The sequence below is a fragment of the Actinophytocola sp. genome (assembly GCF_009379765.1).
In the GTDB taxonomy this organism is placed as follows: domain Bacteria; phylum Actinomycetota; class Actinomycetes; order Mycobacteriales; family Pseudonocardiaceae; genus Actinophytocola.
Genome location: NZ_WHTD01000016.1, coordinates 1 through 56,765 on the forward strand (window position 1 = coordinate 1; position 56,765 = coordinate 56,765).

A 56,765-nucleotide genomic window follows, 5' to 3' on the forward strand; every position below is an offset into this window, starting at 1 on the left:
CCGTCCTCCTCCCGCCACCACCATCAGCCGGTTGACCGCAGGAGCTGCGAGGACTGGCGAATCCAATCCGCGTGCTCGAAGCAACACCGAAGGGCCCACGAGCCAGCTCCCAGCGCCCGACCAGACGACGACCTCGCACGGGCCACAGAGCAACGGCGTCAGCGGGCAACCACCCCATTTTCAGCCCGGAACGGGACGCCCACCAGGGCGACAGACTAGATGACCTATTCCAAGGGGTGGGTGCGCGCATGAGGCGAGGGTGTCCATGATCACTCCCGCTACTCCTGGGGCCTGCGGCCGCACCTGGTGTGCACCCTCGGCAGGCTGCCCATCACGTTCGCACTGACCGGCGCGAAAGCCGACGAACGCCGAACCCTTGCTCAACATGCTGCACACCGACACCACCCTGACCACCGACAGACCCAACCACCCTCGCCGAGGACGGCCTGAACCTGCTGCGCCCCAGCCCGCACAGGCGAGCCCGAACGCCCCGGCGCGCACCTCTTCACACCCGTACGTCACACGATCGAATCGATCAACCAGATCCTCAAAGCCCAGCTCCACCTCGAACGACACGGCGGCCACACCCCCAACGGAGTCATCGTCCAAGTCCTACAACGCATCCTGGCCCGCACCGCCGCAATCCGGCACAACGACAAGACCGGCGCACCCACCCACCGATCACCCACCGCATACCACCACCGAACCCTTGGAACAGGTCATCTAGACCTGGGCGCGGCGGCGGGTCGAACGGCGGGCCGCGGCCGCCAGCGGGAGCAGCTTGGTGAGCTGGTTGCGGCTCCAGATGCCGAACCGGGTCGCCGGGATGAGCACCGCGGCGCTCCGCATGACGCCCGCCTGGGCGTGGTCGACGAGCGGGCGGTGCGCCAGGTCGTAGCGGGCGAACGCGGCGCGGTGGTCGCCGGCGGCGAGGGCGTCGGCCAGGGCGGTCGCGCCCACCATCGCCAGCGTGGTGCCCATACCGGACAGCAGGGCCGGGCAGTAGCCCGCGTCGCCGACCAGCGCCACCCGGCCACGCGTCCACGACGGCATCCGCACCTGGCTCACCGAGTCGAAGTAGAAGTCGTCCGTGGCCCGGACCGCGTCGAGCAGCCGCGGCACCTGCCAGCCCTCGCCGGCGAACTCGGAGATCAGCAGCTTCTTCTGCTGGTCGACGTCGCGGTAGTCGTAGCTGAGCTCGGGCGAGCGGAACATGAAGAACCCGGTGGCGCTGCCGCGGTGGCTGTAGACGCCGGCCACCCGGCCCGGCGAGTTGTGCATGACGCCCCAGTCCGCCCGCCCCAGCGCCGGGTCGACCGGCACGAGCGCGACGTACATGCCGAGGTGGTGGGTGCCGCCCGGGCCGAACGCGAGCCCGCGGACCACCGAGTGCAGCCCGTCGGCGCCGACGACCAGGTCGAACCGGGCCTCGCCGCCGCGCGCGAAGGTCACGTCGACGCCCGCGGAATCCTCGGCGAGCGTCTCGATCGAGTCCTCGAAGACGTATTCCGCGTCGTCCTTCGCCGCGTCGTACAAAATGGACACCAAATCCGCGCGTTCGAGCTCGATGTCCCGGCCGGGGTTCTCCGCGAAGTCCCCGGGGTACAGTCTGGTGGACCGCCGGCCGGACCGGTCGACGTACAGGATCCCCTGCGTGTTCGTTCGTACTGAACGGATCCGGTCCAGCACACCCATCCGCTCGGCCACCTCGACCGCCTCGCCGCGGACGTCGATCGGCGCCCCGCCCTCGCGCGGGCGCGCGGCCCGTTCGACCACCGTGACCTCGTGCCCCGCACGGGTGAGCCAATAGGCCGTCGTCGGTCCGGCGATACTCGCGCCGGAAATGAGAACCTTCATCGCAATCCCCTTTCTGACCGTTGGTCAGTGAAGGCGACTGTACATATCTGACCACTGGTCAGGCAACGCTATGCTGAGAGAATGCTCAGCACTCGCGCGCAGATCCTCGACGCCGCCCACCGGCTGTTCGCCCGGCAGGGCTACCAGCACACGTCGATCCGCGAGATCGCCGAGCAGCTCGGTCTGACCAAGACCGCGGTCCTCTATCACTTCCCGAGCAAGGCCGACATCCTCGCCGCGCTGGCCGAGCCGTTCCTCGACGACCTGCAGCGGACCCTGTCCGGCCCGGGCACCCGCGAGGAGACGCTCGAGGCCCTGCTGGACGTGTACCTGCGGCACCGGTTCCTGTTGCGTACCAACCTGGTCCACGACCTGGCGCTGCTCGCCCAGGACGCGGTGGTCCGCCGGTTCACCCAGCTCATGCTCGACGCGAACAAGGTGATCGCCGGCCCCGCCCCGGACATGCGGGAGAAGGTGCGTGCCGCGCAGGCCGTCGCGATGCTGAGCGACCCGGTGATCGCCCACGCGGACGAGCCACCGGAGCTCCTGCGCGCGGAGGTCCTGCGCGGCGTGCGCCTTCTCTACCAGTAGTGGCCGGCCAGTAGAACGTGACCTTCGGCTCCGGGTCCCCGGGTTCGGGTGTCCCTTGGCATCCGGCTGACCATCAGCTCCCGCGGGTGCGGCGTGGACGACCAGGGATCCTGGCGGGCGTGGTCGACCAGGTGCAGCGACACCGTGCCGACGGCATGCGGGCCGGTCGGCTTCGGCACCGTCAGCCGCACCCGCTGTGGCCGCGTGCCCGCCAGCGCGGTCGCGACCGACGCGATCAGGCCGGTGGCCGGCGCCGCGTCACCGAGCAACCGGCGCCGGCCGATCAGGGTTCCGCGAACTGCTTCGTTCACAGCTCGTCTCCCTGTCGTGGAACTGTTGTGGAAATTCCGGTCACGACGCGGCGAGGGCGTCGGTCGGCGAGAGCCGCGCGGCACGGATCGCCGGGTACAGGCCGGCGATCGCGCCGATCACCAGCGTCGCGCCGACCCCGCCGAGCATCGCCCACGGCGGCACCACGGTCGGCCAGGACTGCGTCGCCGCGTAGCCGCTGGTGACCGCGATGCCGAGCACCACCCCGCCGGCGCCCCCCAACGCGGACAGCAGCAGCGACTCGGCCAGGAACTGGACCCGGATCTGGCCGCGGGTCGCGCCGAGCGAGCGGCGCAGGCCGATCTCCGCGCGCCGTTCGAGGACCGAGATGACCATCGTGTTGGCCACTCCGACCCCGCCGACGAGCAGGGCCACCGCGCCCAACCCCAGCAGCAGGCCGGTGAAGGTGCGATCGGTTGCCTGCCGCGCCGCGAGCGCGTCGGAGGGCCGGGACACCTGGACCTCGTTCGGCGAGACGGGGTTCGCGGTCGGCGCGAGCACGTCGCGCACGGACTCGACGTCGGAGTCCGCGGCTCGCGTGTAGACAGTCGTCGGGTGGCCGTCGAACTCCAGGTCGGCCTCCGCGGCGGCCCAGCCGACGAGCGCCGCCGAGTCGAGCTCCGGCGCGAGCGGCGCCGGGTCGAGGATGCCGATCACGGTGAACCACTGCTCGCCGAGGTAGACCTGGACGCCCTCGCCCGCCGACCGGATGCCCAGCAGCTCGGCCGTCATCGAGCCGAGCACCACGGCCGGGTACCGGGCGGTCGCCGCGTTGAGCCAGGTACCGTCGGCGAGCGTCGCGCCCACCGTTCTCGGCAGGTCGAGGTGCGCGGCCTGGACCGTGAGGCCCCGGGTCTCCGCGACCGGTATCCGGTCGGAGCGGTAGACCTTCGCGTCGGGCACCTTGCCGAGCGCGGAGACCTCCCGTACCGGGCCGATCCGGGAGATCATGTCGACGGACTCGGTGGGCAGCGTGGCGGTGTCGCCGCTCAGCGAGTTGCCGGGCGCCACGGTGAGCAGGTTGGTGCCGAGCGCGGCGAGCTGGCGGTCCAGCTCCGCCCGGCTCGACGACGACACCCCGACCACGGCGGTCATCGCGGCGATGCCGATCGCGATGCCCAGCGCGGACAGGAACACCCGCAGCGGCCGGGTCCGCAGGCCGGCGCTGCCGACCCGGACCACGTCCCGGGGCCGCAGCCGCGCCGGGGAGAGCGTCGGGGGCACGGCCCGCAGCCGTCGCTCGGTCATGACACCACCGCCCCGTCCCGCATGGCCACCCGCCGCGGCAGGCCGGCCGCGATGTCCCGGTCGTGCGTGATCACCAGCACCGTCGTGCCGGCCGAGTACAGCTCCCACAGCAGGGCCATCACGCCGGCCCCGGACACGGAGTCCAGGTTCCCGGTCGGCTCGTCGGCGAGCAGCAGCGCAGGCTCGCCGGCCACCGCCCGCGCGATCGCCACCCGCTGCCGCTCCCCGCCGGACAGCTCGTGCGGCCGGTGGTCGAGCCGGTCGGCGAGGCCGACCCGGACGAGCGCCGCCTCCGCCCGGGACCGGCGCTCCCGGATCGGCACGCCCGCGTAGAGCAGCCCGTCCGCCACGTTGTCCACGGCGGACTGTCCGGGAGCGAGATGGAACTGCTGGAACACGAAGCCGATCCGGTGCGCCCGCAGCGCCGACAGCTGGCGGTCGGACAGCGCCGCCACGTCGTGCCCGTCGATGCGCACCACACCCGCCGACGGCCGGTCCAGGGTGCCGATCAGGTGCAGCATCGTGGACTTGCCGGAACCGGACGGGCCGACGATCGCGACCAGCTCACCGTACCGAATGGACAGTGACACCTCGCGCACCGCGGTGACCCCGCCCTGGTACGCCTTGGTCACCCCGGCCAGCTCGACGACCGGGGCGGTCATGACGGCACCCCCACCGTCATGCCCTCGGCGAGACCGTCGCCGGAGACCTCCACCCGGCCGGAGGCGAACAGGCCGGTCTCCACCGCGACGATGTGGGATGCCTTGCCCCGCACCACCTCCACGCCGTACCCGCCCTCGGCGAGCGCGAGCAGCGCGGACACCGGCACGGTCAGCACGTCCTTGCGCTCCGACGCGGTGAAGCCGACCCGCACCGACGCCTGGTCCAGCCCCGCCAGCGCCTTCTGGTCGGCGACCGTGACGGAGACCTCGATCTTCGTGGTCGGGTCGGCCGACCCGTCCCCACCTCCGCCTCCGCCACCGCCGTCGTCGCCGTCGCCGGTGTCCACGACGGTCTCGGTGGCGGCGATCTTCCCGGCGACCTTCCGGCCGTCCGGCAGGGAAACACCCACCGCGGCGCCCTTGACCGCGAGCCGCTGGTCGGCCACGTCGAGCTCGACGGTGACGATCCGCGCCATCCCCGTGTAGTCGAGCACGGCCGAGCCCGGCTGGGCGGCGTCGCCGACCGCCGCCTGGTGGCTGTCCACCCGCACCGGGCCCGCCGCGTAGACGATGCGGCCCGGCTCGACCGTGCCGGTCTCCGGCAGGCCGAGATCGTCCTGCCAGTCCTTCACGGCGGCGGCGGTCGCGTCGGTGTACTCGTCGTCCACGGTGAACCCGGTGTAGCCCAGCTCGGCCAGGTTCTTCTCGAACTGCCCGACGTCGGCGCCCTCCGCCTCGGGCGCCAGCGTGCGGTACGCCGGCAGCGCGCCGTACAGCAGCACGACCGGCGCGTCGTCGACGCGGTAGACCGCCTGCCCGCGGCTGACCGTCGCGCCGACCGCCGGCAGCGCGGTCACCGTTCCCGCGAGCCGGCCGGAGACCGTCGTGGTGTCCCCGAAGCCCAGGTCGCCGGACTCGGTCTGGGTGTCGACCAGCGTCTCCCGGGTGACCTTCGCGGTCGCCTCGGGCAGGTCGGCGCCCGGGTCCCGGTCCGCATCGTCGCTCCACAGGCCGGCGTCGAACCCGATCGCGGCCGCCACCGCGGCCCCGGTGAGGAGCACGGCGAGCGCCGCGACCACCACTTTTCCGGTCCGCCCGCGGCGTCGTCGGTCGGCGGTCACCTGCCACCACCGTCGTTCAGGCTCGGACCTTCGCCGCCCTCGGGCGGCTTCGGCATCAGGTGCGAGCACTTCTGGTCGGCCGCCTTGTACGTGGGGTCGTTCGGGCCCACCCCGATCTCGTCGTTGTTGATCTGGAGGCCCCCGTCGGTCGGGTCCGGGAACTTCGGCACGCCGTTCTCCCGCATGCACTTCGAGTACTCGCGCAGCTGCGCCACCACCTCCGGGTCGGCCTTCTGCGGCTCGCCCCCGTTGGGCATGTACTTCTTGCACTTCTCCTGCGCCGCGTCGACCGCCTGCTTGTCGGTCCCCTCCGGCAGGTTCAGGTTGACCCCGCCGCCCTCGTTGATCTCCGGGTCCGGGAACTCCGGGACGCCGTTGTCCCGCATGCACTGCGCGAACTTCAGCATCTGCTCCCGCTCGTCCTTCGGGCCCTTCGAGGTGCTCGGCGCCGAGCTGGCGTCCCCGCCCGCGCTGGCCACCCCGTCGCCGTCGTCCGCCGTGCCGCAGCCGGCCACGGTCATGGCCAGCAGCAGGCCGGCCACGAGGCCCGTGCTGATCCGCTGTGTCATCCGCACTGTCGTCTCCCTCCACGCTGCCGGCGGGTCGCCGGTCACGCGACGGAGTGAAGTCGGGGCGACGTCATCGGGCCGTCTCCGAAGACGTTGACGCGCAGGTGACATCACGTAGGGCCACCATGGAGGCATGCGGATCCTGGTGGTCGAGGACGAGCCGCTGCTCGCGAACGCGGTGGCGGAGGGGCTGCGCGCGGACGCGCACGCGGTGGACGTGGTGCACGACGGCGGTGCCGCGCTGGAGCGGCTCTGGGTGCACGAGTACGACGTGGTCGTGCTCGACCGCGACCTGCCGGTGGTGCACGGCGACGACGTGTGCCGGGCGGTCGCGTCGCGTGAGGGGGCGGTGCGGGTGCTGATGCTCACCGCGGCGGCGGAGATCGACGACCGGGTCGCGGGGCTCGCGCTGGGCGCGGACGACTACCTGCCCAAGCCGTTCGCGTTCCGGGAGCTCGCCGCGCGGGTGGTCGCGCTGGGCAGGCGCTCCCGGCCGGCAACGCCGCCGGTCCTGGAACGCGCGGGGATCCGGCTCGACCCGCACCGCCGCGAGGTGTACCGGGACGGCCGCTACGTTCCGTTGTCCCGCAAGGAGTTCGCGGTGCTCGCCGAGCTGCTGCGGGCCGAGGGCGCCGCGGTGTCGGCGGAGCGGCTGCTGGAGAAGGCGTGGGACGAGTACGCCGACCCGTTCACCCACACGGTGCGGATGACGATCCTGAAGCTGCGGCGCAAGCTCGGCGAGCCGGCCGTGGTGCTGACCGACCCGGGAGTGGGGTACCGGATCCCATGAGGCGACTGACGATTCGCGCGCGGCTCACGCTGGTGTACGGCGGGCTGTTCCTGCTCGCCGGCGTGCTGCTGCTCGGGGTGACCTACGCCCTTGTGTCCCAACAGGTTCGCGGCAACTCGACGGTCACGGTGACCGGGAAGGACGGCACGGTCACCACGCAGCAGGGGCCCCCGCCGGACGCCGACCCGCGGGTGGACCAGGTCATCGAGCACACCCAGCAGGACGCGCTCACCGCGCTGCTCACCCAGGGCGGGATCGCGCTGGCCGTGGTCGCCGCCGCCGCGACCGCGCTGGGCTGGCTGATCGCCGGCCGGATGCTGCAGCCGCTCGACCGGGTGACCGAGACGGCGCGGCGGATCGCGGACGCGCCGGGCTTCGAGGGCCTGCACGAGCGGATCGCGCTGGCCGGGCCGTCGGACGAGCTCAAGCGGCTGAGCGACACGTTCGACGTGATGCTGGAGCGGCTGGACCACTCGTTCGACGGTCAGCGCCGGTTCATCGCGAACGCGTCGCACGAGCTGCGCACGCCGCTGACACTGAACCGGACGCTGCTGGAGGTGGCACTGCAGCGACGTGGCTCGTCGGCCGAGGTCCGGCAGCTCGGCGAGACGCTGCTGGAGATCAACGGCCGGCACGAGCGGCTGATCGACGGACTCCTGGTGCTGGCCCGATCGGAGCGCTCGCTCGGTGAGCGGTCCTATGTGGACATGGCGGACGTGGTGACGCACGTGGCCGCCCAGCTCGGTGTCGAGTTCGTGGCGGCCGAGGCACCGACGACCGGCAACCCGGTCCTGCTGGAGCGCCTGGTGCAGAACCTGGTGGAGAACGGCGTGCGACACAACGTCCCCGACGGCTGGGTCCGGGTCACGAGCACCACGCTGGCCGACGGCCGGGCGTCGCTGGTCGTGGAGAACACCGGCCCGGTGGTGCCGAGGTATGAGATCCCGAGCCTGTTCGAGCCGTTCCGCCGGCTGGCCGCGGACCGCCTGGCGACCTCCGGCGCGGGCTTGGGCCTGTCGATAGTCCGCGCCGTGACCCACGCCCACGGCGGCGAGGTCCACGCGGAGCCGAGGGAGGGCGGCGGCCTGACCGTGACGGTCACCTTGCCGGGCGCGGACGCCGTCACCCCGACCGACCCGCCGGGAGCCCTGAACGACGCGCTCGGGACGTCCAACGTCCCGAACGACGCGTTCGAGGCATCGAAGCGGCCCGCGGTCAGAGGACGATGAACGGCAGGGCCACCCAGCCCACGGCGATGGCGGCCGCCGCGCCCAGGGCCACCCAGCGCCAGATCGGCTGGCGGCGGACCAGCCACAGGGACGGCAGCAGGCCGGCCGTCACCACCGCGTTCGAGGCCAGGGCCAGCAGGGCGTGGGTCTCGGCGAGGGTGATCGCCAGGGACAGGATCGTGATCAGGACCAGGGCGAGGCTCGTGCCGGCCACGGCCAGGCCGGTCAGCCACGGCACGGGCTCAGGTGGGCGTTGCGGCCGCGGCGGGCGGGCGTCCACCGGGGGTTCGACCACCGACTCCTCGCCGGTCAGCGGGTCCAGGTAGCCGACCGGCGCGCCCATCGACGCGGCGATCCGGCCGGCCAGCTGCAGGCCGCGCCGGGTGACGACGGCACTGGCGGCACTGGCGGCCTCGTTCGTCCCCGAGTCGCTGCGCCGCACGGCGCTCGCCACCCTGGCCCACTCGTGCAGCGCGTCGGTCAGCTCGGTGCCCAGCGGCATGCGCCGCGGGTCGACCTCTCGCTCGGCCACTCCGTCGTGGCCCACCAGCACCGCACGCTCGCCGTCGGCGCGCAGCTGCACCACCGCTCCCTCCGCCTGCCGCACATCGCTACGCAAGGAAACTACCCAGCGCGTAGAACGCCACCGCGCCCGCGGTGGCCACGTTGAGCGAGTCCACCCCACCGGCCATCGGGATCCGCACCGCCGCGTCGGCGGCGGCGATCGCCTCGGGCGTCAGCCCGGGACCCTCCGAGCCCAGCAGCACCGCCACCCGCTCCGCCCCGACGGCGGCGGACAGCGGCCCGGCCGAGCCGGCCGGGGTCAGCGCCAGCACCCGAAATCCCTTGTCCCGCACCAGACCAAGCCCCGACGGCCACGGCGCCAGCGAGGTGAACGGCACGGCCAGCACGTGCCCCATCGACACCCGCACGCTCCGCCGGTACAGCGGGTCCGAGCACCCCGGCCCGAGCAGCACCCCGTCGACGCCGAGCGCCGCGGCGTTGCGGAACAGCGCGCCCAGGTTCTCGTGGTCGCCGACGCCCTCCAGCACGGCCAGCCGCCGCGCGCCCGCCAGCACGTCGTCCACACCGAGCTCGGGTGGCCGGCCGGCCACCGCCAGCACGCCCCGGTTGAGATGGAACCCGACCACCTCGGCCATCACCTCGGCCGACGTCGCGTAGACCGGCGCGGACCGCCCGGCGAGGTCGGGCGCCAGGTCGGCGAGCCGCCGCGGCACCCCCAGCACCGCCCGCAGCGGGTACCGGGACGCGAGCAGCCTGCGCACGACGACCACGCCCTCGGCGATCACCAGCCCCTTCCCACCCGGCCGGTCCGGGCGGCGGTCGGCGGTGGTCAGGGCCCGGAAGTCGGCCAGCCGCCCGTCGTCCGGGTCCCGCACCTCGATCACGCGCGCATGCTCCCACAGCCCCGACCTACCCGCCGGCATGTTACGAGCACGCGGCGGGTGTTTCGCACTGCGTAACACTCGGTGTGCCGCAGTGCACCGTTTTGGCCCCTAGCAACGGCCTTTGGTGGTGTGTCACGGTTGAAACTCCCGCGCACACGCCGGACTCCGTACGTCCGGTTTGGGGAGGGCCGGTATGGGACAGCATGTAGCGACCGACATTTTCGACCGATCGGATCGCCAGCGGTACCGAATGAAGGTCCAGCGTTGTCTGGACGCGTTGGCCAGAATGCTCACCGAAGGCGGGTTCTCCACCTCACCCCCGCAGATCGGCCTCGAGGTCGAGCTGAACCTCGTCGACGACGGCCTGCAGCCCGCCATGGCCAACAACGTCGTGCTGGAGAAACTGGACGACCCGTCGTTCACCACCGAGCTGGGCCAGCACAACATCGAGCTGAACGTGCGACCGCGGCCGCTGTCCGGCGACCAGGCCGGCGAGCTCGAGCTGGAGCTGCTCGCGGCGCTCACCAGCGCGGACACCAAGGCGCAGGACGCGGGCGCCCGGCTGGTGATGATCGGCATGCTGCCGACCCTGCGCGACGAGCACTTCAACGCACGGTGGCTGTCGAACAACGCTCGGTACTCGCTGCTCAACGACCGGATCTTCGCCGCAAGGGGCGAGGACATGGTGCTGCACATGGAAGGCCCGGCGATCCCCGGCCAGCGAGGCGAACGGCTGCGCAGCCGGGCCGACTCGATCCTGCCGGAGTCCGCGTGCACGTCCGCGCAGCTGCACCTGCAGGTGGCGCCGGAGGAGTTCGCGACGCACTGGAACGCCGCGCAGTGCCTGGCCGGCGTGCAGGTCGCGATCGCGGCGAACTCGCCGTTCCTGCTGCGCAAGGCGCTCTGGCACGAGACCCGGATCCCGCTGTTCCTGCAGGCCACCGACACCCGGCCGGAGGAGCTGAAGAACCAGGGCGTGCGCCCGCGGGTGTGGTTCGGCGAGCGGTGGATCACCTCGATCTTCGACCTGTTCGAGGAGAACGTGCGCTACTTCCCGGGCCTGCTGCCGGACATCGACGACGAGGACCCGATCGAGGCGCTGGACTCCGGACGTGCGCCGAGGCTGGCCGAGCTGCGGATGCACAACGGCACGATCTGGCGGTGGAACCGGCCGGTGTACGACGTGTTCGGCGGCGTGCCGCACCTGCGGGTGGAGAACCGGGTGCTGCCGGCCGGGCCGACGGTCGTCGACCTGATCGCCAACGCCGCGTTCTTCTACGGCGCCCAGCGCGCACTCGTCACCGAGGAACGCCCGCTGTGGACGCAGATGTCCTTCCAAGCGGCCGAGGAGAACCTCTACGCGGGCGCGCGGCACGCGTTCGACGCGCAGCTGTACTGGCCGGGCATCGGCTGGGTGCCGCCGGACGAGCTGGTGCTGCGCCGGCTGCTTCCCATGGCGCACCAGGGTTTGCGGGACCTCGGCGTGTCGGATGCCGCCCGGGAGCGCTACCTCGGCGTGATCGAGCGGCGCTGCCTCGCCCAGCGCACCGGGTCGACCTGGCAGCGCGAGACGGTCGCGCGGCTGGAGGACCGCGGGATGGACCGGGACGCCGCGCTGGTCGGGATGCTGCGCCGCTACATCGAGCTGGCCTCGACGAACCAGCCAGTGCACACCTGGGCGGTCATCTGAGGGTGATACGAGAGGGCTGAGGCGGCCTTGCGCGACCTGGCATATTGTCGCGGTGTGGAGGAGGACGATCGATCCACATACGTGGTGGGCGACGTGCACGGGCACCTGGACGAGCTGCTCGGCGCGCTCGCCGACGCCGGGCTGGTCGACAACGAGGCAAGCTGGTCCGGCGGTGACACCCACCTGTGGTTTCTCGGCGACTTCGTGGACCGCGGGCCGGACGGCATCGGCGTGATCGACCTGGTCATGCGCCTGTCCGCGGAGGCGGGGGCGAGCGGCGGGCACGTCGAGGCACTGCTCGGCAACCACGAGATCCTGCTGCTCGGCATGCACCGGTTCGGCGACGACGAGGTGCCGTCGGACTTCGGTCCGCGCAGCTTCGCGCGCAGCTGGGAGATGAACGGCGGCCAGTCCACCGACCAGGAGGCGGTCACCGGCGAGCACATCGAGTGGCTGTCGAGCCGGCCGGCACTCGCGCTGGTCGGCGAGCACCTGCTGATGCACTCCGACACGCTGGAGTACCTGGTCTGGGGCGGCGACATCGAGGAGATCAACGCCGGCATCCAGGAGGTCCTGCGCTCGGACGACATCATCGAGTGGTGGGAGGTCTGGCGCAGGCTCACCACCCGGCACGCCTTCCGCGGCCCCGCGGGCGCCGAGGTCGCCGGCCAGCTGCTCACCGTGCTCGGCGGCGACCAGGTGGTCCACGGGCACAGCGTGATCGCCGACCAGCTCGGCGTCCCCCCGGACCAGATCGACGGCCCGTACTCCTACGCCGACGGCCGCGCGCTCGGCGTGGACGGCGGTGTGTTCGTCGGTGGGCCGTGTCTGGTGGTCGAACTTCCCTTCGACGGCAAACCGGACACAGTGGACGAGGCCTGAGCCCACCGAACGGTCGAGTTTGTAGCTCCCCGGTCGAACGTGCCGTCGACTTGTGCCCGTGGCCGGGCGGGCGGGCAAGATGGTGACGGGTGCCGCAGCGGGCCCGCACGAGGAGGCGCAGCATGCCCACCGTCCCCAGCTACGTGTCCGGCACGTCGGACAAGCCGCTGCTCGGCGACACCATCGGCGACGACTTCGACCGGACCGTCGCGGCGCACGGTGACCGCGACGCGCTCGTCGATCGGGCCACCGGCCGGCGATGGACCTACCGCCGGCTCGCCGACGAGGTCAACGCCGTCGCGCTGGGACTCGTCGACCTCGGGGTCGAGAAGGGCGACCGGGTCGGCATCTGGGCGCCGAACTGTGCCGAGTGGACGTTCACCCAGTACGCCACCGCCAAGATCGGCGCCATCCTCGTCAACATCAACCCGGCCTACCGGGTGCACGAGCTGACGTACGTCCTCAACCAGGCCGGCATCCGCACGCTGGTCGCCGCGTCGAGCTTCAAGACCTCCGACTACGCCGCCATGATCGCCGAGGTGCGCCCGGAGTGCCCCGCGCTGCGGGACGTCCTGCTGATCGGCGGCGAGGACTGGACCGGCCTCGTCGCCACCGGCCGCGGCGGGTCCGCGGCGCACCTGGCCGAGCTGCAGGACGCGCTGTCGGCCGACGACCCGATCAACATCCAGTACACCTCGGGCACCACGGGCTTCCCCAAGGGCGCCACGCTGTCGCACCACAACATCCTCAACAACGGCTACTTCGTCGGCGAGCTGTGCAACTACACGGAGGCGGACCGGATCTGCATCCCGGTGCCCTTCTACCACTGCTTCGGCATGGTCATGGGCAACCTCGCGGCCACATCGCACGGCGCCTGCATGGTCATCCCGGCGCCGGCGTTCGAGCCGAAAGCCACGCTCGAGGCGGTCGCCGGGGAGAGGTGCACGTCGCTCTACGGCGTGCCGACGATGTTCATCGCGGAGCTCGCCGACCCGTCGTTCGAGTCCCACGACCTGTCCTCGCTGCGCACCGGGATCATGGCCGGCTCGCCGTGCCCGGTCGAGGTGATGAAGCAGGTCATCGAGCGGATGGGCATGACCGAGGTGACCATCTGCTACGGCATGACCGAGACGTCCCCGGTCTCCACCCAGACCCGCGCGGACGACAGCGTGGACCGCCGAGTGTCCACTGTGGGCAGAGTGCACCCGCACCTCGAGGTGAAGGTCGTCGACCCGGAGACCGGGCAGACGGTGCCGCGCGGCGAGCCGGGCGAGCTCTGCACGCGGGGCTACTCGGTGATGCTGGGTTACTGGGAGCAGCCGGACAAGACGGCCGAGGCGATCGACGCCGCGCGCTGGATGCACACCGGCGACCTCGCGGTCATGGACGACGAGGGCTACCTCAACATCACCGGCCGGATCAAGGACATGGTCATCCGCGGCGGCGAGAACGTGTACCCGCGCGAGATCGAGGAGTTCCTGTACACGCACCCGGACGTGCTGGACGCGCAGGTGATCGGTGTGCCGGACCAGCGGTACGGCGAGGAGCTGATGGTGTGGGTCCGGATGCGCGAGGGCGCCGCACCGCTGACGGCCGAGTCACTGCGCGAGTACTGCACGGGCAAGCTCGCGCACTACAAGATCCCGCGCTACGTGCACATCGTGGACGAGTTCCCGATGACGGTCACCGGCAAGATCCGCAAGGTCGAGATGCGGGAGAAGTCGGTGGCGCTGCTGGGTCTCCAGGACGTCGCGGCCGCCGAGCACGCCTGACGGAGCACGCGTCGTGACCGGCCGGAACGGCAGGGTCGCGAGAGTGGCCTCGCGGCGGCGAGCGGCGCAGCATGGTGAGTCGCGCCGCACGTGGTGCGCGGCGCGGGCCACGAAGGAGGCCAGCAGGATGCTCACCAAGTCAATGATCACCACCATGCTCCCCGTGTCGGACGTCGAGCGGGCCGGGCAGTTCTACGGCGACACGCTCGGCCTGCACCAGAAGGCCTCCGGCGCCGACGGCAGCCTCGTGTTCGACGCCGGCAACGGCGACGCCATCGGGCTCATGCCCGCCGAGGCCGGCGCGCAGAGCGAGCACACCGTGCTCAGCTTCGAGGTCACCGACATCTCCGGCGAGATCCGCGACCTCGAGCGGCGCGGCGTCACCTTCGCCGACTACGACCAGCCCGACCTGAGGACGGTCGACCACATCGCGGAACTGGGCAACGAGAAGGCGGCGTGGTTCAGTGACTCCGAGGGCAACATCCTGTGCATCCACGAGGTGCTCGGCTAACCCGGCCAAACCGGCTACCCCCCACCCCCCGGGGTGGCCTAGGCTGGGCAGACGCGTCCTGGGTACGCCCTGGGGCGCGTTCGTATGTGTGGAGGTGACTGTTGTGCCGACCGGAAAGGTCAAGTGGTACGACTCGGAGAAGGGCTTCGGGTTCGTCACACAGGACGGAGGTGAGGACGTCTACGTCCGTTCTTCCGCCCTGCCGGCCGGGGTGCCGGGCCTGAAAGCCGGTCAACGCATCGAGTTCGGTGTCGCCGACGGTCGCCGCGGGCCGCAAGCCCTGTCCGTCCGGCTGCTCGACCCGCCGCCGTCGGTCGCGGAAGCGCACAGGCGACCCGCCGAGGAGCTGCACGGCCTGATCGAGGACATGATCAAGCTGCTGGAGTCCAACGTCCAACCCGACCTGCGCCGCGGCCGCTACCCCGACCGCAAGGCCACCAAGCGAGTCGCCGACGTGGTCCGCGCGGTCGCGCGCGAGCTGGATCCTTAGGGCGCTACCTGCGCCGACCACACGCCACGGGTCACCGGCTCCGGATCGCCCGTCTCGCCGCGCACCAGCTTCGCGCCCGCCTGCTTGACCTCGACGGTCTGCAGCTGGTCGCCGGCGCCGGGCGGCTCGGCGTCGAACGAGGACGACTTGCCGGGGGCGAACGTGGCGACGGTCTCCGGCGCCTTCTGCTCGCCGGCCGCCGTGCGGTACTGGATCACCACCGACCACGGGGTGTCCGATACCTCCTTGGGCACCCGCACGCGGACCGGCGTTCCCGGCGCGACCTTGAGCTTGACCTGCGCGGTGTTGTCCCGCTTGCAGTCGTTGACCTCGACGTCGCAGTAGAGGTACGGCTTCGCGGTGACCTTGTGGGCCGCAACGGTGAAGTCCACCCGCGGCGGCGGGGGCGGCGGTCCGGGCGAGGCCGAGCAGCCGGCCGGCACGAGAAGGCCGACGAGCAGGGCCGCGACCGGGACGAGCGTGCGCACGCAGCAGAGACTACGGACGCTCGTCGCCTCCGCCGGGCGGCCCCTCCTGGAACACGGCGCTGCCCTGCGGCACGGACCTGCGCGACCCGCCGCCGGTGCGCCACGGTCGAACCGGCCGGGCGCCGCCGAACCAGGGCAGCAGCGACGCGCCCTGCCGGGTGAGGATGGTCTGCACCAGGCCCACGGCCAGCATGATGGAGATCACGAGGAAGCCGAGCCAGAACACCGGGGGCAGTAAAATGCCCACCGCCCCGCCGAACACCCAGGCGAGCTGGAGCACGGTCTCCGAGCGGCCGAACGCGGACGCGCGGGACTCCTCCGGCAGGTCGTCCTGGATGACGGCGTCGAGGCTGTTCTTGGCGAGCGCGCTCGCGATGGCGCCGACCAGGCCGACGATCGCCGCGGTGGCGATGCCCTCCATGAGCATCGCGAGCAACGTCGAGGCCAGGCAGCCGGCGATGCAGCCGATCATCACCTGCTCGGGGTGGCCGACGTGCATCCGCGCGCCGATCCCGTTGCCGACGAAGCTGCCCGCACCGGCCGCGCCGGCGATGATGCCGAGGAGCAGCAGCTGCTTGAACGCGTCGCCCTCGGTCTCCGCGCGCACCGCGAACGCGGCGAACATCATGAGGAAGCCGGTGAGCAGCCGCACCGTCGCGTTGCCCGACAGCGCGACCACGACATGTCGCCCCATCGGCTGGCGTTTCGGCTTCTCCGGGTTGGCCGACAGCGACGCCGGCACCTCGCCCTCGGTGACCTCGACCCAGGCCGGGATCCGCATGGCCTGCCCCGCGCCGACGACACAGATGACCGCGGTGAACCACAGCGCGCCCGGCGAGTCGAACAGCTGCAGGAACAACGCCGCGACCGCGCCGAACGCCGCGCCGGCGACGAGGCCGAACACGGTGAGCCGGGCGTTGGTCTTGGCGAGCGTGATGTCCGGCGGCACGACCCTCGGGGTGACCGCCGCCTTCAACACCGTGAAGGACTTCGACAGCACCATCTTCCCGAGCGCGGCCGGATACAGCAGCCAGGTGTCGAAGTTGGCGGCCATGACGACGCACATGAGCGCCTGCCCGGCCGACGCGGCGCACATGGCGAGCCGGCGGCCGCGCTGGATGCGGTCGAGCGCCGGGCCGATCACCGGCGCCACCAACGCGAACGGCGCCACCGTGATCAGCAGGTAGAGCGCGACCTTGCCCCTGGACGAGTCGGTGCTGGCGGCCGAGAAGAACAGCGTGTTGGCCAGCGCGACGGCCATGGCCGCGTCGCTGGCGTAGTTGAGCATGGTGGCGTAGGTGAGCGAGGTGAGGCCGGACTTGTCGGCGCCGTCGGCGTTGGCCGCTCGGCGGAACGCACGCACGGCGTTGCCGGTGAGCTGCCGGCTGCGCATCGCGGCGACCCGGGTGACCGTCAGCTTCTTGGGGAACTGCGGGGCGGCGGCCGGACGGTGCGGCGGCTGTTGCCGCGCCTCGCGGGCCTCTTCCGGGAAGTCCTCGGCGTAGCCGTCCGGGCCGTAGGTCTCCGGCACGTACTCCTCGCGGCGGGTTTCCTCGTACCGGGGGCGCGGCGGCTCTTCCGGCGGCGGGAGCTGGCGGCGCGGCGGGGGCACGTCGCGCCAGTTGCGGCGCGGCGCCGGCGGCGGGGGCTGGCGGTACTCGGGCTCGCGGCGGACCGGCTGGGTGCGGCGCCGGTCGTCGGCCGGGTACGGGTTGGCCGTGGGGATGGCGCTGGTCAGCGGCTCCTCGCGGGGCGCCATGGGGATCGCGTTGGTCGGCGGCTCCTGGCGCGGCGGCACGTACCGCGCCGAGGGAGCCTGCGGCGGCGGCGGCTGGTGCCCGATGGGTGGTTGGGGCTGGTTCGTCCAGCTGCGCCGACGCTTCCGGCCGGAGCCTCCGCGGCCACGGCGGCCACTCGGCGGTTGGTCACCGGAACCGGAACGAATCACTCTTCCATCCTGCCGTAAGTCGGACCTGTATGAAGCACTGACGGGCCCGCGCGGTCAGGGGATCCATCAATCGCGTCACCCGTGGTCGGTGACGAACCTCACCCGGAACGTCGTCGGCCACAACTTGCCCGTGACCAGGAACTCGCCGGTGCCCGGGATCGCGGCGATCCCGTTGAGCACGTCGGCGCCGCCGCGGTCCTCCTCCGGCAGCAGGCCGGCGAGGTCGACGGTGGCGGTGACCCGCCCGCTGCGCGGGTCGACGCGCACGATCCGGTCGGTCCGCCAGACGTTGGCGTAGACGACGCCGTCGACGCACTCGAGCTCGTTGAGCTGGTCGACCGGTTGCCCCTCGGCGTCCCGCACCCGCGTCCGGCCGGTCTCCGCGAACGTGTCGGGGTCGCGGAAGGTCAGCCGGTCGGAACCGTCGCTCATGATCAGCTTCTCGCCGTCGTGGCACAGGCCCCAGCCCTCGCCCCGGTAGCTCGCGCGGCCCTCCTCCCTCAGGGTGGCCCGGTCGCGGCGGATCGCGACACCGTCCTGCCAGGTGATCTGCCAGATCGTGTCGCCGACGACCGTGATGCCCTCGCCGAACATGTCACCCGGCAGCTCCGTCTGCTTCTCGACGTCGCCGGTGTCCGGGTCGGTGGCGCGCATGGTCGACTCACCCTCGAGGCCGGTGCCCTCGTAGAGGACGCCGTCGACCAGCTCGAGCCCCTGGGTGAAGGCGTTCGGATCGTGCGGGGTGGTGTCGAGGACCTCGGCACGCAGCTCGGTCGGCGCCGCGGGCGGGGGCGCTTCTGGCGTCGCTTCGGAGCAGCCGGCGACCAGCGCGACGACCGCGCAGACGGCGGCGAGGAGAGCCCACACGGGACCAGCCTTACATGGGTCGAGCGGCGGTTGGCACAATCGTGTCCGATGAGTGTGACTGAGCCGGACCTGCAGGACCCCGCCCTGGTGGCGGAGGTCGACCTTGCGCGTGCCGCAGCCCAAGAGGAGGCGGGCGACGAGGCGGTCGGTGCACACGTCGGATCGCACGTCGAGGGCGAAGCGGCGGTCACCCACCTGTTCGAGGCGGCCAAGCCCGGATATGGAGGCTGGCGCTGGGCGGCGACGCTCACGAGCGCCGGCGCCGGCACCGAGGTCACGGTGAGCGAGGTCGTCCTCCTCCCCGGCCCGGATGCCCTGGTGGCGCCCGACTGGGTGCCGTGGGAGCACCGCGTGCAGGCGGGCGACCTGGGCGTCGGCGACCTCCTGCCGACGGCCCCCGACGACCCCCGGCTCGTCCCCGCGTACGTGGCCTCCGACGACCCGGCCGTCGAGGAGGTCGCCGCCGAGGTCGGCCTCGGCCGCACGCGCGTGATGGCCCGCCCCGCCCGGCTGGACGCGGCGACCCGGTGGCAGCAGAGCGAGTTCGGCCCGCGCTCGGACATGGCCAGAAGCGCCCCGGCACACTGCGGGACGTGCGGCTTCTACCTGCCGTTGGCGGGTTCGCTGCGGGCGGCCTTCGGCACCTGCGGGAACGAGATCTCCCCGGCCGACGGCCACGTGGTCCACACGGAGTACGGCTGCGGCGCGCACAGTGAGGCAGAGGTCGAGCAGGTCTCTCCGGTCCTGGTGGCCAACCTCATCTACGACGACGCCCGCTTGGACGTCGAACCCCTGGCGGACGAGCCCGCCGAGGCCGAGGCTTCGGCCGACGCCGACGCCGAGGCCGCCGCCGAGGTGGTCGAGGAGCCCTCCGACGTCGAGGTGCCTGCCGCGAGGGAGCCCGAGCCGGCCGCCGAGGAGCCGGCCGACGACGCCGACGCCGACGACGCCGCTGACGTGGCCAAGGTGGGCGAGGCACTCGCCGATACCGAGCTCCCGGCTGCCGAGCCCCGCACCGAGGACCAGCCAGCCGTCGAGCCGGACTCGGCTCGCCCCGAGACGAGCGCGACCGAGCAGCCGGCCCCGACGACCAGCTTCGTGGCCACCGCCGACGGCGAGGTGACCGCCGTCGAGGGCGAGCAGGCACCGCCCGCTCTCGGCCAGGGGGACATCGCCGGCCCGGCGGCGGACCCGGTCGCCGCCGAGGCGCCGAGCACCGAGGGCGATACCGCGGAGGACGAGGCGCCGCGGAGTCCGGTGGACGAGGCGCCTGCGGCTCCACTCGAGCCGGTGGCGCCCACTGAGCACGCCGAGCCCGCTGAGCCCGCTGAGCACGCCGAGCCCGCCGAGCCCGCCGAGCAGGCAGAGCCTGTCGGGCAGGCTGAGCCCGCTGAGCACGTCGAGCACGTCGAGCAGGCCGAGCAGGCCGCGTCCGTCGAGCAGGCAGCGCCCGCAGAGCAGGCCGAGCAGGCAGAGGCCGTCGAGCAGGCAGCGTCCGCAGAGCAGGCCGAGCAGGCTGAGCCCGCAGCGCCCGCCGAGCAGGCAGCGTCCGCAGAGCAGGCCGAGCAGGCAGAGGCCGCCGAGCAGGCTGAGCAGGCTGAGCCCGCAGCGCCCGTCGAGCAGGCCGAGCAGGCCGAGCCCGCAGCACCCGCCGAGCAGGCAGCGCCCGCCGAGCAGGCCGAGCAGGCAGCGCCCGCCGAGCAGGCAGCGCCCGCCGAGCAGGCAGCGCCCGCCGAGCAGGCAGCGCCCGCCGAGCAGGCAGCGCAGGTAGAGGTCGGCCAAGACTGGATGGGGTCGAGCGAGCCGGAGCAGCCGGGACGAACCGAGTCCGCGCGGGACGGCGTGGCTGAGCCTGGGGCGGCAGGGGCAGGGCCGGCGGACGGGTGACCGATCCGTTCGGGACCGAGCGGCTTCGGGAGGCCGTTCTGGCCTCCTGGCGAGACTCCCCGACTCGGTTTCGTGAGGACGCCAACGCCGAGGAGGACCTCTTCCTCGGCGGCTACCGGGACCGGGTCGTCGTCGAGCTGGCGCAGAACGCCGCCGACGCGGCCGGGCACGACGGGGTCCTCCGGGTTTCCGTCGTGGGCGGTGAGGTGCGGGTCGCCAACACCGGGCGGGCGCTGGACGCCGCCGGGGTCGCCTCGTTGGCCTCGCTCCGGGCGTCGGCCAAGGTGGGTGGGGTCGGGCGGTTCGGGGTCGGCTTCGCCGCGGTGCTGAGCGTCACCGACGCGCCTCGGGTCGTCTCCCGGTCCGGGGGTGTCGCGTTCTCCGCGGCGCGGACCCGGGACGCCATCGGGCAGACCGGGCGGGTTCCGGTGCTGCGGCTCGGGTGGCCCGCCGAGAACGAGGACCCCCTGCCGCACGGGTTCGACACCGAGGTTCGGCTGCCGACGGCCGCCCCGAGCGAACTCCTCGAGGAGTTCGCCGCGCAGGCGGGCGACCTTCTGCTGTCCCTCGACGGGTTGCGGCGCATCGAGATCGGCGACCAGGTCTGGGAGCGCTCCGGCGACCACGACATCCGGTCACCCGAGGGAACCACCCACTGGCTCGTCGTGCGCGACGCCGGGGTGCTCACCGACGTCAGCGAGCTCGGCGCCGAAGCCCGTCCACAGTGGACCGTCTGCTGGGCGGCGCGGCTCGACGACGACGGCCGGCCGGTGCCATTGCGGGACGAGGTGCTGCACGCCCCCACCCCCACCGACGAGCGGCTCTCCCTCCCCGCGCGGCTCATCGCCACGCTCCCCATCGAGGCCGACCGCCGCCGGGTCCGGCCCGGCGTCGCCACCGACGCCGTCCTCAGCGCCGCGGCCGCCGCCTACCCGCGCCTGCTCGCCCACCTCGACGACACCGACCGGACCGCGCTGGTACCCGTCCCGGGGTTCCCGCGGTCCGAAGTAGACGACCGGATCCGCCAGGAGGTGCTCGTCGCGCTGCGGAAGGCCCCGTGGCTGCCCGCGGGCGACCAGGCGATCGCACCGAACCAGGCCACCCTCCTGCCCGTGCCCAGCGACGCGCTCCGGGCCGCACTCGACGACACCGTCACGGGACTGGTCGACGCCGAACTCGCCGGCAGCGAGCACGCCCAGGCCCTCGCCGCACTGGAGACCAGACGGCTGACCATCGCCGACATCGTCGAGCACGTCACCGGCACAAGGAAGGAACCCGGCTGGTGGCACCGGCTCTACGACGCGCTGAGCCCGATCGCCGACAACGACCCGGACGCCCGGGACGCGCTCGGCGCCCTCCCGGTCCCCCTCACCGACGGCCGCACGCTGCCCGGCCCGCGCGGCACGCTCATCGTCGACGCCGACCTCGATCTGTCCGAAGTGGACGTCAACGTCGTCCACCCGGACGCGGCGCACCCGCTGCTCGAGCGGCTCGGCGCGCGGCACGGCGGCGCCGAGGAGCTGCTCGACTCGCTCCGGCCGGCCGTCGAGCGCAGCGTCGAGGACGCCGAGTCCGGGATGGACGTCGAGCCGCTGCGGAAGGCCGTGCTGAGCCTCGTCGACACCGCGGGCGCGCGGCCGGGCGAACATCCCTGGCTCGCCGCGCTCGCGATGCGGGACGAGGCCGGCGACCACCGCCGGGCCGACGAGCTCGCCCTCCCCGGCTCGGCCTTCCTCGACCTCCTCGCCGAGGACACCCCGCTGGGCGTGCTCGACCGGGCCACCGCCGAGCAGTGGCCGAAGTCCGTGCTCCAGGCGGTCGGCGTCCTCGACTCGTTCGCCGTCGTCGTCGACGAGCCGCCCGCCGACGCCGACCACGAGCTCGCCGACGAGCAGGAATGGTGGGACTCCCTACCCGAGCCGCCGACCCGCCTCGTCGCCGTCCGGGACCTCGACCTCGTCGCCGACCACGCCTGGCCCGCCGCGCTGCGGCTGCTCGCCGCCGACCCGGTCACCTGGCAGGCCCTGCACGAGCCGGACGGCTACACCGGCTGGTGGATCGCCCGGCACGCCCGCCTCTTCGGCGAGCCGCCGCGCGCGTGGCGGATGCCCGACGCCGTCGAGCTCGTCGGGCTCTTCGACCCGGTCCCGCCGGTCGACGTCGACCCGTCCGTGCTCACCGCGATCGGGGTCCGCGAGCACCTGGACATCGAGCACGCGGCCGACGCCGAGGAGCTCCTCGACCGCCTCGCCGACGACGACCGCACGATCCCGCCCGGTGCCGCCCTCCGCGGCCACGCGGCCCTGGCCGAGGGGGTCCGCGACGGCGTCCTGCGCCCGGAGGACGTGCGGCCGCCGTACGCGGTCCGCACGCTCACCGGCGAGGTCCTCCCCGCCACCGAGGGCCTCGTGCTCAACGCCCCCTGGGTGCTCGGCGTCGTCGACCAGGAGCGGGTGGTCGGCGTCGGGTACGACTTCGTCCTCGCCGAGTCGCTCGCCGAGCTGCTCGACCTGCCGCCGGCCACCGAGATCGTCGTCGGCGACGTCCGCGGCGAGGCGGAACCCGTGCGCTGGGCGGACCTCGGCGCGGTCGTCGACGCGTGCGACCTCGCCGGGCTCGCCGTGCCGGCCGGCGGACCGCTCGTGCACCACCGGCTGACCGTTCGCATCGGACTGGTCGACCACGACGTGCCGTGGTGGGTCGACGGCGGCGTGCTGCACTGCGCGGACTCCGCCGCCGGCCTCGCCCGCGGGCTGGCCTGGGCCACCGACCACTGGGCCGACCGGCACACGCTCGCCGCGCTGCTCGACGACCCGGAGAACCTGCTGCGCTAGGGCGCTAGAGGTTGCGCTGGGCGCCGCGGGCGCCGCGCCGGGACGCCCGGCGCTGCCACACCATGATCGGCACCCCGATGAGGCCGAGGACGAACCCGCACAGCGCGGTCCACAGCCAGATCGGCGGCAGCGCGTCGAAGCCGTAGCGCGCGATCAGCAGCACCACGAGCGCGACCAGCCACACCGCCGTGCCCCCGTAGACCACCGGCGGCAACGCCAGCAGGCGCGGCGAGAGCGGGGGCGGAGGTGACTTCTGTGTTTCGATTCGCGCGTCGGGTTCCGCTTGGCCTGCCACATGCGCGAGGCTACCGGCTCATGGCGAACAGGACAGCCGGCTCCGCACTGGATCGCTTCTTCAAGATCACCGAGCGCGGGTCCACGCCGGCCAGAGAGATCCGCGGGGGCCTCGTCACCTTCGTCACGATGGCCTACATCGTCGTGCTGAACCCGCTCATCATCGGCAGCTTCACCGCCGACCCGAACAACCCCACGACGCACGACGACGCGTTCGGCAACATCCTGCCCGCGGGCCAGGTCGCCGCCGTCACCGCGCTCGTGGCCGGTGTCATGACAATCCTGTTCGGACTCGTCGCGAACTACCCGTTCGCGCTGGCCACGGGGCTGGGCATCAACGCGTTCGTGGCGGTGACCATCGTGCCGCAGATGAGCTGGCCGGCCGCGATGGGCCTCGTCCTGCTCAACGGCGTCGTGGTGCTGGTCCTCGTGGTGACCGGCGTGCGCACGATGGTGTTCAACGCGGTACCGCCGTCGCTCAAGGCGGCGATCGCGGTCGGCATCGGCCTGTTCATCACGCTGATCGGGCTGGTCGACGCCGGGTTCGTCCGCCGGCTGCCGGATGTCGCGAACACCACTGTCCCGGTTGGACTGGGCATCAACGGCTCGATCGCGTCCTGGCCGACGTTCGTGTTCGTCGTCGGGCTGATCCTCACCGGGATCCTGGTGGCCAAGCGGGTGAAGGCCGCGATCCTCATCGGCGTGCTCGCCACCACGGTGCTCGCGATCATTGTCGAGGCCATTGTGGACGCCGGCAAGTACGAGGGCGTGAACCCCACGGGCTGGAACCTCGGCTACCCGGCGCTGCCCGACGACGTCGTGGGCGCGCCGAACCTGTCGCTGCTGGGCGACGTCAACCTCGACGCTTGGGTGCAGGTGCCGGTCATCACCGCGGTGCTGCTCGTGTTCACCCTGGTGCTGACCGACTTCTTCGACACGATCGGCACGATGACCGGGCTCGGCAAGGAGGCCGGTCTCGTCGGCGAGGACGGCAAGCTGCCCGGCGTCGGCAAGGCACTGTTCGTCGACGGCCTCGGCGCGGTCGCCGGCGGCGCGGCGTCGTCGAGCTCCAACACCGTCTACATCGAGTCCGCGGCCGGCATCGCCGAGGGCGCGCGGACCGGTCTCGCGAACGTGGTCACCGGCCTGCTGTTCATCGCCGCGATGTTCTTCACCCCGCTCTACCAGGCGGTGCCGGTCGAGGCGGCGGCGCCCGCGCTGGTGGTCGTCGGCGTGCTGATGATGGCGCAGATCAGGGAGATCGACTTCACGGACTTCACGATCGCGCTGCCCGCGTTCCTGACGATCGTGGTGATGCCGTTCACCTACTCGATCGCCAACGGCATCGGCGCCGGCTTCATCAGCTACGTGCTGTTGCGGACCGCGACCGGCCGGGCCCGCGGGATCCACCCGCTGATGTGGGTGGTGGCGGCGTTGTTCGCGGTCTACTTCGCGATCGGGCCGATCCAGGCCGCACTGGGCTGACCATGATCATTGTGACGCAGCGGAAATCGTGAGGTATGCTAACGATGTGTCGAACAAGGAGCAGGACGTAGCCGAACGCTCGTTGGCCAGCCGCCTGCGGCTGGCAACAGTGCGGCTCAACCGCAGGCTTCGCGCCCAGCGGACCAGCTCCTCGGTAACGCTCACCCAGCTTTCCGCGTTGTTCTGCCTGCACAAGTGCGGCCCCCTCACCCCAGGTGAGCTCGCCGCCAAGGAGGTTGTCCAACCCCCGTCCATGACCAGGGTGATCGCTGCGCTCGAGGAGCACGGTTACGTCAGCCGACGACCGCATCCCACTGACGGCCGACAGGCCATCGTAGAGATCACCGAGGAGGGGAGCGCGCTCATTCTGGCCGACATCTCGGCGCGCGAAGCCTGGTTGGACAAGCGACTCGCCGAGTTGGCTCCCGAGCAGCGGGACGTGCTGTCCCAGGCCGCGGAGATCATCGACCGGATGGCGAGCCAACAGGATAAGTGAGAGAAGCAACAGCGTGTGACCCGACCAGGACGACCGGTTCGCCTCGAGCCGCGCTCGTCGACCCGTCGAAGAACGACGTGAACCATCGAGGCATGTTCGGCTCCCTGCGGTTGCGCAACTACCGGCTGTTCGCGTCCGGGCAGGTGGTCTCCAACGTCGGCACCTGGATGCAGCGCATCGCGCAGGACTGGCTGGTGCTGGAGCTGTCCGGGTACAACCCGATCGCGCTCGGCATCGCCGCCTCGCTGCAGTTCCTGCCCACGCTGGCACTGACGCTGTGGGCGGGCGTGCTCGCCGACCGGCTGGACAAGCGCAAGCTGCTGATGCTCGTGCAGTCCGGCATGGCCGTGTCCGCCGTGGTGCTCGGCGTGCTCGACGTGACCGGCCTGGTCGAGCTCTGGCAGGTCTACCTGCTCTGCCTCGTCTTCGGGATGTTCACCGCGTTCGATCCACCGGTGCGCCAGGCGTTCGTCGGCGAGATGGTCGGCAAGGAGCACCTGACGAACGCGGTGGCCCTGAACTCGACGACGTTCAACCTGGCTCGGATCGTCGGCCCCGCCATCGCCGGCATGATGATCGTCTGGACCGGCACCGGCTGGGTGTTCCTGGTCAACGCGGTCTCGACGGTGGCGGTGATCATCGGCCTGGCCCGGATGAACCCCGCGGAGCTGCACCGGAACCCCGCACCCGCGTCGCGTCGCGGCCAGCTGATGGCCGGCCTGCGGTACGTGCGCGGGCGGGCGGACATCATGGCGGTGCTCGTGCTCGTGTTCTGCGTGAGCACGTTCGCGATCACCTTCTTCACGACCCTGGCCATCGCCGCGGCGAACGTCTTCCACCGCGAGGCGGACGGCTACGGGCTGCTGTCCACACTGCTCGCGGTCGGCACGTTCGCGGGTGCGCTGCTGGCGGTTCGGCGCAGCACGCGGCGGCGACCAGGCCTGAAGCTGCTGACCGGCGCGGCGTTCGCGTTCGGGGTGCTGGAGCTGGTGGCCGGGCTGATGCCGAGCTTCCTGACCTTCGGGCTGGCGCTGATCCCGGTCGGCTTCGCGATGATGACGTTCATGAACACGGCCAACACCACGATCCAGCTGGCGACCGCGCCGGAGATGCGCGGGCGGGTGATGGCGCTGTACATGCTGGTGTTCATCGGCGGGAACCCGGTCGGCGGGCCGATGACCGGCTGGATGGCCGCCGAGTTCGGCGGGCGGTCACCGTTCATCATCGGCGGCGTCGTCGCGGCCTTGTCGGCCGTGGTGTGCGGGGTCGTGCTGGCCCGGCGGGGCGGGGTCCAGATGCGGGACCGGATCCGGCCGCGGTGGATCATGCGCTACCGGCGGGCGCGGCCGGCCGAGCCGGCGGTGGCCCCGGAACCGGAGCGGGTCGAGGCCTGACCCGACCGCTCGACGGCCTCCTCGGGCGCTGCCCGGGGAGGCCGAATTTCCATGCGTACCTAGGGATTCTCCCCGATGTGCGGGTCCGGTCGTCGGCGTACCGTTCCCCCCTTGTAGTGCATTCCGGTCAATCGACTCATTCCGCACTCCCGTTTACGGAGCCCCGATGAAGGCAATCGTGCAGGACCGGTACGGCCCACCCGACGTCCTGGAGCTGAGGGAGGTCGCCAAGCCCGTCCCCGCCGACGACGAGGTGCTGGTGCGGGTGCACGCCGCCGCGGTCAACGCCTACGACTGGCACGTCATGCGGGGCGACCCGTACGTGGCGCGCCTGATGACGCCCGCCACGTTCGGGTTCGGCGGGCCCAAGGCGATGATCCGGGGCAGGGACTTCGCGGGGCGGGTGGAGGCGGTCGGCAAGGACATCGACCGGTTCAAGCCCGGCGACGAGGTGTACGGGGACCTCGGCAACGCCGACGGGGCGTTCGCCGAGTACGCGTGTGTCCCGGACGGCGCCGTGGAGCTGAAGCCGGCCAACCTGACGTTCGAGCAGGCGGCCGCGGTGCCGCTGGCGGGGACCACCGCGCTCGTGGGCCTGCGTGACCTGGGCAAGGTCCAGGCGGAGCAGCGGGTCCTGGTCAACGGCGCGTCCGGCGGCGTGGGGACCTTCGCCGTGCAGATCGCCAAGTGGTTCGGCGCGGAGGTGACCGGTGTGTGCAGTACGCGGAACGTGGACCTGGTCCGGTCGCTGGGCGCGGACCACGTCATCGACTACACCCGGGAGGACTTCACCCGCGGCGGAATGCACTACGACCTCGTCTTCGACCTCGTGGGGAACCGTTCGCTGACCGAGTGCCGGCGCGTGCTGACCCCCGAGGGCGCGCTCGTCCTGTCCGGCGGCGGCGTGTCCAAGGGCGGCAGCCTCTTCTGGCCGATGGGGCTCATCATCAGGGGGCAGGTGGTGGCCCGTTTCGCCCGCCGCCGGCGGGTCATCCTGTGCACGGTGCAACCGACCAAGGAGCACCTGGCGGCGTTGCGGGACATCATCGAGTCGGGGAAGGTCACCCCGGTCATCGACCGGACCTACCCGTTGAAGGACGTGCCCGAGGCCATCCACTACGTCGAGGTGGAGCACGCCCGGGTCAAGGTCGTCATCACCGTGTGAGCCCATCTGTGGACAAGTCGACAAAGTGGCGCGAGTGAGATCGACGCTTGCCTCACCGACTAAAGTTAGGCTAGCCTAACGGCGTCGCTTCGTGGTGGGAGCGGCAGTCAGTTCGGGAACATGCGAAACCCCGGTTCGCGGCAGGCGGCACTGCCCGGGCCGGGGTTTCGTGTCGCTACCCGTCGGGGAAGGGATCGTCCGCCTGACCGACCAGGTCCGCCACCGAGTCGATCACCCGGCTCGGGCGGTACGGGAACCTCTCGGCGGTGTCGGCGGACGAGATGCCGGTCATCACCAGGATCGTCCGCAAGCCCGCCTCCAGGCCGGACCGCACGTCCGTGTCCATGCGGTCGCCGATCATCAAGGTCGACTCGGAGTGGGCCCCGAGCGACCGCAGGGCGCTGCGCATCATCAGCGGGTTGGGCTTCCCGACGAAGTACGGGGCGTGGCCCGTCGCCCGCTCGATCAGCGCTGCCACCGAGCCCGTCGCCGGCAGCGAGCCCTCGCGTGACGGGCCCGTCGCGTCCGGGTTCGTCGCGATGAACCGGGCGCCTTGCTCCACCAGGCGGATGGCCGTGGTGATCGCGGTGAAGCTGTAGGTCCGGGTCTCGCCGAGGATCACGTAGTCCGGGTCGCGGTCGGTGAGCACGTACCCGATCTCGTGCAGCGCGGTGGTCAGGCCGGCCTCGCCGATGACGAAGGCCGAGCCGTCCGGGCGTTGGGAGTCCAGGAACATCGCGGTCGCCAGGGCCGAGGTCCAGATCGCGGACTCCGGCACGTCCAGGCCGGTCCGCTGCAGCCGCGCCCGCAGGTCCCGCGGCGTGTAGATGGAGTTGTTGGTCAGCACCAGGAATCGGATCTCCTTGGCGCGCAGCTCCTCGATCAGCTTGTCCGCCCCGGGGACCAGGTGCTCCTCGTGCACCAGCACCCCGTCCATGTCCATCAGATAGGTCCAGGCCATGACCACATCGTCCCGCACGCGGCGGCCGGGCGGACGCGCGCGGCGGTTAACCTGTGAGAGTGACCACCGCCTCCACCACCGCCACGGTGCGGGTGCGCTACTTCGCCGGGGCACGCGCCGCGGCAGGCCTCGACGAGGAAACCGTCGGGCTCGGCGCGGACGCCACCATGCGGACCCTCGTCGACGAGCTCGCCGGCCGGCACGGCGCCGCACTCACCCGCGTGCTCACCGCGTGCAGCTTCCTGCTCGACGGCGTCGCCGTCCGGGACACCTCGATCGCGCTCCCCGACGGGTCCGGGGTCGACGTGCTGCCGCCGTTCGCCGGGGGCTGACCGCGGACGGGTTCTGTCCGCAAGGACCGGGAGACTTGTCGACATGTCCTCCGTAGGAGATCGGCGCCGACACGCCGGGATCGCTCGCTTCCTGCTCGCCGGACTGGAGATCGACTTCACTGTGGAGTCGCCGCCGGAATTAGTTACCGCATTGCGTCGGGTAATCACTCGATTTCAGCATGCAGCCGGCGATCAATTGCAGTAGAGGCCTTTTGATCTCGATAAGCCGCCCTGATCGACGTGACTCAGGACTCACTTAGAGTGAATTATCTCGGGGAGAAAACGGGGAGATAACGGCCGATTCTGTCGCTCTCACCTGCGTAAACGTCGACATCGCAATCGGTTGTCACTCGTTACTGTGACGACGGTCACATGGCTTTGAATTTCCTCAAGGCGTTTTGGTTACGTACCGTCGCTCCCGGTTGGTCCCGACCGACCGCGCAAGACACGAGTGCTCGAAACGCCAAACCCGGTCCGCCGGGCACTCGGAAGAAACCCCGACTGAAAGAGAACCTCCGGACCGGGACGAGGGACCACGACGAGCACCCGAGCGAGGCGTGGTGGCCGGCAAGTCCGGCCCGACCCATGAGGTCGGACCCGTAGCACGCGATCGCGTAGGCGTTGAGGGAGAGACCGAAATGGCGTACGAAGGCAAGCACCGCAAGCCGTCCGTCGCAGTGCGGACCATCGCCCGTGTCGTCGTCGCAGGCGCCGCGATCGGTGTTCCGCTGGCGGTTGCCACTGTCCCCGCCCAGGCCGACCCGTCGGTGAACTGGGACGCCATCGCGCAGTGCGAGAGTGGCGGAAACTGGGGCATCAACACGGGCAACGGCTACTACGGTGGTCTGCAGTTCTCGCAGGGCACCTGGCAGGCCAACGGAGGTAGCGGCAGCCCGGCAAACGCCTCGAAGGCGGAGCAGATCCGGGTCGCCGAGAACACCCTCGCCTCGCAGGGCATCGGCGCGTGGCCGGTGTGTGGCGCGCGTGGCGGTCACTCCGGTGGCGGCCAGAGCAGCCACAACAGCAACAGCGGTTCGCAGCAACAGCAGCAGGCACCGAGCTCCCATCAGTCGGAGCAGGCGCCGCAGCAGTCCGCCCCGGTCAGGCCCGTCCTGGCCAAGTCCAACCCCAAGGGCGACTACACGATCAAGGCCGGCGACACGCTGACCAAGATCGCCGAGCAGCTCAAGGTCAAGGGCGGCTGGAACGCGCTGTACGAGAAGAACAAGCAGTTCATCGGTGACCCGGACCTGATCCTCGTGGGTCAGAAGATCGCCACCAAGTGACCTGCGCCGTGACGTAACCGCGCCACGACACACGAGGGGCTCCACCGCGTAAATCCCCTGGCGGTGGAGCCCTTCGTCATGTCACGAAATCATGTCACGAGGGCCCGGTGCGGACCTCAGGTGCGCCCGAACCCGTGTCGTCCCCCGACGTAGGTGTGTCGCCCTCCCGCGTAGGTGTGTCGACCTCTGACGTGACACGGCCACGCCACAGGTCGACACAGCCACGCCACAGGTCGACACGGGGACGGCGCGGGACGGCGCGGGGCCGCTACGGGCAGTTGACCCACTCGTCGGTGCCGTCGGTGAAGGTCTGGTGCTTCCAGATTGGCAGCCGGGCCTTCACGTCGTCCACCAGGTCCGAGCACGCCGCGAACGCCTCCCGGCGGTGCTCGGCGGCCACCGCGCACGCCAGCGCCACGTCGCCGATGGCCAGGGCGCCGGTCCGATGGCTCACCGCGATCGCGCGCAGGCCCCGGTGCCGGCCGGCCACCGCGGCGGCGACCTCCTCGATCACGGCCTTCGCGCCCGGGTGACCCTCGTAGTCCAGGTTCACCACGCCCCGGCCGCCGTCGTGGTCGCGCACGACCCCGGCGAACGTCACGACCGCGCCGGCCGCGGCCTCGTCGACCAGCGTGGCGTGCTCGTCCACCGACAGCGGCGACTCGCTGATCTCGGCCCGAAGCACCCGCGCGGGCACCGTGGCGGCGGCCGGCCGTTCGGCTGCGGGCGGGTCACCGGCGGGAGCGGTGGCCGCGGCGGTCGGCCGCACGTGGTCGCCGCCGTGCACCTGGTCCACGGCGTGGTCCAGCACGTCCGCGAGCACACCCAGCCCGTCGCGGACCCCACCGGTCGAGCCCGGCAGGTTCACGACGAGGGTCGAGCCCGCCACGCCGGCCCGGCCGCGGGACAGCACGGCCGTCGGCACCGCGGGCAGGCCCGCCGCCCGCACCGCGTCCGCGAGCCCAGGGACCTCGTAGTCCAGCACCGACGCGGTCATCTCCGGCGTGCGGTCGGTCGGCGAGATGCCCGTGCCGCCGGTCGTGACGACGACGTCGACCTCGGCGGCGACGGCGGCACGCAGGGCCGACGCCACCTGCTCGCCGTCCGGCACGACCTCCGCGGGCGGCACGTCGTAGCCGCGCTCGCGCAGCCAGGCGACGATCAGCGGGCCGGTCTTGTCGGCGTACACCCCGGCGGCCGCGCGGTTGGACGCGGTCACCACCCGTGCCGTGCGCGTCATCGGTCCTCCGGTCGGGTCCAGGTGCCGGTCTTGCCGCCGTCCTTGCGCTCGAGCCGAACGGCGTCCAGCACGGCCGCGGGGTCCACGGCCTTGATCATGTCGTGCAGGGTGAGCCCGGCGACCGCGACCGCGGTGAGCGCCTCCATCTCCACACCCGTGCGGTCCGTCGTCCGCGCCGTGGCCGTGATGCCCACCTCGGCGGCGCCCAGGGAGAAGTCGACGGTGACGCCCGAGATGGCGATCGGATGGCACAGCGGGATCAGGTCCGGCGTGCGCTTGGCGCCCATGATGCCGGCGATCCGGGCCGTGGCGAGCGCGTCGCCCTTCTTCAGCCCGTTGGACGCCAGCAGCCCGACGACCTCGGCGGTGGTCCGCACGGTCCCGGTGGCCACCGCGACGCGCGCGGACGCCTCCTTGCCCGTCACGTCCACCATGCGAGCCGCACCGGCGGCGTCGACATGACTCAGCTCACCCACGAGCCGATGCTACGACCCGCCTCACCCGGGGCGGCGGGCGGCGGCCCGGGAGACCGCCTCGGCCACGGCGGGCGCCACGGCCGAGTCGAACACGCTCGGCACGATGAACGAGGCGTTGAGCCGGTCGCCGTCCACCACGTCGGCGATCGCGTCCGAGGCGGCCAGCAGCATCTCGTCGGTGATGCTGTTGGCCTGTGCGTCGAGCAGCCCGCGGAACACCCCGGGGAAGGCCAGCACGTTGTTGATCTGGTTCGGGTAGTCGCTGCGGCCGGTGGCGACCACGGCCGCGTACCGCTGCGCCTCCAGCGGGTCGATCTCCGGGTCCGGGTTGGCCAGCGCGAACACCACCGCGTCCGGCGCCATCGTGGCCACCGCGTCGGCGCCGAACAGGTTGGGCGCCGACACCCCGATGAACACGTCGGCGCCGACGAGCGCGTCGGTCAGCGAGCCGGCGGCCCGGTCATTGTTGGTGTGCTCGGCGACCCAGGTGAGGTTCGGGTCGCGCACCGGGTCCAGGTCCGGCCGGTCGGGATGCACGATGCCGTGCACGTCCACCGCCAGCAGGTCGCCCGGCTTCTTCTGCAGCAGCAGCCGGATGATCGCCGAGCCGGCCGCGCCCGCGCCGCACACCACGATCCTGCAGTCCGACAGCTGCTTGCCGACCGCCCGCAGGGCGTTGCGCAGCGCGGCGACCACCACGATCGCGGTGCCGTGCTGGTCGTCGTGGAACACCGGGATGTCGAGCATCTCGCGCAGCCGCGCCTCGATCTCGAAGCAGCGCGGCGCGGCGATGTCCTCCAGGTTGATGCCGCCGTACACGGGCGCGATCAGCTGGACGGTGCGGATGATCTCCTCGGTGTCCTGGGTGTCCAGGCACACCGGCCAGGCGTCGACGCCGGCGAACTTCTTGAACAGCGCGGCCTTGCCCTCCATCACCGGCAGCGCCGCGGCCGGCCCGAGGTTGCCCAGGCCCAGCACCGCCGAGCCGTCGGTGACCACCGCGACCGTGTTGCGCTTGATCGTCAGCCGGCGCGCGTCGTCCGGGTTCTCCGCGATCGCCTGGCAGATCCGGGCGACCCCCGGCGTGTAGGCGCGGGAGAGGTCGTCACGGTTGCGGAGCTGGACCTTGGCGCTGACCTCGATCTTGCCGCCGAGGTGGATGAGGAACGTCCGGTCCGACACCTTGCGGACGGCGACGCCATCCAGCAACTCGAGCGCCTGGGTGATGTCCCGGACGTGCTCGTCGGAGTAGGTGTTGGCGGTGATGTCGACGACGATCCGGTCGCCGTGCGACTCGACGACGTCGAACGCGGTGATGACCGCGCCGGCCCGGCCGACGGCCGCGGCGAGGTCGCCGGCCGAGCTGGCCGACGGCGGTGCCTCGACCCGGACGGTGATGGAGTAGCCAGGACCAGGAACCGGCATGTGGATCGCTCCCGAGTGGACGGACCTACTGCTTGTTGATCTCGGTGACCGGGTGCTGGTAGCCGACCTGCTCGGCCGGCAGCGGGAAGACCAGGTCGCCGTACGGGGACAGCGCACCCTGCCGGTCGGTGGCGGTCTCGCTCACCGGGTGCCCACCGTCCACGTCGTCCGGCCAGTGCGGGTCGATGTAGTGCGATTTGTCGGCCTTCGCCACGGGGCCCCTCCTGGGATCTCGGCCAGCGCGTCAACGGAGATAGAGGCTACCGGACCTCGGTGGCGGCCTGATGACGCCTCCGTGCCGCGTATACCGTGGTCACGTGCCCGCCGTCCCGCTCACCGAATGGCTGCGCGGCCAGGACGACCAGCTCTTGGCCGACCTGCTGCGCGCACGCCCCGACCTCGCGACCCCGCCACCCGCCGACGTGGCCGTCCTGGCCGCGCGGACCGGCAGCCGCGCGTCGGTGACCAGGGCCGCCGAGGGGCTGGACACGTTCACCCTGGCCGTGCTGGACGCGCTGGTGGTGGCCGGCGCCGACAGCTCCCCCGTGCCGGTCGACGCGGTCACCGCGCTGGTCGGGCCGGGCGCGGACCCGAGCCGGGTGCGAGCGGCCGTCGAGCAGCTGGTCCGCCTCGCGCTCGCCTGGGGCACCGCGGACATCTCCGTCGCACCGGCCGCGCGCGAGGCGAGTGGCCTCTACCCCGCCGGGCTCGGCCAGCCATCCGACGCGCTGGCCGGTGTCGACATCCCGGCGCTGCTCGACGAGCTCACCGAGGCCGACCGCCGGCTGCTCACCACGCTCGCGCACGGCTCGCCGGTGGGCCGGACCAAGGACCCTGTAGTCAGCTCAGGCGTCGTCGTGCCGCTCGAGCGGGCGCGGACACCGGTGCAGCGCATGCTCGCGATGGGCCTGCTGCTGCGCCGGGACGCGGAGACCGTCGAGCTGCCCCGCCAGGTCGGCCTCGCCCTGCGCGGCGACAGTCCACTCGGGACGGTGCGGCTGGACGAGCCGGCGCTGCGCACCTCCCGACACCCATCGTCCACTGTGGACGCCACTGGCGCGGGCGAGGTGCTGGAGCTGTTGCGCCGCACGGAAAGCCTGCTCGAGTCCTGGGGCAAGGATCCGGCCACGGTACTCAAGGCAGGCGGCCTCGGGGTGCGCGACGTGCGCAAGCTCACCCGCGAGCTCGACACCGACGAGCGCGGCGCGGGCTTCGTCGCCGAGCTCGCGTTCGGTGCCGGGATGATCGCCGACAGCGGCGCGCCGAGCAATGCCGAGTGGCTGCCGACCACGCTCGCCGACCCGTGGCTCACCGCCACCCCGGCCAACCAGTGGGCCACGCTCGCCGCCGCGTGGCTGGACCTCCCCCGGCTGCCCGGGCTCGCCGGCATGCGGGACGCGAAGGACCGGGTGCTCGCGCCGCTGTCCGACGACCTGCGCCGCCCGCCCGCGCCGGCCGAGCGCCGCCGAGTGCTCACCGCCCTCGCCGGGCTGCCCGCCGGCACCGGCGTCGCGTCTCCCGACGAGGTCGCCGACGTGCTGGCCTGGCGCGCGCCGCGGCGCGGTGGCCGGCTGCGCGACGAGATCGTCCGCTGGACGCTCACCGAGGCGACGGCGCTCGGCGTGGTCGCGCTGGGGGCGATCACGTCGGCGGGCCGGGCGCTGCTCACCGACGGCCCGGCCGCCGCGGCGAAGCGGATGGCCGAGTCGATGCCCGAGCCGCTCGACCACGTGCTGGTGCAGGCGGACCTGACGGTGGTCGCGCCGGGGCCGCTGGAACCCCAGCTCGCGATCGACGTCGGCCAGGTCGCCGACATCGAGTCCGCCGGCAGCGCGACGGTCTACCGGGTGACCGAGGCGTCGGTTCGCCGCGCGCTGGACATCGGGCGGACCGCGGAGGAGCTGCACGAGCTGTTCCGGACCCGGTCCCGGACGCCGGTGCCGCAGTCGCTGAGCTACCTGATCGACGACGTGGCCCGCCGGCACGGCCGGCTGCGCGGCGGGGCGGCGGCCTCGTTCCTCCGCTGCGACGACCCGGTGCTGGTGGCCGAGGTCGTCGCGCATCCGGCGGCGACCCGCCTCGAGCTGCGCCGCATCGCGCCGACGGTGCTGGTGAGCCCCCTGCCGCTGGCCGACGTGCTGGACGAGCTGCGCAAGGCCGGCTTCGCGCCTGCGGCCGAGGGCGCCGACGGCGAGGTGCTCGACCTGCGCCCGACCGGCCTGCGGCTGCCCGCGTCGGCCCGCACCCGCCGGGCCGGCCTGCCCACACCGCCGAGCGACGAGCGGATGCGCGACATCGTCCACCAGCTGCGCGCGGGAGACACCGCGGCCGCGACGCGCCGGGGCCGGACGGTGTCGCTCGCCGCGGGCAGCGGTGCGGCGGACACGGCCGCGACGCTCGCTCTGCTGCGGGAGGCGATCGAGCAGCGTGGGCACGTGCTGATCGACTTCGTGGACTCGCGCGGGGTGGCGAGCCAGCGCCTGGTCACGCCGTTCCGGGTGGGTGGCGGCGTGCTGGAGGGTCGGGACGCCACCGGGGACGCGGTGCGGCAGTACCCGCTGCACCGGATCACGACGGCGTCGCTGATCGGGACGTGACCCGGCGGCTCCAACGGGACCCGACCGGTTCTCCAGGAGGAGCGTGCACCGTCCTCGCATGGGCGGTACCAGTGACGACGCGGACCGGCGCACGGACCGGAGCACGACGGCGGACCGGCTGCGGCTGATGCGCGAGGACTTCCTGGACCGGGCCGACGTGATAGACGGCGGCGTCCGCGCCCTGCTCGGCCGGATCGATCTGACCCGCACCGACGCGGACCACGACCGCATGATCGACGCCCTGATGGGGGTGAGCCGAGCCGCGGACGCCTTGCGGGCCTTGGCCCGCAACGACCTGGCCGGCGCGGACGAGGCGACGAGCTCGATGGCCCACTACGCCCGCCGAGCCCGCTAACCCGCCTCCCCGGAATCCAAAGTGTTGGTTGCGTCCCAGCGGACGGTGCGGATCTCCGGTGGTTGGTGGCTGGGTGCCGTCACGGTCCCCTGAGGTTGCGTTGGTCGGCGCGGACTAGCCGGCGCGGGCGGACATGCGCTGGTGCATCGCGTGCTCCACCAGCGTGATGAGCGTCTCCTTCGTGGACTCGCGGTCTCGCGCGTCGCACGTCACCACCGGGACCGACTGCTCGATCGTGAGCGCGTCGCGCACGTCGTCGACGCGGTGGTGGAGCACTCGGTCGAAGCAGTTGATCGCCACCACGTAGGGCAGCTGCCGGTCCTCGAAGAAGTCGATCGACGCGAACGCGTCGGCGAGCCTGCGCGTGTCGACCAGGACGACGGCGCCGATGGCGCCGCGCACGAGGTCGTCCCACATGAACCAGAACCGGTGCTGACCCGGCGTACCGAACAGGTACAGGATCAGGTCGCTGTCCAGTGAGACGCGCCCGAAGTCCATGGCCACCGTCGTGGTGACCTTGTTCGGCGTTGCCGAGAGGTCGTCCACGTCCACGCTGGCCTCGGTCATGACGGCCTCGGTGGTGAGCGGGACGATCTCGGACACGGAGCCGACGAGAGTCGTCTTGCCGACCCCGAACCCGCCGGCGACAACGATCTTGGCCGAGGTAGTCGGCTGCGGTGACGTGCCGCGCGGGCTGAGGGGACTAGAGCCTGCGGAGACCACTGAGCACCCTTTCCATGAATTCGATCGACGGCCGGTCGCCAACGACCATGCCGCTCTGATGGATCAGGACCAGCCCCATACCGGCCATGTCTCCGATCAACACCCTGGCCACCCCGAGCGGGAGCCGCAGATGAGCGGCCACCTCGGCGACGGACCTGGTGTCCAAGCAAAGACCACAGATCGACCGGTGCTCCGGTAGCACGGCCGCGTCCGGGGCCTTCCCCCGATCGCTGGTGGACACCAGCGCCTCGATCGCAAGATCATAGTCGGACCTCGTGCGGCCACCCGTCTTGGTGTACGGCCGTACCAACGATCCGGTTTCGAACGACGCGGGAGCCCCTCGCCCGATCGGCCCGCTGCCGAGCATGTCGGCGCTGGAACCCCAGACGCCGCTGCCCGCGACAGCGTTGACGCCGCTGTCGTCCGGACCGATGCTCGGGATCTCCTTGCTGTCCCAAGCGGACTGCGCCGGAATCCCCGAATCGCCGTACAGCGTCGCCCCGGGCCCACCGAACAACCTGGCCCGGAAACCGTCGACGTCGAACCGGTTAGGTGCGTCGCCGACATCATGCTCGGGGAGGTCCTCCCAACCTTTCTCCGGCATCTCTACTCGCCTCCGCTCTGACTCTCCGGCGCGCGGTAATCGTCGCTGCAGGTGTCCCCGAGTTGGACGCATAAGGCCCAGCCTCCGCTCTGCTTCCGCTTCCGCGCGGTGAGCATGCTTACCTGCGCTGTGCGCCCTGTAGCTGGGCACGCAGCTCCGGAGTCATCTGCTGGCCGACGCGCTCGACCAGCAATGTCATCTCGTAGGCGACCAGCCCGATGTCGCAGTTCGGTGCGGCCAGTACCGCGAGGCACGAGCCGTCCGAGATCGACATCAGGAACAGGTATCCGCGGTCCATCTCGACCACGGTCTGGTTGACGCCGCCAGCCTCGAAGCACCTCGCGGCGCCTTGGGTGAGGCTGACCAGGCCGGAGGACACCGCCGAGAGCTGCTCGGCGCGGTCCCTCGGCAGGCCTTGCGAGCCGGCGAGCAGCAGTCCGTCCGCCGACACGACGACGGCGTGCGCCACACCGGGCACCTGACGGACGAAATCTGTGATGAGCCACCCGAAGCTTCCGGGCTGATTTGCGGACGGGGTCGTCACTCCTGCTCCTCGTCTTGACGGCTGTCCTCGGGACCGGACTGGTCACCAGCGTATGCGTCGATCAGAGCGTGCCGGCCACGCCGGACACCCTGCTGGAAGCTTGACATGCGACCTCGGACGGCATCGGCCGTGCGCGGTGGCAGTGGCGGAGCCGCTGACGTCTCCGCGACGGCCTCCGCGTGGCGCGGAGCCGCAGAGCCCGGCACGAGCTGTGCCTTGGGCACCCGCTTCGGCAGGCCCGCAGTGGTTTGGGCCTCCGGGGTGGTCTCCAGGAGCGCCTGGGCGGCCAGCCACCCGTCGTCGCCCGGCGAGGTCCACGCCGCCGGCTCCGGCTCCTGCTGCTGCTGCGGCGCCTCCTGCCGAGGCGCGGCGTGCGTGGCGTTGGAGCCGTTGGCCCCGTTCATCCCGTTCTCGACCGGCGCCCCCGCGGGCTGCTCCGGCGGCTGGGCGGGCTGGCGTGGGGTGGACCCGGTGTCCGCGGCCTCGAACCATTGCGACAGCACGGCCTCGTAGATGGGCAGTCGCTCGGTCGGCGCGTCCACACTCAGGTCCGCACCGTCCTGCGGGGGCCGGCCGGCGCCGAGCGGCGGGTAGCCGCCGACTCCGGAGTCCGTGCTCTCCACCGGGCCCGGGTCGGGCAGCGGGTTGCCGAACAGGGCCACCGTGTGCTGCTCGTCGTGCCGGCCGTTCTTCGGGCCTGGTTCGGGGTACTGGGTGGGCGGTTGCTCGGTCGACGCGCCGTTGGCGGTGGCCGAGCCGGCCCGGTCGTAGCCGAGGGTGAAGGCCGGGTATCCGGCGACCTCCTCCGGCGTCCGGTCCTGCCGGGTCTCCTGGCCCGGGTCGCCCAACGGGCCGCCGTCCGGCCGCAGCCGCGGCATGCCGCCGGTGAACGCGCCGGCGATGCCGCTGTTGCGGGTCGGCAGGTTCGGTGCGGGGGCCCCGGGTAGGCCGATGCCGCTCGGCGCGTCCGAGGCCGCCGCCAGCGACGACGTGGTGGACGTGGCGGACATCGACCGCGGCGCCTGGCCAACGGGCTGGACCAGGTCGGCCGGCACGTTGATCCGGGCGATCAGGCCGCCCTCGATGTCCTCGTTGTCCCGCAGCCGCACGATGATGTTGTGCCGCTTGGCCAGCCGGGCGACCACGTACAGACCCATGCGCCTGGTCACGGCGACGTCCAGGTCCGGCGGGTCGGCCAGGCGGGCGTTGGCCGCCTCGATCTCGTCCTCCGACATACCGACACCCTGGTCGGTGATCTGGATGGCGAGCTCCTTCTTGCGCGTCATCGCCATCCGGACGATGACCTTCTTCTCCGGCTCGGAGAAGAAGGTGGCGTTGTCCAGCAGCTCCGCGATGACGTGCACGAGGTCGGAGACCGCGCGACCCTGCACCGCGACCTCGGGCGCCGAGGCGACCTCGATCCGGGCGTAGTGCTCGACCTCGGACACTGCCGCGCCGACGACCTCGGACGCGGGCACCGGACGGTTGAGCTGGCGGGACAGGCCGGTGCCCGAGAGCACCAGCAGGCTTTCCGAGTTCCGCCGCATCCGGGTGGCCAGGTGGTCGAGCTCGAACAGGCTCGCCAGCTGGTCGGGGTCCTGCTCGTCCTGCTCCAGTCGGTCGATCAGGGACAGCTGGCGTTCGACCAGCGCCTGGGACCGGCGGGACAGGTTGACGAAGATCGAGTTGATGTTGTCGCGCAGGAGGGCCTGCTCGGTCGCCATCAGGACCGCCTGCTCCTGGACCGCGTCGAACGAGCGGGCCAGCTGGCCGGTCTCCTCGCGGGTGAACACGGCCACCGGCTCGACCGCGTGCTTGGCGGCCTCCGCGGGGTCCGGGTCGGCGAGGATTCGCTGCACCGAGGCCGGCAGCCTGCGGTTCGCGACCTCGAGCGCCTCGCGGCGCAGGATCCGCAGCGGCTTCAGCAGCGACCTGGTGACGATGGCCATCAGGGCGAGCGCGAGCAGCAGCGCCGCGAGCACGATCGCCGAGTCCCGCCAGGCCGACTGGGTCGCCGCGTCGGCGAGCCCGTTGGCATCGTCACGCAGGTCGTTGAGCAGGTCCGTCTCGACCGCGCGCAGGTGCTCCAGCGTCGCCGAGCCGGTGTTGGTCAGGTCCGCGACGCTGATGTTGAGGTCGACCGGGCTGTCCTCCGTGGAGGCCTCGGCGGACGCGATCGCCTGCGCCTTGATCCGCTGGCGGTCGTCGACCTCGCGACCGGAGACCGTGTCGGAGTAGAGCTGCAGCTGCTCGGTCGAGGCGTTAGCGCGGTAGTCGCCGAGCGCGCTGGCCGAGCTCGCCTGCGCGTCCCGGACACGCTGCAGCAGGTCACCGGGGAACTCGTTGCGGGCGGCCGCGATCTGCAGGATCGCGTTCTCCTTGCCCACGTTCTCCTTGGACTCCGACAGCGACTGGATGACGTTGCTCTCCCGGAGCAGGTTCCGGTCGGTGACCGCGGTGTTGATCTCGCGACCCAGCCGCACCAGCGCGTCGAGCACCGCGGAGTACGCGGCGAACACCGCGGAGTCCGGATATGCGGTGTCGGCGGCGGTACGCCGGATGGAGGGCAGCGCGGACAGCCGCTGCAGGCCGATGTTGTAGCGCTGCTTGGCGGCCTCGTCGTCGGTGTCGAGCCCGCGGGCCGCGGCCTGCGCCGACTCCACCGCCTGGTCCACCAGGTTGACCTGGGTGTCCAGCTCGGTGCGGGCGCCCTGCCGACCGTTGGCGACCCGGGCGACCGAGATCGTGCGCTCCTTCTGGAGCTCGTGCACGACGCTGGTCACGTTCCGGGCCAGGTCGACCTGGCTCACGGTCTGGTGGAACTCGGCGGCGCGATCGAGGTCCACGCTTGCGCGCAGCCCGCCGAGGATCAACGCGGTGAGCGTCGGCACGACGATGACGGCGATGACCTTGGTGCGCAGCCGCCAGTTGCGCATCCGCAGGCGGGAGCCGCCCTTCATGGCGCTCGCCGGGCCGGCCGAACGGCGGCCGGGCACGGGGTTCTGGTCAGGCACGGCGGCACCATAGTCGGTGCGGTTGCCAGCGCGGGGTGGGACGTCAGCAGTGTGGTCGGGCACTCCCAGCACTCTCCCTGGTTGTCAAGCCGGTAGCCCGCCAGCTCGAACGGACAAGTACCCCAGTGAGGACGCCGACCCACCGGGCGCCCCCAGCGGTCGCACACCCATGCAGCTCCACTCCCCAGCTCCCACTGCCGGGAAGCACGCGCAAGAACATTCGGGCGCGCTCCTTAACCGCTTCGATGAACCTCTACCTCTTCTGTGGCCACAGAAGGTAGCGGAGTCTACCCGTGGATGTAAGCCCTCCGGACGGATGGTCACACATCAGGGTCTAAAAAGTCACACCCAGACAACAATTTTTCTCGATCGGTCTAGCTTGCGACCGCCACCAACGGGTGATAGAGATCCCTTACAGTAGCCGCGTGATCGCAGGTCGTGACGTCTGTTTGTCACCAACATCCACTCTCCGCATCTCAGACGGCTCCTGACATGCCGAGATTCACCCGGAGTCATCACCTGGATAGCAGAACACGGGCACTGATTGTGACGTCGGGGAGACACTCTCTAGAGTGGCGACCTGGTGTACGGGGCACCACCCATGTTGGCTTTTCACGACAACCCTCACCCATGAGGAGAGGCTCCAATGCCGAACGGCGTCACCGGGCGCGGTCTCCGCTCCCGTCTTCCCATAGTCGCGACCGCGTTGACGCTGGTCACGACACTGACAAGCTGCGGCCTGCTAGGCGGCTCCGATGAGGAGTCCGAGCCCACCGGGACCGGCGGCAGCGGCCCGGAGAAGGCCTCCATCAAGGTCTCGATCATGAAGACCACCGACCTCGCGCCGTTCCACCTGGCGATGAAGGAAGGCTTCTTCAAGGACGAAGGCCTCAACATCGAGTTCGTCCAGGCACCCAGTGGTGGCGAGTCGGTGACCAAGCTGGTCGCCGGCGAGGTCGACATCGCCTACGCCAGCTACACCCCCTTCTTCCTGGCCGAGAGCAAGGGCGCGGCGCAGAAGAACGACGGCATCAAGATCGTCGCCGACGCCTCCTCGGCAGGTCCGGGCAGCACGATGGTCGTGGCAACGCCGGACTCGTCGGTCAAGTCCGTCAAGGACATGGCCGGCAAGCGGGTCGCGGTCACCGCCACCGGCACCATCTCCGACCTGCTCACGATGTCGACGCTCAAGACCAACGGCGTGGACTACTCGAGCATCAAGTGGGTGAACACCCCCTTCCCGGACACCGCGAAGCGGTTGAAGGCCAAGGAGGTGGACGCGGCGTTCGTCACCGAGCCGTTCATCCAGGACGCGATGAAGAATGCGGGCGCGCAGCCGATCTTCGACACCGCCGTCGGCCCGACCGCTGACATGCCGACCGCTGGCTGGGGTTCGACCGGCAAGTTCGTCAAGGAGAACCCGAACACCATCGCCGCGTTCCAGCGCGCGATGCAGAAGGGCACCGACCTCGCGCTGTCCGACCGTTCGCTGGTCGAGCCGCTGCTGGTCGAGTTCTCCGGCGTCGACGAGGACACCGCGAAGATGGCGACCCTGCTGACCTTCCAGTCCAAGCTCGACGCGACCCGCATCCAGCGGGTGCCGGACCTGATGCTGGAGTTCGGCGTCATCAAGAACACGCTCGACGCGTCGAAGATGGTCATCGCCTCGGCGCCTGCCAGCTGAGTTCGTTGCGTCCGATATATCGAAACCTGATCGGGCTGGTCGGCTTCTTCCTGATCTGGGAAGGAGCCGTCCGGCTCGACCTGATCGAGCGGGTCTTCCTGCCCACGCCGACAGACGTGTTCGCCACGCTCGCCGACCTGCTCGGTCAGGAGACCTTCGTCCGTGACGTGATCGCGACCGTCCTGGCGTGGCTCATCGCGCTGGCGGTCGCGATCGCGATCGCGGTCCCGGCGGGTCTGCTGCTCGGCAGCCTCCCGTCCGTCCGGATGGCGACCCGGGTGCTGGTGGAGTTCCTCCGCCCGATCCCCCCGGTCGCGCTCATCCCCCTGATCATCATGACGCTCGGCTCCGGACCCGAGGCGAAGGTCACGCTCGCCGTGTACGCGTCGGTGTGGCCGATCCTGTTCAACATCATCTACGCGCTCGACGACATCGACCCGCTGCTCGTGGACACCGCGCGGTCGTTCGGCAACAGCCGGCTGCGGGTCGCGGCCACGGTCGCCCTGCCGCACGCGGCGCCGTTCGCGTTCACGGGCCTGCGGCTGTCCGCGGCGATCGCGCTGATCGTGACCGTGTCGACGGAGTACCTGGCCGGCAGTGACCTGGGCGTCGGCGCGTTCATCATCAACGGGGCGAACAGCGTCGGGGCCATGGACGAGGTGCTCGCCGGCACGATCGTCATCGGCGCCGTCGGCTACCTGATCAACGAGGGCCTCGAACGGCTCGGCAACCGGATGTTCCGGTGGAGCGACACCACCCGTGCGGAGGCTCTGACGTGAGCGAGCTTGCGCGCGAACCATGGATACAGGGCGAGCTTGCGCGCGAACCATGGATACAGGGCGACCGCGAGCGGCTCGACCGAGCCTGCGAGGGGGAGACGTGAGGCGGGTATCCGGCTTCGCCGTGCGGTGGATCGTGTTCGCGGTCGCCGTCGTGCTGTGGCAGCTCGCCACCCAGGCCGCCGACGACCCCTTCTTCCCGACCCCGTGGCAGATCCTGCGACGCTGCAACGAGCTGTGGCTCACGACCACCACCGGCGGCTTCGGGCTCGCCGACACGGTGTTCGACGACATCCTCCCGAGCATCGGCCGGGTGCTGCTCGGCTGGGCGCTCGCGGCCGTCATCGGCATCGTCATCGGCACCGCGCTCGGCCGGTCCAGGACCGGCATGGACTACGTCGGGCCGCTGTTCGCGTTCTTCCGGGCGCTGCCCTCGCCGGCGCTGCTGCCGGTGTTCCTGATCCTGTTCGGCATCGAGTCCGGCATGAAGCTCGCGCTGATCTTGTTCGCCGCGGTCTGGCCGATCCTGATGAACACGGTGGACGGGGTGCGCTCGGTCGACGCGGTGAAGACCGATACGGCCAAATCGTTTCGTACGCCGCGAACCCAGTGGGTGATGATGGTGGTGCTGCCGGCGGCGCTGCCCAAGATCTTCGCCGGGTTGCGGCTGAGCCTCGCGATCTCGGTGATCCTGATGGTGGTGTCCGAGATGGTCGGCGTCACCAGCGGCATCGGCTACCAGCTGCGCAACGCGCAGTCGCAGTTCGAGTTCACGACGATGTGGGCCTGGATCGTGCTGCTGGGCATCATCGGGTACGGGCTCAACCTCGCGCTGCTCGCCGTGGAGCGTCGCGCGCTTCGCTGGCAGCCCACGCGGGCCGCCGTACAGACCGCCAAGGTAGGAGGCTGACATGCCGACCATGCTGGAGGTGCGCGACCTCGCGCACCGGTACGGCGCCGGGTCCGGCGCGCACGTGGCGGTGTCGGAGCTCACGTTCACCGTCGCCGAGGACGAGCTCGCGTGCATCGTGGGGCCGTCCGGGTGCGGCAAGTCGACGCTGCTCCGCTGCATCGCGGGGCTGATCAAGCCGTCCGCGGGCTCGGTGACCCTGCACGGCGACCCGGTGCTCGGCGTGCCGGACGACCTGGCGGTCGTGTTCCAGGACTACAGCCGGTCGCTGTTCCCGTGGCTGTCGGTCCGCGGCAACGTCGAGTTTCCGCTGCGCACGAGGGTGTCCAGCCGGTCCGCGCGGCGGGCGCGGGCGCTGGAGGCGCTCGCGTGGGTCGGGCTCTCCGACGCCGCGGGCAAGTACCCGTGGCAGCTGTCGGGCGGCATGCAGCAACGGGTGTCGATCGCCAGGGCGCTGGCCTGCCAGCCGGCGCTGCTGCTGATGGACGAGCCGTTCGCCTCGGTGGACGCGCAGACCCGCGGCGAGCTGGAGGACCTGCTGCTGCGGGTCCGCCGGGAGCACGGGAGCACCGTGCTGCTGGTCACCCACGACATCGACGAGAGCGTCTACCTCGGTGACCGGGTACTGGTCCTGTCCCGCTCGCCCGCGTCGATCATGGCGGACCTGACCGTGGACCTCCCGGCCGAGCGGGACCAGATCACGACCCGCGGGTCGGCCACGTTCGTGGAGCTGCGCACCGAGATCGCCCGCCTCCTGCACGACAGGACCCCGGTCGCCGGCGCGGAGCCGGCCGCCGTCGAGTCGGGCAGGTCGGAGAACGAACGTGCCGCGGAGCGCTTCCTCGATGCCGAGCGCGAAGAGGTCCGCCAGCGGTCCGCCCACTGACCCCGCGAGTCCAACCTCCAGGACCCGCGAGTCCAACACCCAGAACCCGCGAGTCCTACCTTCAGGACTCGCGGGTTCGGCCGTCAGTAGAGAACAGTCGGGTTCGGGTCCACGTGGACGTGGACCACCGTGGGGCGGTCGTCGGCCAGGGCGCTCGTCAGGGCCGACTTCAGCTCGTGCGGGTGCTCGACCCGGTGGGTGTGGCAGCCCATGCTCGCCGCCAGCCCGGTGAAGTCGATCCCGCCAAGCTCGACGCCCGGCATCTTGCCGTTCTCCGGGCCGGCCAGGATGTCGACCGCCGCGTACTGGGCGTTGTCCACGATCACGAACGTCACCGGCAGGTGCTCGCGGGCCGCGGTCCACAAGGCCTGGATGCTGTACATGCTCGACCCGTCGCCGAGCACCGCGACCACCTTGCGGTCCGGCGCGCCGAGCGCCGCCCCGACCGCGGCCGGCAGGCCGTAGCCCAGCGCGCCGCCGCCCGTACTCAGCAAGCCCGTGCGCTTGGCCCGCACCGGCAGGTACTCCCGGCGCACCAGCAGGTGGCTCGGGATCTCCTCGACCAGCAGGACGTCCTCGGCGAGCTCGTCGGCCATCGTCGCGAAGACCCACTCGGCCGTGATCGGCACCGACTCCGGCGGGCGGGGCCTGCGGGTGCGGCCGGCGGGGACCGGCCGGGACGGCTCGGTCAGCGAGTCCGCCAGGGCACGGATCGCGGCACGCACGCCGGAGCGGATGCCGACGCCCACCCGGGCCCTGGCGAGCACCTGCTCGTCGTCGCTGACCAGGAACAGCGCGGGCAGCGTCCGGTCCGACGAGCCGCGGTACACGTGGTACAGGAACACCGGCGCGCCCAGCACGACCACGAGGTCGTGGCCGTGCAGCGCCTCGACGGTGCCGCGCTCCTCCGGCGGCAGGAAGCCCAGGAACTGCGGGTGGTCCTCCGGGAACGAGCTCCGCCACGACATCGGGCTCGCCCACACCCCGGCCCGCACCCGCTCGGCGAGCTCGACCACGTCGGGTATCGCGCCCTCGGCGTCCACACCCGGGCCCACGACCAGCACCGGGTTGGTGGCGGCGGTCAGCGCGGACACCAGCTCGGCCAGTGCGGACGGGTCCGGCCCGAAGCCGGGGATCGCCGGGCGCACGGGCAGCGGGTCGGCCTCGGCGTCCCAGTCGTCGGCCGGGACCGACACGAACACCGGACCGAACGGCGGCTGGGTCGCGACGTGGTAGGCCCGCGCGATCGCCCCCGGCACGTCCTGCGCCCGCGCCGGCTCGACGGCCCATTTCACGTACGGGCGCGGGAAGCTCGGCGCGTCGAGGGCACCCAGGAACGGCTCCCCCGGCAGCAGCGAGCGCACCTGCTGGCCGGCCAGCACGATCATCGGGGTGTTGTTGCGGTACGCGGTGAACACGTGCCCGAGCCCGTGCCCGACCCCGCCTGCCGAGTGCAGGTTGACCAGGACCGCCCGGCCACCGGCGTGCGCGTAGCCGTCGGCCATCGCGACGCAGATCGACTCCTGCAGGCCGAGCACGTACCGGAAGTCCTCGGGAAAGCCCCTGAGGAAACCGATTTCCGTGGTGCCCGGGTTCCCGAAGATCGTCGTCAGGCCCAATGAGCGCAACAGGTCCCTGGTGACGTCCCGAACCGTCGTCATGACTTGGCCCGGCTGTCGGGGCCCGTCTCGTCGAAGTTGATGACCGGGGCGATCTCGACGCCCAGCGCGCTCGCGCCGATGATCTTGCGGGCCGCCTGGTTGCCCATCGGCATGAAGGTGCCGGCCTGGGCGTCGCGCCACATTCGCTCGTACGGGAGCTTGCGCGAGAAGCTCGCCCCGCCCAGCACGTCGACCAGCCTGCGCAGCACCAGCGTCGCGTTGTTGCTCGCCACGTACTTCACCAGCGCGCAGCGGGCGATCCCCTCCTGCACACCGAGGTCGAACAGCCGCCGCGAGGCGACCTCCTCGGCGTGCCGGTAGTTGAGCGCGCGGGAGCTCTCGACGAGGATCTCGCACTCGCCGATAGTGTCCTGCACCAGCGGGTCGGTGCCCTTGCCGCGGGCCGCCAGCTGGGTGGCGGTCCACTCGAGCGCGCCGGCGGCGATGCCGGTGTAGACCGCCGCGAACGCGCCCATCGCCCACGACCACACGGTCTCGAAGACCCGCGCGTCGAGGTGGCCGACCGGCAGCGAGTGCACGACATCCTCGTCGGCGACGAACACGTCCTCGTAGCCGACGTCGTTGCTCTGCGTGCCGCGCATGCCCATGGTGTCCCACGTCTGGTGGATCGTGACACCCGGATCGTTCAGCGCGACCCGGCACAGCACCAGCCGCGGGCCGCCCTCGGCCTCCTCGTAGCGGGCCGTCGTGGAGCAGTGCGTGGCCACCGCGGTGTTGGTGGCGTAGGCCTTGCGGCCGGTGAGCCGGAAGCCGCCGTCGACCTTGACCGCCACGGTCTTCGCGTCGGTCATGTCGTTGCGCATGCCGGGCTCGCTGGTGACCGACGCCCAGATCAGCTTGTCCTCCGCGGCCTGCTTGAGGAGGTCGGCGAGCCGCGGGTTCTTGGTGCGCCGCCAGACGCTGGCCCACTGGCCGATGGGTGAGATGTGCATCGCCACGGCGAGCGCGGTCGAGCCGTCACCCATGGCGAGCCGTTCCAGGACCGGCACCAGCTCCTCGAGCGAGGCGCCCTGGCCACCGAGCTCTGTGGGGACGGTGAGCCGCAGGAAACCCGCGGCACGCAGGTCGTCGTAGTTCTCGCGCGGGAACGTGTTGTCCCGGTCGTGCTCGGGCGCGCGCTCGGCGAACGTGTCCGCGAGCTTCCCTGCGATGTCGACGAGTTCTTGCTGACGTGGCGTGAGGCAGCGGTTCACCCGATCAAGCTACCTCACGGAAAACGTGTTCCCGCCCGAACCTCGGCTCGGGCGGGAACACGCTCGAATCCACCGGCCGAGCTAGCCCGCGTTGGCTCCCGCGGCCACCCGGCAGATGGTCTGCTTGGGGTCGGAGTAGACGAGCGCGTTGGGCGCGTCCTCCGGTCCGCAGTCCTCCGCCTTGCCCGTGTTGGTCACCTTGGAGACCTTGTAGTCCGCCGAGGCACAGTCGGCCCGGACGTCCTGCTGGGTGTCCTCCTTGAAGCATTCACCCACCTTGGCGTTGAGGGTGAGGCAGAGCTTGAACCCGTCCTCCTCGGTGTACTCGACGTAGTCACCTTCGGGGCACGAGTCGGTGTCGCTCTCCTTCTTGGCGCCGACCTTGTAGACCGCCTCCTGGGTGGTGCAGTCGATCTTCTCGATGTCGGCGTTGGTGGTGCTGGCGTTGTTGACCTTGATGCAGTCGCCGGTCTCCGCGCTGGACGCGGACTTGGTCTGCGACCAGATCACGCCGACGACGACGACGGCGAGCACCACGACACCGATGACGATCTTGATGACCTTGCTTTTGTCGCCCTTCTTGGGTGTGGGCGCGGCGGGCGCGCCGGCCGCCGGGAAGCTGCCCGGCGGCTGCTGGCCACCCTGCGAGCCGAACGACTGGCCGCCGGGCGGGGTCTGCGGCCCACCGGGACCACCGGAGCCGCCACCGGGCGGACCGTACGGGCCGCCGGGACCACCCGGGCCGCCACCGGGACCACCCGGACCGCCGTAGCCCTGCTGACCGCCCTGCTGGCCGCCCGGGGGCGTCTGCGGCGGGCGACCGCCGCCGGGCGGGCCGTAGGGACCGGGCTGGCCGTAGGGGCCGCCCTGCTGGCCTCCCTGCGGCTGCTGGCCGTAAGGGCCGCCGGGCGGCGGATAGTTGGGGCTGTTCATGAGCACCTCGCGGATCTCTGGTTGCCGACCAGATCAAGAGAGTCCTGTACGGAGAGCAGCAATGTACGCGGTGGCACCGACACGTGTGGGCGGAACCCGACGAACTGGTCGGAACGAACACCGTCCGTCATCGCGCGGTCGCGCAGATGTCAACCTGTTGCGGATCTACAGACCACCATCGGGGGTTCGGCATATGCCAGCGCGTTCTCCGCGTCGGCGCCGCACTGGCCGGGGTCCGCGCTTCCCTCGTGGACCGCGGACACCGAGTAGCTCGCGTCCGCCGACCCGCACTCGACCCGCTTGTCCTCCTGCGAGGTCTCGTTGAAGCAGTCACCCTCCTTGGCGTTGAGGGTGAGACAGAGCTTGAAGCTGCCCGTCTCGGTGTACTCGACGTAGTCGCCCTCGGGGCAGTCCTCGGTGTCGCTGTCCCGCTTGACGCCGACCTTGTAGACGGCGAGCGGGTCGGCGCAGTCGATGGTCTCGATGTCGGCCGCGGTCGCGCTGGCGTTGTTGACCTTGATGCAGTCGCCGGCGTCGGTGGCCTCGCCCGGGTCCACCGGAGTGTCCTCTGTGGTCTCCTCGGTCGGCTCGGACTCGTCGCTCCCCGGCGCCGACTGCTCGGTGGTCTTCGAGCCGTCGGCGTCGCTCGGCGTGTCGTCGCCACGGGTCAGCACGAACACCCCGGCGCCCGCGCCGATGAGCACGAGCACGGCGATCACCACGATGATGATGGCGGTTTTGTTGTTCTTGGGCGGTTCGGGCGGTTCGTACTGCCCGAAGCCGCCGCCGGGCCGCTGGCCGGGCTGCTGGCCGTATGGTTGGCCGTAGGAATGCTGCTGGCCGTACGGTTGTTGCTGGCCGTAGGGCTGCTGTCCGCCGTAGGAGGGTTGCCCGCCGCCGTAGGGCTGGGTCGGCTGCTGGCCGTACCCGCCCGGCTGCTGCCCGTATCTGCCGGGTTGGCCCTGACCCGGCTGCTGGCCGTAGGGGTTGGGCTGATGCCCGTAGGGTCCTGGCTGTGACGACGGGTACGGCGGCGTTGTCATGATGGCAAATCTAGACGAGGAGACCGCGAGACGTGACCGATGGCCCACTGATCGTGCAGTCCGACAAGACATTGCTGCTCGAGGTCGACCATCCCGGTGCCGGCGACGCGCGGATCGCCATCGCGCCGTTCGCCGAGCTGGAGCGGGCGCCCGAGCACGTGCACACCTACCGCGTGACGCCGCTGGCGCTGTGGAACGCCCGTGCCGCCGGACATGACGCCGAGCAGGTCGTCGACGCGCTGACGCGGTTCTCCCGCTACCCCGTGCCGCAGCCGTTGCTGATCGACATCGTCGACACGATGGGCCGGTTCGGCAGGCTGCAGCTGCAGAACCACCCCGCGCACGGGCTCACGATGTCCACGACCGACCGCGCGGTGCTCGAGGAAGTGTTGCGGCACAAGAAGATCGCGCCGATGCTCGGCGACCGCGTCGACGACGACACGGTCATCGTGCACCCCAGCGAGCGCGGGCGGCTCAAGCAGGTGCTGCTGAAGGTCGGCTGGCCGGCCGAGGACCTCGCCGGATACGTCGACGGGGAGCACCACCCGATCGCGCTGCGCGAGGAGGGGTGGCAGCTGCGCGACTACCAGCGCCAGGCGGCGGAGACGTTCTGGGCCGGCGGGTCCGGCGTGGTCGTGCTGCCCTGTGGCGCCGGCAAGACTCTGGTGGGCGCCGCGGCGATGGCCGAGGCCCAGGCCACCACGCTCATCCTGGTGACCAACACCGTCGCCGGCCGGCAGTGGAAGCGGGAGCTGGTCGCGCGCACGACGCTCACCGAGGAGGAGATCGGCGAGTACTCGGGCGAGCGCAAGGAGATCCGGCCGGTCACCATCGCCACCTACCAGGTCATGACCCGCAAGTCCAAGGGCGAGTACCGGCATCTGGAGCTGTTCGACTCGCGCGACTGGGGCCTGGTCGTCTACGACGAGGTGCACCTGCTGCCCGCGCCCGTCTTCCGCATGACGGCCGACCTGCAGTCGCGCAGGCGGCTCGGCCTGACGGCCACCCTGGTCCGCGAGGACGGCCGCGAGGGCGACGTCTTCTCGCTGATCGGCCCGAAACGCTACGACGTGCCGTGGCGTGACATCGAGGCACAGGGCTGGATCGCGCCTGCGGAGTGCATCGAGGTACGCGTGACGCTCACCGACAGCGAGCGCCTGGCCTACGCGACCGCCGAGCCGGAGGAGCGGTACAAGCTGTGCTCCACGGTCGAGACGAAGGTTCCGGTGGTGCAGAAGATCCTGGCGAGGCACCCCGACGATCCCACGCTGGTGATCGGGGCGTACCTGGACCAGCTCGAGGAGTTGGGCGCGGTGCTGGAGGTCCCGATCATCCAGGGCTCGACCCGCAACGCCGAGCGTGAGCGCCTCTTCGACCTGTTCCGCCGCGGCGAGCTGCGGACACTGGTGGTGTCCAAGGTGGCCAACTTCTCCATCGACCTGCCGGAGGCCACGGTCGCCGTGCAGGTGTCGGGCACCTTCGGCTCGCGCCAGGAGGAGGCCCAGCGGCTCGGCAGGCTGTTGCGCCCCAAGGAGGACGGCCGGCAGGCCCACTTCTACTCGGTGGTGTCGCGCGACACGCTGGACACGGACTACGCCGCGCACCGGCAGCGGTTCCTGGCCGAGCAGGGCTACGCCTACACGATCCGCGACGCGGACGACTTCCTCGGCCCGGCCCTCCCGGAGGTCGCCGGCTGAGCGTCGGACTCGCGGGTCCCGAGCGTTGGACTCGCGGGTCCTGAGCGTTGGACTCGCGGGTCCTGAGCGTCGGACTCGCGGGTCCTGGGCGTTGGACTCGCGGGTCAGCCGGCGAGGTCGGCCTCGGCGATCACCTTGGTGATCGTGCCGATGACCAGGAGCTCGCCCGGCACGGCGTTGCGGCGGCCGAGCTCCTCTCCCCGTTCCGCGCCCAGGTAGCGGGCTCCCAGCCTGGTGGCCCAGGCGAGCAGGTCGCCCGGCTCCTCGGTGAGCTCCGCGTGGGCGTGGAAGATCACGTACGAGAACGGCGGCCCGTCGCTGTCGACGCACATCGAGAACCGCGGGTCGCGGCGCAAAGCCTTGCCCTTCACCGTGTTCGCGCCGGTGTTGAACAGGATTCGGTCGACTCCGTCCGACGAGTCGATGAGGAACCAGACCGGTGCCACGTGCGGCGCGCCGTCGGCGCGGACCGTCGCCACTTTGCCCGTCCGGGTGCCGTGCATCGCGAACGCCAGCCACTCGTCGCGCTCCATGCGGTGCATCAGGCGAGCTCCGCCAGCACGGCGTCGGCGAGCTCCGGCCACGCGTCGACCGCCCACTGGCCGAACGTCCGGTCGGTGAGGACCACACAGGACACCCGCGCCTCCGGGTCCACCCACAGAAACGTGCCCGACTGCCCGAAGTGCCCGAACGTCCGGGGCGAGCTGTTCTTGCCCGTCCAGTGTGGACTCTTGTGGTCCCGCAGCTCGAAGCCCAGCCCCCAGTCGTTCTCCTTCTGGTAGCCGAACCCGGGCAGCACGCCGGCAAGCCCGGGGAACGCCACCGTCGTGGCCTCCGCGAGGGTGGCCGGCGAGAGCAGCGTCGGTGCCTGCAGCTCGGCCGCGAACAGCACCAGGTCGTCGCATGTGGACACCGCGCCCGCGGCCGCGGTGCCGGCCAGGCGGGACGACGTCATGCCCAGCGGCCCGAGCACCGCCTCGGTCAGGTACTCGGCGAAGGGGATCCCGGACGCCTCGTGCACGGTGTCGGCGAGGACCTCGAAGCCGGGGTTGGAGTACAGCCGCCGGTTGCCGGGTGCCGCGACCACCTTGTGCTCGTCGAACGCCAGGCCGGACGTGTGCGCGATCAGGTGCCGAACCGTGGCACCGGACGGGCCCGCCGGCTGGTCCCACTCGACCGCGCCCTCCTCGACCGCGATCAGCGTCGCGTACGCGGTGAGCAGCTTGGTCACCGACGCCAGCGTGAGCTCCCGGGACATCGGCCCCTGGGAAGCCAGCACCGAACCGTCCGCGGCGACCACCGCCGCGGCGGCGTTGTCCACCGGCCAGCCGGCCACCGCACGCACACTCTCCATGCCGCCGACGTTACTCACCGGGCCGGGTGAGCCCCTCGTCGGCGGCACCCAGCGAGCTCACCACCCCGTCGGTGCGATCGAGCGCCTCGTCGCGGCGTGCGGGGTCGACGTCCGAGGACGCGGTGAGGTCGCGCAGCCGGATCGGCGGGCCCAGATCCACCAGCGTCGGGAGGTACTCGGCCTTGTCGACGGTCCAGCCGTCCGGCCCGCGGGTGAACCGGAAGCGGGCCATCACGCCCTCCTCGGTCGTGCCGCGCGGCTCCTCGTGCCGGGCGACCTGGTTGCCGAGGCCGTACGCGACCCACTTGCCGTCGATCTCGTCGAACGGCTGCACCACGTGCGCGTGGTGGCCCACGATCAGGTCCACCGCCGGGTCGGTCAGCAACTCCGCCGCGATCTCCCGCTGCTCGGCCGTCGGCTCGTGCTGATCCTCGATCCCCCAGTGCAGGCTCGCGATCACCACCTCGGCGCCCGCCTGGCGCGCCGCCCGCGCGGCCGCCAGCACGTCCTCGACGTCGAGCACGTTGCCCATCCACGACTCCGGCGCCTCGGTGCCGAGGTTGAACCCGAACGTGAACGACACCTGCCCGACCTTCACCCCGGCCACGTCCCGCACCAGCGGCGCGGCCGCCTCCAGCTCGGTACGCGCCGAGCCGGTGTGGCCGATGCCCGCGTCGTCGAGCGCGTCCAGCGTGGTCCGCACGCCCTCGGCGCCGTGGTCGAAGGTGTGGTTGGACGCGGTCGAGCACGTGTCGTAGCCGGTCTCGGCGAGCGCGGTCGCGACCTCGGGCGGGGCGGCGAACAGCGGGTAGCCCTCGAACGGCCCGTCCTCGTCGGCCAGCGGCACCTCGAGATGGCAGATCGCGAGGTCGGCCTTCTCGACGACCGGGCGCACGCCGGCGAACAGCTTGGTGAAGTCCCGCTTCCCGCCGCCGTCCTCGGTGGCCTGGTCGGTGAGCGCCGGATGGATCAGCACGTCACCGGTCGCCACCACGGTGAACGAGTTGGCGACCGGGGTCTGCGAGCTCGGCGCCGACGAACCCGCCGGCCGGGGCGGCACGGGCTGCGGGGCGCCGGTGCCACCCGACGCACCCGCGCAGCCCGTTACCAGCACGGTGATACCGCACAAGACCAACAGCGACCGGCGCACCCGGGACATCCTTCCGGTGCGCCGGGGTGTGTTCAAGGGCCGAAAGTTCAGCCCCTGCGTCGACGCAGCGTGATCACGACCAGCACGACGATGATCGCGACGGCCAGCGGCACGACCCGTTTGAGCACCGACGGGCCCGCGTAGGCCAACAGGTCGATCGGCTCGGACTCCGGCTGCGGGTCGACCGCGGCGAGCTTGGGCTTGGCGGCGGGCTTGGCCTTCGTCGCCGGCTTGGCGGCCGGCTTGGCTGTCGCGGCCGCTTCGCCCGCCTTCGCCCCGGTGTCGGCGGCGTCGGCCCGCTCGGACTCCACGACGGAGAGCTTGGGCGCCTCTGCCGGCGGCGGCTCGGCGACCTGCTCGGCGACCTGCTCCGGCCCGAGCTTCTTGGCCAGGCACGACACGAACGAGTCAAGGATCTTGCCGCCCACCTCGGAGATCAGGCCGCGGCCGAACTGAGCGGGCTTGCCGGTGATCGACAGGTCGGTGTCGACCGAGCCCGCGGTGGCGTCGCCCTCGGCCCGCAGCGACACGGTGACCGTGGCCGACGCGGTGCCGTTGCCCCTGGTGTCCTTGCCGGACGCCTTGATGACGACCTTGCGGGCCGCCTCGTCCTTCTCCAGGAACTCGCCGGACCCCTTGTACTGCAGCGAGATCGGCCCGACCTTGACCTTCACCGTGCCCTTGAAGGAGTCGCCGTCGACCTCGCTGAGGCTGGCGCCGGGCATGCACGGCGCGACCCGCTCCGGGTCCAGCACCGCCGCCCACACGGTGTCCAGGTCCGCCGGCACGACGAACGAGTGCTCGAGCTTCACGTTCGATCCTCCCCTCAGAAGGTCCACGGCCCCGGGCGACGGGACTCCGTCGCCCGGGGCCGTGGGTCCAGACTATGCGCCGGCAGCCGCGGATACCGCCCGAGAGGTGAGCACCCGCGCGAGGTGCTGGCGGAACTCGATGTCGGCGTTGCCGTCGGCAGCGGGACTGGTGCCCTCCGCCGCGTGCGCGGCCGCCGCCTTGATCGCCTCGGCCGTGGCCGGCTGCCCGACCAGGGCCTGCTCGACCGCGGTCGCCCGGACCGGGGTCGCGGCCATGTTGGTCAGCCCGACCCTGGCCTCGGCGATCGAGCCGCCCTCGACGCGCACCGCCACCGCCACCGCCACGATCGGCCACGCCTGGGCCACCCGGTTGAACTTCTCGTAGTGCGCCGACCAGCCGGTCTTCTTCGGGATCCGCACCTCGACCAGGATCTCGCCCTGGCTCATCGAGGTGGTGAAGAAGTCCGTGAAGAAGTCCGCCGCCGGTATCCTCCGCCGGCCGTCCATTCCGGACACGACCATCTCGGCGTCCAGTGCGAGCACCGTGGCCAGCAGGTCACCCGCCGGGTCGGCGTGCGCGAGCGAGCCGCCGAACGTGCCGCGGTGGCGCACCTGCGGGTCGGCCACCGTGTCGGTCGCCGCGGCCAGCAACGCCGCGTGCTCGGCGACCAGCGCGTCGTGCTGCACGTCGTAGTGCGTGGTCATGGCGCCGATCACCAGGCTGTCGCCGTCCTCGCGGACACCACGCAGCTCGGCGACCTTGCCGAGGTCGATCAGCTTGGACGGTGCCGCGAGGCGCATCCGCAGCACCGGCAGCAGGCTCTGGCCGCCCGCGATGACCTTGGCGTCCTCACCCGCCTCGGCCAGCGCCCGGACGGCGTCGTCGACGGTTGTCGGCGCGACGTAGTCGAATGCCGCGGGGATCACTTGGCACCTCCGGACTGGATGGCCTGCCACACCCGCATGGGCGTGCACGGCATCTGGATGTCGTTCACCCCGAAGTGGCGCACCGCGTCGACCACGGCGTTGACCACGGCCGGGGTCGAGGCGATCGTGCCGGCCTCGCCGACGCCCTT

Annotated in this window: 54 protein-coding genes (1 of these 54 running past the window's edge); 23 read left to right on the top strand and 31 right to left on the bottom strand. The window is 71.7% G+C overall.

Annotation, left to right across the window (positions count from 1 at the left end; all coding sequences use genetic code 11):
* Nucleotides 1-723: 723 nt before the first annotated feature.
* The gene (locus GEV28_RS06995) at nt 724-1,857 is read right to left on the bottom strand and encodes an FAD-dependent monooxygenase (RefSeq protein ID WP_291409802.1); all 1,134 of its coding nucleotides are present in this window, start codon (nt 1,855-1,857) and stop codon (nt 724-726) included.
* Between the two features lie 81 nt (nt 1,858-1,938).
* On the opposite strand from GEV28_RS06995, the gene GEV28_RS07000 reads away from it, so the two are divergent.
* On the top strand, nt 1,939-2,448 hold the full coding sequence (locus tag GEV28_RS07000; protein WP_291409803.1) for a TetR/AcrR family transcriptional regulator: 510 nt from the start codon (nt 1,939-1,941) through the stop codon (nt 2,446-2,448).
* Here GEV28_RS07000 and GEV28_RS42180 read toward each other — a convergent pair.
* The 5 genes from GEV28_RS42180 to GEV28_RS07025 are packed head-to-tail and all read right to left on the bottom strand — an operon-like array spanning nt 2,439 to nt 6,378.
* The gene (locus tag GEV28_RS42180) at nt 2,439-2,759 is read right to left on the bottom strand and encodes a hypothetical protein (RefSeq protein WP_367115046.1); all 321 of its coding nucleotides are present in this window, start codon (nt 2,757-2,759) and stop codon (nt 2,439-2,441) included. The two genes, GEV28_RS07000 and GEV28_RS42180, sit on opposite strands and share 10 nt — an antisense overlap.
* A 40-nt stretch (nt 2,760-2,799) precedes the next feature.
* Nucleotides 2,800-4,026 (bottom strand): ABC transporter permease, encoded by a 1,227-nt coding sequence (locus GEV28_RS07010; RefSeq protein WP_291409805.1) that lies wholly within the window; start codon nt 4,024-4,026, stop codon nt 2,800-2,802.
* Nucleotides 4,023-4,688 (bottom strand): ABC transporter ATP-binding protein, encoded by a 666-nt coding sequence (locus tag GEV28_RS07015; protein ID WP_291409807.1) that lies wholly within the window; start codon nt 4,686-4,688, stop codon nt 4,023-4,025. The genes GEV28_RS07010 and GEV28_RS07015 overlap by 4 nt, the downstream gene beginning before the upstream one ends.
* The gene (locus tag GEV28_RS07020) at nt 4,685-5,809 is read right to left on the bottom strand and encodes a peptidoglycan-binding protein (protein ID WP_291409809.1); all 1,125 of its coding nucleotides are present in this window, start codon (nt 5,807-5,809) and stop codon (nt 4,685-4,687) included. Before GEV28_RS07020 ends, GEV28_RS07015 begins: the two co-directional genes overlap by 4 nt.
* Entirely contained in the window at nt 5,806-6,378 is a 573-nt protein-coding gene (locus GEV28_RS07025; protein ID WP_291409811.1) for a hypothetical protein, read from the bottom strand. The genes GEV28_RS07020 and GEV28_RS07025 overlap by 4 nt, the downstream gene beginning before the upstream one ends.
* A gap of 133 nt (nt 6,379-6,511) precedes the next feature.
* Between GEV28_RS07025 and GEV28_RS07030 the strand changes: the two genes are divergently transcribed.
* Nucleotides 6,512-7,168 (top strand): response regulator transcription factor, encoded by a 657-nt coding sequence (locus GEV28_RS07030; RefSeq protein ID WP_291409813.1) that lies wholly within the window; start codon nt 6,512-6,514, stop codon nt 7,166-7,168.
* On the top strand, nt 7,165-8,397 hold the full coding sequence (locus GEV28_RS07035; RefSeq protein ID WP_291409815.1) for a HAMP domain-containing sensor histidine kinase: 1,233 nt from the start codon (nt 7,165-7,167) through the stop codon (nt 8,395-8,397). The genes GEV28_RS07030 and GEV28_RS07035 overlap by 4 nt, the downstream gene beginning before the upstream one ends.
* Here the strand turns inward: GEV28_RS07035 and GEV28_RS07040 are convergent.
* Together GEV28_RS07040 and GEV28_RS07045 are read right to left on the bottom strand one after the other, a co-directional pair.
* Nucleotides 8,384-8,983: a DUF2537 domain-containing protein gene (locus tag GEV28_RS07040; protein ID WP_367115047.1), complete on the bottom strand. Its 600-nt coding sequence runs from the start codon at nt 8,981-8,983 to the stop codon at nt 8,384-8,386. The genes GEV28_RS07035 and GEV28_RS07040 overlap by 14 nt on opposite strands.
* 25 nt (nt 8,984-9,008) lie before the next feature.
* On the bottom strand, nt 9,009-9,845 hold the full coding sequence (locus GEV28_RS07045) for an RNA methyltransferase (protein WP_291409817.1): 837 nt from the start codon (nt 9,843-9,845) through the stop codon (nt 9,009-9,011).
* Nucleotides 9,846-9,999: 154 nt separating this feature from the next.
* Between GEV28_RS07045 and GEV28_RS07050 the strand changes: the two genes are divergently transcribed.
* From GEV28_RS07050 to GEV28_RS07070, 5 genes are all read left to right on the top strand, one after another.
* Entirely contained in the window at nt 10,000-11,496 is a 1,497-nt protein-coding gene (locus GEV28_RS07050; RefSeq protein ID WP_291409819.1) for a glutamate--cysteine ligase, read from the top strand.
* Between the two features lie 54 nt (nt 11,497-11,550).
* Complete coding sequence (locus GEV28_RS07055; RefSeq protein WP_291409820.1) at nt 11,551-12,378, top strand: metallophosphoesterase family protein; 828 nt, start codon at nt 11,551-11,553, stop codon at nt 12,376-12,378.
* Nucleotides 12,379-12,500: 122 nt separating this feature from the next.
* On the top strand, nt 12,501-14,150 hold the full coding sequence (locus GEV28_RS07060; protein ID WP_291409822.1) for an AMP-binding protein: 1,650 nt from the start codon (nt 12,501-12,503) through the stop codon (nt 14,148-14,150).
* 127 nt (nt 14,151-14,277) lie between these two features.
* The gene (locus GEV28_RS07065) at nt 14,278-14,661 is read left to right on the top strand and encodes a VOC family protein (RefSeq protein ID WP_291409824.1); all 384 of its coding nucleotides are present in this window, start codon (nt 14,278-14,280) and stop codon (nt 14,659-14,661) included.
* A 103-nt stretch (nt 14,662-14,764) separates the two neighbouring features.
* Nucleotides 14,765-15,151: a cold-shock protein gene (locus GEV28_RS07070; protein WP_291409826.1), complete on the top strand. Its 387-nt coding sequence runs from the start codon at nt 14,765-14,767 to the stop codon at nt 15,149-15,151.
* Here GEV28_RS07070 and GEV28_RS07075 read toward each other — a convergent pair.
* From GEV28_RS07075 to GEV28_RS07085, 3 genes are all read right to left on the bottom strand, one after another.
* A complete protein-coding gene (locus tag GEV28_RS07075) occupies nt 15,148-15,639 on the bottom strand; it encodes a DUF2771 family protein (protein WP_291409828.1) in 492 nt (163 codons plus the stop codon). The two genes, GEV28_RS07070 and GEV28_RS07075, sit on opposite strands and share 4 nt — an antisense overlap.
* A gap of 10 nt (nt 15,640-15,649) precedes the next feature.
* Nucleotides 15,650-17,398, bottom strand: a complete 1,749-nt coding sequence (locus GEV28_RS07080) for an MFS transporter (protein ID WP_291409830.1) — start codon at nt 17,396-17,398, stop codon at nt 15,650-15,652.
* A gap of 264 nt (nt 17,399-17,662) precedes the next feature.
* A complete protein-coding gene (locus GEV28_RS07085) occupies nt 17,663-18,415 on the bottom strand; it encodes a glutaminyl-peptide cyclotransferase (RefSeq protein WP_291409922.1) in 753 nt (250 codons plus the stop codon).
* Nucleotides 18,416-18,502: 87 nt separating this feature from the next.
* On the opposite strand from GEV28_RS07085, the gene GEV28_RS42185 reads away from it, so the two are divergent.
* Nucleotides 18,503-20,341: a DUF3027 domain-containing protein gene (locus GEV28_RS42185; RefSeq protein ID WP_367115048.1), complete on the top strand. Its 1,839-nt coding sequence runs from the start codon at nt 18,503-18,505 to the stop codon at nt 20,339-20,341.
* A complete protein-coding gene (locus tag GEV28_RS07095) occupies nt 20,338-23,175 on the top strand; it encodes a hypothetical protein (RefSeq protein WP_291409832.1) in 2,838 nt (945 codons plus the stop codon). The genes GEV28_RS42185 and GEV28_RS07095 overlap by 4 nt, the downstream gene beginning before the upstream one ends.
* A 4-nt stretch (nt 23,176-23,179) precedes the next feature.
* Here the strand turns inward: GEV28_RS07095 and GEV28_RS07100 are convergent, their stop codons facing one another.
* Complete coding sequence (locus GEV28_RS07100; RefSeq protein ID WP_291409924.1) at nt 23,180-23,440, bottom strand: DUF2530 domain-containing protein; 261 nt, start codon at nt 23,438-23,440, stop codon at nt 23,180-23,182.
* A gap of 50 nt (nt 23,441-23,490) precedes the next feature.
* Here GEV28_RS07100 and GEV28_RS07105 point away from each other — a divergent pair, with 50 nt between their 5' ends.
* The 4 genes from GEV28_RS07105 to GEV28_RS07120 all read left to right on the top strand — a co-directional run bounded on the left by GEV28_RS07105 (nt 23,491) and on the right by GEV28_RS07120 (nt 28,009).
* The gene (locus tag GEV28_RS07105; protein ID WP_291409833.1) at nt 23,491-24,954 is read left to right on the top strand and encodes an NCS2 family permease; all 1,464 of its coding nucleotides are present in this window, start codon (nt 23,491-23,493) and stop codon (nt 24,952-24,954) included.
* Nucleotides 24,955-25,000: 46 nt separating this feature from the next.
* Nucleotides 25,001-25,450 (top strand): MarR family winged helix-turn-helix transcriptional regulator, encoded by a 450-nt coding sequence (locus tag GEV28_RS07110; protein ID WP_291409834.1) that lies wholly within the window; start codon nt 25,001-25,003, stop codon nt 25,448-25,450.
* A 92-nt stretch (nt 25,451-25,542) separates the two neighbouring features.
* Nucleotides 25,543-26,844 (top strand): MFS transporter, encoded by a 1,302-nt coding sequence (locus GEV28_RS07115; protein ID WP_291409835.1) that lies wholly within the window; start codon nt 25,543-25,545, stop codon nt 26,842-26,844.
* Nucleotides 26,845-27,010: 166 nt separating this feature from the next.
* Nucleotides 27,011-28,009: an NAD(P)-dependent alcohol dehydrogenase gene (locus GEV28_RS07120; protein ID WP_291409836.1), complete on the top strand. Its 999-nt coding sequence runs from the start codon at nt 27,011-27,013 to the stop codon at nt 28,007-28,009.
* Nucleotides 28,010-28,184: 175 nt separating this feature from the next.
* Here the strand turns inward: GEV28_RS07120 and GEV28_RS07125 are convergent, their stop codons facing one another.
* Complete coding sequence (locus tag GEV28_RS07125; RefSeq protein WP_291409837.1) at nt 28,185-28,970, bottom strand: HAD-IIA family hydrolase; 786 nt, start codon at nt 28,968-28,970, stop codon at nt 28,185-28,187.
* A gap of 59 nt (nt 28,971-29,029) precedes the next feature.
* Between GEV28_RS07125 and GEV28_RS07130 the strand changes: the two genes are divergently transcribed.
* Together GEV28_RS07130 and GEV28_RS07135 are read left to right on the top strand one after the other, a co-directional pair.
* Nucleotides 29,030-29,302, top strand: a complete 273-nt coding sequence (locus tag GEV28_RS07130) for a MoaD/ThiS family protein (protein WP_291409838.1) — start codon at nt 29,030-29,032, stop codon at nt 29,300-29,302.
* Between the two features lie 638 nt (nt 29,303-29,940).
* Nucleotides 29,941-30,588 (top strand): transglycosylase family protein, encoded by a 648-nt coding sequence (locus GEV28_RS07135; protein WP_291409926.1) that lies wholly within the window; start codon nt 29,941-29,943, stop codon nt 30,586-30,588.
* A 268-nt stretch (nt 30,589-30,856) separates the two neighbouring features.
* Here the strand turns inward: GEV28_RS07135 and GEV28_RS07140 are convergent, their stop codons facing one another.
* Genes GEV28_RS07140 through GEV28_RS07155 form a run of 4 tightly spaced genes read right to left on the bottom strand, consistent with a single transcriptional unit; the run spans nt 30,857 to nt 33,943 of the window.
* Nucleotides 30,857-31,828 (bottom strand): molybdenum cofactor biosynthesis protein MoaE, encoded by a 972-nt coding sequence (locus GEV28_RS07140; RefSeq protein WP_291409839.1) that lies wholly within the window; start codon nt 31,826-31,828, stop codon nt 30,857-30,859.
* On the bottom strand, nt 31,825-32,304 hold the full coding sequence (moaC, locus tag GEV28_RS07145) for a cyclic pyranopterin monophosphate synthase MoaC (protein ID WP_291409840.1): 480 nt from the start codon (nt 32,302-32,304) through the stop codon (nt 31,825-31,827). The genes GEV28_RS07140 and moaC overlap by 4 nt, the downstream gene beginning before the upstream one ends.
* A gap of 21 nt (nt 32,305-32,325) precedes the next feature.
* Entirely contained in the window at nt 32,326-33,729 is a 1,404-nt protein-coding gene (locus tag GEV28_RS07150; RefSeq protein WP_291409841.1) for an NAD-dependent malic enzyme, read from the bottom strand.
* Between the two features lie 25 nt (nt 33,730-33,754).
* Entirely contained in the window at nt 33,755-33,943 is a 189-nt protein-coding gene (locus GEV28_RS07155) for a hypothetical protein (protein WP_291409843.1), read from the bottom strand.
* Between the two features lie 103 nt (nt 33,944-34,046).
* Here GEV28_RS07155 and GEV28_RS07160 point away from each other — a divergent pair, with 103 nt between their 5' ends.
* Together GEV28_RS07160 and GEV28_RS07165 are read left to right on the top strand one after the other, a co-directional pair.
* Nucleotides 34,047-36,326, top strand: a complete 2,280-nt coding sequence (locus tag GEV28_RS07160; RefSeq protein WP_291409845.1) for a helicase-associated domain-containing protein — start codon at nt 34,047-34,049, stop codon at nt 36,324-36,326.
* Nucleotides 36,327-36,384: 58 nt separating this feature from the next.
* Nucleotides 36,385-36,681, top strand: a complete 297-nt coding sequence (locus tag GEV28_RS07165) for a hypothetical protein (protein WP_291409847.1) — start codon at nt 36,385-36,387, stop codon at nt 36,679-36,681.
* Between the two features lie 114 nt (nt 36,682-36,795).
* On the opposite strand, the gene GEV28_RS07170 is transcribed toward GEV28_RS07165, so the two are convergent.
* From GEV28_RS07170 to GEV28_RS07185, 4 genes are all read right to left on the bottom strand, one after another.
* Nucleotides 36,796-37,404, bottom strand: a complete 609-nt coding sequence (locus GEV28_RS07170; RefSeq protein WP_291409849.1) for an ATP/GTP-binding protein — start codon at nt 37,402-37,404, stop codon at nt 36,796-36,798.
* Entirely contained in the window at nt 37,385-38,008 is a 624-nt protein-coding gene (locus tag GEV28_RS07175) for a DUF742 domain-containing protein (protein WP_291409851.1), read from the bottom strand. Before GEV28_RS07175 ends, GEV28_RS07170 begins: the two co-directional genes overlap by 20 nt.
* 118 nt (nt 38,009-38,126) lie before the next feature.
* Nucleotides 38,127-38,552, bottom strand: a complete 426-nt coding sequence (locus GEV28_RS07180; protein ID WP_291409853.1) for a roadblock/LC7 domain-containing protein — start codon at nt 38,550-38,552, stop codon at nt 38,127-38,129.
* Nucleotides 38,549-41,566, bottom strand: a complete 3,018-nt coding sequence (locus tag GEV28_RS07185; RefSeq protein ID WP_291409855.1) for a nitrate- and nitrite sensing domain-containing protein — start codon at nt 41,564-41,566, stop codon at nt 38,549-38,551. Before GEV28_RS07185 ends, GEV28_RS07180 begins: the two co-directional genes overlap by 4 nt.
* A gap of 646 nt (nt 41,567-42,212) precedes the next feature.
* On the opposite strand from GEV28_RS07185, the gene GEV28_RS07190 reads away from it, so the two are divergent.
* From GEV28_RS07190 to GEV28_RS07205, 4 genes are all read left to right on the top strand, one after another.
* On the top strand, nt 42,213-43,250 hold the full coding sequence (locus GEV28_RS07190) for an ABC transporter substrate-binding protein (protein ID WP_291409857.1): 1,038 nt from the start codon (nt 42,213-42,215) through the stop codon (nt 43,248-43,250).
* Nucleotides 43,251-43,255: 5 nt separating this feature from the next.
* Nucleotides 43,256-44,029, top strand: a complete 774-nt coding sequence (locus GEV28_RS07195) for an ABC transporter permease (RefSeq protein ID WP_291409859.1) — start codon at nt 43,256-43,258, stop codon at nt 44,027-44,029.
* Between the two features lie 100 nt (nt 44,030-44,129).
* Nucleotides 44,130-44,939, top strand: a complete 810-nt coding sequence (locus GEV28_RS07200) for an ABC transporter permease (RefSeq protein ID WP_291409861.1) — start codon at nt 44,130-44,132, stop codon at nt 44,937-44,939.
* Nucleotide 44,940: 1 nt separating this feature from the next.
* Nucleotides 44,941-45,825 (top strand): ABC transporter ATP-binding protein, encoded by an 885-nt coding sequence (locus tag GEV28_RS07205; RefSeq protein ID WP_291409863.1) that lies wholly within the window; start codon nt 44,941-44,943, stop codon nt 45,823-45,825.
* 83 nt (nt 45,826-45,908) lie between these two features.
* On the opposite strand, the gene mdlC is transcribed toward GEV28_RS07205, so the two are convergent.
* From mdlC to GEV28_RS07225, 4 genes are all read right to left on the bottom strand, one after another.
* Nucleotides 45,909-47,486, bottom strand: coding sequence for a benzoylformate decarboxylase (gene mdlC / locus GEV28_RS07210; protein ID WP_291409865.1), 1,578 nt, complete (start codon nt 47,484-47,486; stop codon nt 45,909-45,911).
* Nucleotides 47,483-48,700, bottom strand: coding sequence for an acyl-CoA dehydrogenase family protein (locus tag GEV28_RS07215; protein WP_291409867.1), 1,218 nt, complete (start codon nt 48,698-48,700; stop codon nt 47,483-47,485). The genes mdlC and GEV28_RS07215 overlap by 4 nt, the downstream gene beginning before the upstream one ends.
* An 81-nt stretch (nt 48,701-48,781) precedes the next feature.
* Nucleotides 48,782-49,633: a hypothetical protein gene (locus tag GEV28_RS07220; RefSeq protein WP_291409869.1), complete on the bottom strand. Its 852-nt coding sequence runs from the start codon at nt 49,631-49,633 to the stop codon at nt 48,782-48,784.
* Between the two features lie 149 nt (nt 49,634-49,782).
* Nucleotides 49,783-50,676 carry a hypothetical protein gene (locus tag GEV28_RS07225; RefSeq protein WP_291409871.1) on the bottom strand — a complete coding sequence of 298 codons (894 nt, stop codon included), beginning with the start codon at nt 50,674-50,676 and terminating at the stop codon, nt 49,783-49,785.
* 32 nt (nt 50,677-50,708) lie between these two features.
* Here GEV28_RS07225 and GEV28_RS07230 point away from each other — a divergent pair, with 32 nt between their 5' ends.
* Nucleotides 50,709-52,373 (top strand): DNA repair helicase XPB, encoded by a 1,665-nt coding sequence (locus GEV28_RS07230; protein WP_291409873.1) that lies wholly within the window; start codon nt 50,709-50,711, stop codon nt 52,371-52,373.
* 104 nt (nt 52,374-52,477) lie between these two features.
* On the opposite strand, the gene GEV28_RS07235 is transcribed toward GEV28_RS07230, so the two are convergent.
* The 6 genes from GEV28_RS07235 to GEV28_RS07260 all read right to left on the bottom strand — a co-directional run.
* Entirely contained in the window at nt 52,478-52,915 is a 438-nt protein-coding gene (locus GEV28_RS07235) for a PPOX class F420-dependent oxidoreductase (protein ID WP_291409875.1), read from the bottom strand.
* The gene (locus GEV28_RS07240) at nt 52,915-53,727 is read right to left on the bottom strand and encodes a serine hydrolase (RefSeq protein ID WP_291409877.1); all 813 of its coding nucleotides are present in this window, start codon (nt 53,725-53,727) and stop codon (nt 52,915-52,917) included. The genes GEV28_RS07235 and GEV28_RS07240 overlap by 1 nt, the downstream gene beginning before the upstream one ends.
* Nucleotides 53,728-53,737: 10 nt before the next feature.
* The gene (locus GEV28_RS07245; RefSeq protein ID WP_291409928.1) at nt 53,738-54,886 is read right to left on the bottom strand and encodes a CapA family protein; all 1,149 of its coding nucleotides are present in this window, start codon (nt 54,884-54,886) and stop codon (nt 53,738-53,740) included.
* 38 nt (nt 54,887-54,924) lie between these two features.
* On the bottom strand, nt 54,925-55,689 hold the full coding sequence (locus GEV28_RS07250) for an SRPBCC family protein (protein ID WP_291409879.1): 765 nt from the start codon (nt 55,687-55,689) through the stop codon (nt 54,925-54,927).
* Nucleotides 55,690-55,761: 72 nt separating this feature from the next.
* Nucleotides 55,762-56,616 carry a xanthine dehydrogenase family protein subunit M gene (locus tag GEV28_RS07255; protein ID WP_291409881.1) on the bottom strand — a complete coding sequence of 285 codons (855 nt, stop codon included), beginning with the start codon at nt 56,614-56,616 and terminating at the stop codon, nt 55,762-55,764.
* Nucleotides 56,613-56,765, bottom strand: partial view of a xanthine dehydrogenase family protein molybdopterin-binding subunit gene (locus GEV28_RS07260; protein ID WP_291409883.1) — the end only. 2,235 nt of this gene lie beyond the right edge of the window; the window shows 153 of its 2,388 coding nt (coding positions 2,236-2,388); its start codon lies beyond the right edge, outside the window; it ends in the stop codon at nt 56,613-56,615. The genes GEV28_RS07255 and GEV28_RS07260 overlap by 4 nt, the downstream gene beginning before the upstream one ends.

Excerpts from the sequence above, each read along its gene's own strand:
- GEV28_RS06995 (WP_291409802.1), bottom strand. The coding sequence starts at position 1,857 with ATGAAGGTTCTCATTTCCGGCGCGAGTATCGCCGGACCGACGACGGCC.
- GEV28_RS07000 (WP_291409803.1), top strand. The coding sequence starts at position 1,939 with ATGCTCAGCACTCGCGCGCAGATCCTCGACGCCGCCCACCGGCTGTTC.
- GEV28_RS07010 (WP_291409805.1), bottom strand. The coding sequence starts at position 4,026 with ATGACCGAGCGACGGCTGCGGGCCGTGCCCCCGACGCTCTCCCCGGCG.
- GEV28_RS07015 (WP_291409807.1), bottom strand. The coding sequence starts at position 4,688 with ATGACCGCCCCGGTCGTCGAGCTGGCCGGGGTGACCAAGGCGTACCAG.
- GEV28_RS07025 (WP_291409811.1), bottom strand. The coding sequence starts at position 6,378 with ATGACACAGCGGATCAGCACGGGCCTCGTGGCCGGCCTGCTGCTGGCC.
- GEV28_RS07030 (WP_291409813.1), top strand. The coding sequence starts at position 6,512 with ATGCGGATCCTGGTGGTCGAGGACGAGCCGCTGCTCGCGAACGCGGTG.
- GEV28_RS07035 (WP_291409815.1), top strand. The coding sequence starts at position 7,165 with ATGAGGCGACTGACGATTCGCGCGCGGCTCACGCTGGTGTACGGCGGG.
- GEV28_RS07045 (WP_291409817.1), bottom strand. The coding sequence starts at position 9,845 with ATGCCGGCGGGTAGGTCGGGGCTGTGGGAGCATGCGCGCGTGATCGAG.
- GEV28_RS07050 (WP_291409819.1), top strand. The coding sequence starts at position 10,000 with ATGGGACAGCATGTAGCGACCGACATTTTCGACCGATCGGATCGCCAG.
- GEV28_RS07060 (WP_291409822.1), top strand. The coding sequence starts at position 12,501 with ATGCCCACCGTCCCCAGCTACGTGTCCGGCACGTCGGACAAGCCGCTG.
- GEV28_RS07065 (WP_291409824.1), top strand. The coding sequence starts at position 14,278 with ATGCTCACCAAGTCAATGATCACCACCATGCTCCCCGTGTCGGACGTC.
- GEV28_RS07080 (WP_291409830.1), bottom strand. The coding sequence starts at position 17,398 with ATGGCGCCCCGCGAGGAGCCGCTGACCAGCGCCATCCCCACGGCCAAC.
- GEV28_RS42185 (WP_367115048.1), top strand. The coding sequence starts at position 18,503 with ATGAGTGTGACTGAGCCGGACCTGCAGGACCCCGCCCTGGTGGCGGAG.
- GEV28_RS07105 (WP_291409833.1), top strand. The coding sequence starts at position 23,491 with ATGGCGAACAGGACAGCCGGCTCCGCACTGGATCGCTTCTTCAAGATC.
- GEV28_RS07115 (WP_291409835.1), top strand. The coding sequence starts at position 25,543 with ATGTTCGGCTCCCTGCGGTTGCGCAACTACCGGCTGTTCGCGTCCGGG.
- GEV28_RS07120 (WP_291409836.1), top strand. The coding sequence starts at position 27,011 with ATGAAGGCAATCGTGCAGGACCGGTACGGCCCACCCGACGTCCTGGAG.
- GEV28_RS07125 (WP_291409837.1), bottom strand. The coding sequence starts at position 28,970 with ATGGCCTGGACCTATCTGATGGACATGGACGGGGTGCTGGTGCACGAG.
- GEV28_RS07135 (WP_291409926.1), top strand. The coding sequence starts at position 29,941 with ATGGCGTACGAAGGCAAGCACCGCAAGCCGTCCGTCGCAGTGCGGACC.
- GEV28_RS07140 (WP_291409839.1), bottom strand. The coding sequence starts at position 31,828 with ATGACGCGCACGGCACGGGTGGTGACCGCGTCCAACCGCGCGGCCGCC.
- GEV28_RS07150 (WP_291409841.1), bottom strand. The coding sequence starts at position 33,729 with ATGCCGGTTCCTGGTCCTGGCTACTCCATCACCGTCCGGGTCGAGGCA.
- GEV28_RS07165 (WP_291409847.1), top strand. The coding sequence starts at position 36,385 with ATGGGCGGTACCAGTGACGACGCGGACCGGCGCACGGACCGGAGCACG.
- GEV28_RS07175 (WP_291409851.1), bottom strand. The coding sequence starts at position 38,008 with ATGCCGGAGAAAGGTTGGGAGGACCTCCCCGAGCATGATGTCGGCGAC.
- GEV28_RS07190 (WP_291409857.1), top strand. The coding sequence starts at position 42,213 with ATGCCGAACGGCGTCACCGGGCGCGGTCTCCGCTCCCGTCTTCCCATA.
- GEV28_RS07205 (WP_291409863.1), top strand. The coding sequence starts at position 44,941 with ATGCCGACCATGCTGGAGGTGCGCGACCTCGCGCACCGGTACGGCGCC.
- mdlC (WP_291409865.1), bottom strand. The coding sequence starts at position 47,486 with ATGACGACGGTTCGGGACGTCACCAGGGACCTGTTGCGCTCATTGGGC.
- GEV28_RS07220 (WP_291409869.1), bottom strand. The coding sequence starts at position 49,633 with ATGAACAGCCCCAACTATCCGCCGCCCGGCGGCCCTTACGGCCAGCAG.
- GEV28_RS07225 (WP_291409871.1), bottom strand. The coding sequence starts at position 50,676 with ATGACAACGCCGCCGTACCCGTCGTCACAGCCAGGACCCTACGGGCAT.
- GEV28_RS07235 (WP_291409875.1), bottom strand. The coding sequence starts at position 52,915 with ATGCACCGCATGGAGCGCGACGAGTGGCTGGCGTTCGCGATGCACGGC.
- GEV28_RS07240 (WP_291409877.1), bottom strand. The coding sequence starts at position 53,727 with ATGGAGAGTGTGCGTGCGGTGGCCGGCTGGCCGGTGGACAACGCCGCC.
- GEV28_RS07245 (WP_291409928.1), bottom strand. The coding sequence starts at position 54,886 with ATGTCCCGGGTGCGCCGGTCGCTGTTGGTCTTGTGCGGTATCACCGTG.